Origin of the sequence: Bacillus sp. FJAT-27245, assembly GCF_001273955.1 — a bacterium.
GTDB lineage: Bacteria > Bacillota > Bacilli > Bacillales > Cytobacillaceae > Bacillus_D.
This window is the reverse complement of sequence record NZ_LIGI01000001.1, coordinates 4081640-4139310: the sequence shown is the minus strand read 5'-3', so window position 1 is coordinate 4139310 and position 57671 is coordinate 4081640. Positions and strand designations below refer to the sequence as shown.

The following is a 57671-nucleotide window of genomic DNA, read 5'->3' as shown; positions in this document are numbered from 1 at the left end:
TGTACGTACTAAAGAGTACATGATCAATAGAGTCAGGAGTCGATATTGATATGAATCCATTTCTATCGTTTTTATTAAGGACTTCCGTTGCCATCCCAACCGCCTTTACGACAGGCTTGGTAAGCGCATTCGCATTTAATGTTGGCTGGGGCCTTTCCGCGGGTATATCAATCGTGGGGGGCATTGCCGCGTATAAAACTGTCGGGATGTATACGAATTCGCAGTTTTTGAAGCAGCACCGGCTGACCCGGAAGGAATATCGTTATATAAAGCAGAACTTAGAAGAGGGGAAGCGGAAAATCAGCCGCCTCCACAAGGCCCTTTTTTCAATAAAAAATCTTCCGTCATTGAAGCAGCGGATTGACCTGTTGCGGGTCACGAAGAAAATATACAAGCTGACGAAGGATGAGCCAAAGCGTTTTTACAAGGCCGAGCGCTTTTATTTTTCCCACCTTGATTCGCTTATCGAGCTTGCGGAAAAGTACGCATTCCTCTCCTCGCAGCCGAAGCGGAACACGGAACTTGAATTGATGCTGCACGAAACGCAGCGGACTCTGGACAGCCTGGCGGACGCGGTCGAACAGGATTTATACCATATTATCAAGGACGACATCGACACCCTCGATTTCGAAATCGATGTCGCAAAGCAGGCGCTTGAAAGCCAGAAAAGCACCAAATTCATTGAAGAAAACAGGAGGACCAAATGAACGAGAACAATTCAGCTGCCATGAATACGAATAATTTATTGGATGATATATTGTCAGACCCATTCGGTGCCAAGGAGAATGAAGCAATTGCGCCGGCTCCTGCGGATGGGGGAGGGAAACAGGTTCGGCTGATCGATGTCTTGCCGGAAGAAAACAAAGCGAGAGCATTGCAGCTCGCAAGCCAGATCGACCCGAAAAACCACCAGGCAATGATCTCGTACGGGACACAGGCACAGGCAAAGCTTCTGACCTTCTCGAACACGATGCTCGAGCATGTTCAGAAAAAGGATGTCGGCGAAATCGGTGAAATCATCAACGAGCTGATGAAGCGATTATCCGACGTGAACCCCGAGGAATTGAACGAAGGGAAGAAATCCTTGATTTCGAGGATGTTCGGAAAAATGTCCAACTCGATTCAGGAAGTACTATCGAAGTACCAGAAAACAGGGGCGCAGATTGACCGGATATCCGTGAGGCTAGACCGCAGCAAAAACAGTCTCCTCGCGGACATCGCGATGCTTGAAAAGCTGTATGAGTACAATAAGGAATACTTTAACGCGCTGAATGTGTACATTGCCGCAGGTGAATTGAAATATGAAGAGCTGCAGCGCGAGGTCATTCCCGCTTTGAGAAAGGAAGCGGAAGCCTCAGGGGACCAAATGAAGTTCCAGGAAGTGAACGACATGCTGCAATTTGCCGACCGGCTTGACAAGCGCGTCCACGATTTGAAACTGAGCCGCGAAATGACAATCCAGAGCGCGCCGCAAATCCGCCTGATTCAAAACACGAACCAGGCACTCGCAGAAAAAATCCAATCGTCGATCATGACGGCCATCCCGCTCTGGAAAAACCAGGTCGCGATTGCCCTGACGCTCATCAGGCAACGCCACGCGGTTGAAGCGCAGAAGCAAGTCGCGAAAACAACGAACGAGCTTCTTTTGAAAAACGCGGAAATGCTGAAGACAAACACAATCGAAACCGCCCGTGAAAACGAGCGCGGGATCGTCGAAATTGAAACACTGAAGCGGACACAGGAAAGCCTTGTAAGTACGCTTGAGGAAACGCTCCGCATCCAGGAGGAAGGCCGCAACAAGCGCCGCCAGGCCGAACACGACCTCGCCCTCATGGAAAGCGGCCTCAGGCAGAAACTGCTTGAAATTAAGGGAGATCCTAAATAAATGAATGGACTGCCGGCGTTGGGCCGGCAGTTCTGTTTTTTAAAAAGGAGCAAGCAGTTTTACGGGGGTGTATGTCTTCTTTGGGGTTGGCGGTTAATCTAGGTGGGGCAGTTTATCCTGGTTTGCGGGTAATCTAGGGGTCGGGTGCCTTTTTGGGTTAGGGGACTTATCTGGATTAGGCGGCTTATTCGGTTAAGGCAGCCAAACGAGATTAGGAGGCCTATCCGTGATGAGCACTGCGCAAATAAACGAAGATAACTAGTGAAAATTAACCATAATTTCTTTGTCCGTCTAGTAGGGGTCAGACCCTCACTATATTTTGTGCTTCATTCATAGCTAAGTATTACTAGTCATGTTTTAAGATAACTAGTGAAAAATAACTATGATTAAGGTACGGAATATAGTAGGGGTCAGACCCTCACTATATTATGAGTTTGTTTATAGTTATATTTTGCTAGTCATATTGAAGCTTTCCTCCAGTAATTGGCCAAGGTTTTAACTATAGAATAAACCGGTTTTAGGAGCGTACGATAATTAGGCTTATCTTCTTTTCCAAACCGCTGGAATTTCGACTTTCTTTTCACCGCCACAAGGCAAAAAACCAGCAAAGACAAGCCAAAATAGGAAATCAATCAAACGTTTGATTGATTTCCCATTTGCCGAAAAATGTTGTTTGCAATGACACAAAATTTCTAATGCCGGAAGTCCAATCTTATGGTAAAGTAGTGGAAAATAATGAACTAAAGGAGCCGTAAATGGAATTCAACAGTAGATGGATACTTGGCTGCGGATTGTTCCTCGTAACTGTTAACGGGGTATGCTTTGCCCTCGCAAAGCTGCTTAGCTAAGTTAAGGTATTTCCGGTCCACCGCCAGTTACTTGGCCGCCAAACGCTAAAAAATAAAAAATAAAGCCGGTAATTCGCACCGGCAACTATAAATTCATATGGAGCGGGGAAAAAACTTGATTAATGATTTGGTACAGCCGGTATCAAAACGGCTTTTATTGCTGATGCTCCTTGTCACAGTCGGATCCGAAGCGATCCTGTATTTATCGAGGTACAGCTATTTTTTCTCGGACTTTTACAATTTGATTATGGTTGGTTCGATTGTGTTGGCCTGGAAGCTTCACCCACGGCTTGCACCCGGGCCAAGAAATGCGGGAGCGGATAATGGAGGCGCTCAGTTCTCCTCCGAGTACGACACATTCCTTGGTTTTGGGGGTAGGGCTCCGAAACGGCAGATTGTTTCCCAATTTGCTGTTGTCTTTCTACTGTTTTACCTAGGGTCAATCGTTACGAATTTCTATTCCAATATCCTCTTTAAGGATTTCAATGATAATTACACAAGCTATGTGGAGGATTCCGCTGCGGCGGTTGAAAGCGGATTTGCCGAAAACGGCGGGGAGGAAGCGGTCGCTTTCAAGATATTTGAATGGTTCGACCTCGTCGGATACGATTTCCTTTCCGATACGCTGGCGGGTTTTGAAGAAGTGTACCGAATTTCCTACATGATTCTTTTTCTCATGATTATTAAAAGATTTCTCCCGCAGAAGTGGACAAAGTGGCCAGAGGAAATTTTCCTGATGGCTGTCCTTTTCATCAGTTCGCTCCTGTTTGGGATTGGGCACACCCTCGCCAATCCCCAGCCATGGAGTGTTACGCTAGGCACCATTGCCACATTTACAAATATGGGCCTTATTTTGGGGCTGCTGCTGTTGTGGAGCCGGAATCTCTGGCTTTTGATTGCCGTCCATTCGCTGTACGATATCCTGATGACGGTCCAGTGGTATTACTTTGAGCTGGCTGCCCCAATCTTTTCCGGAGTGTTGATTTTGGCGTGGATCATTGAAACGGCTACCCGGAGAAAACCGACTTTTCAGGAGACCACTGTTAAGTTAGGCGAATAGACACATAGTATTTTATGGAAAAACGCCTGACCTTAAGTGGCCAGGCGTTTCTATTTTTTTAACCTATTTTTCAATAAGTGAGGAATTCAATTCTGGTTCTCTGCCAACCATTTGGATGCCAAGGTCTTTCAAGGCTTGCCGCATGGTTGCGCGTGTTTTGACCGAATTGAAGTTAAGTCCGAGGTTCACAATTGTTTGTGAAATTTCCGGACGGATGCCGGTGATAATCGCTTCGACTCCCGTCAGCCTAAGCGCGCTGAAAATTTGGAACAGCTGGTCGGCAACCATCGTATCGATGACCGGAACCCCGGAAATGTCAAAAATGATTTGCCGGATATCCAGGCGCGTGCTTTCCGATAAAGCTACTTCCATAATCAATTTTGCGCGTCGCGTGTCGATTGACCCGACGAGCGGAACGACTGCGACTCCTTCGACAATTGGAACAACGGGGACCGAAAGCTCTTCAAGCGCCGTGTAAGCAACATTCATCAGCCGGGTTGTATGCGCTTCAAAACCCTCGCCGACAACGCTCGATACCCTGTCCAGTAGCGGGTCAATGATTTTGGAAACATCCAGCATCGTGATGGCCGCGAACTTCTTTTTTTCCAACTCGTCGGTAAAAACATCCCAAACGACAGTCCTGAAAAACGAAACGCTCCTCAGGGAATCAGTCAGCGACACACGATGGCGAATCGCCACTTCGGCAGCCTTCTTTCCCCATTCCTCAATTTCAGGTAAAATGGACTCTCGTTTCCCGGTAAGAGCTTCGCCAAGAAGTGAGATTAATTTTGCGCAAAAATCCACTTTCCGATCAAGGGGCATTTCCAGGTGGGGGAGGCGGAACGTATCATTCTTTTCGAGAATATCCGTTACATTCCTTGCAATTACATGATCATTTGCAATAATTTTCTCACCAATATACTGCAATTCATCCTTCATGAGCATGAACCCCTTTTACATATCTCTTCCATCTATCATATAGTATTTTCATCCATTAGGGCAAAATGCAAGACGGGAAAAAGTTATTTCCGATCATTTGGGAAATCGGAATCTAAAAGGGCAACGGATTCTCCGCTGCCCTTCTACTTTGGATTTTAAATTGGGTGCCAGCCAACCTAGCGCCTGTAACGGTTGCTGAGTACCTTCAACAAAAATTGCTTTTCTTCCGCAGAAAGCATTCTCCAGTTTTTTACTTGAATTTTCATCAAAGTTCACTCCCCGCTTTTAAAAATAAACGCCTTTTCGGCAAACCCCAACTTTTTGCCTGCATCTCCACTATACTTTAGACTTCCATGTAACTGAATAGCGATTCGTTCAACAAATTATGACCGTAATGACCATATTCGGCCAGCTTCTTCCCAATAGTGGACGGCCTTTAGGAAAAAAGGAGGAGCTACAGGCGGAAATTTGCAGAAATCAGTCGATAAAAAATTGGAATAATGAAAATAATTATGAGCTTTGCCCTATAGTCGTATGACTAGTAGTAGGCTAAAATGGACGTGCATTTGAGTAAATAGGTTCCGGGAGGGGATAGGAGTCACCAAATTATCCGGCAGTTTGCAACCTGAACTTCAGCTAAGTAATAGAAAGACAAACTAATGAAGGAGGCATCAGGATTTGAAAGCTCTTAAAAGGCAGTTGTTTATTTTAACAACCATTCTAACCATGCTGGCCGGAACGATTTTTCCGTATGCAGGCAAAGCCAACGCAGAAGAGAATTACATTACAGTCGCCCAGGCGATCGCGAATAACACTGGGAAGGCAACAGTTAAGGGGTATATAGTTGCTTACACAGTAGGCACAAGGAATTACGATTTTGAAGCTCCTTTTGGAGGAAATACAAATATAGCAATTGCGGATTCCGCCACGGAACGCGATCCGGCAAAAATCCTCCCGGTTCAGCTGCCAAGCGGTGATTTCCGCACGACGTTCAACTTACAGTCCAATCCTGGCAACCAAGGTAAGGAAATCCTGGTTACTGGATCACTGGAAGCGTATTTCACAGTACCAGGACTGAAAAATCCAACAGCAATGAGCTTTGTAGGAGAATCGGAACCTGATCCGGAACCGTCCCCGGAAGGACTGAAAATCCACCAAATTCAAGGCTCATCCCATGAATCTCCTTACAAAGACCAGAACGTAAAAGGCGTTCGGGGAATTGTTACTTTTGTGCAAGATGCTAGTAACTTCTACATGCAATCCGCAACCCCTGATAACGATTCAAATACTTCGGAAGGAATCCTAGTCTATAAGCCAACCCACAATGTGAAAGTTGGTGACCTGGTTTCGGTTGACGGCCTTGTTAAGGAATGGGTCCTCGATGGATATTCGGACAAGCTTCAGACAGACCTTGCCATGACTGAACTTAATGCAACGGGAGCAGGTAATTCGGTAACTGTCATCAGCAGAAACCAGCCTCTACCAGAACCATTGGTAATCGGAAAAGACATCTTGCCTCCAACCCAAGTCATCGACAACGACCAATTTAAAAATTTCGACCCAAATGAAGACGGCATCGACTTCTATGAAAGCATCGAAGGAATGCGTGTGGCGATTGAAAACCCAATTGCCACAGCTCCGCAAAAATACGGTGAAATCCCAGTCATCGCCGGCAAAGTGGATGGGAAGCCTTACACGATTGCGGGCGGGACAATTTTAACAAAGGACAATGCGAACCCTGAACGGATGCACATCTTGATGGGAGACAGGAACTTTGTTAACAAAACCGGCGACCGGTTAAACGGAACCGTAACCGGTGTTGTCAGCTACAGCTTCCAGAACTACAAAATCCTGACTGACCGTTCCAGCCTGCCTGAACTGGTGGAAGGTTCTGCGGTACGCGAAACAACTACAATTAAAAAAGAAGCGGACAAGCTTACAGTCGCTTCTTATAACATGGAAAACTACCGGGCTTCCGAAACAGCCAAAACACAAAAAATCGCCGAATCGATTGTGAAAAACCTGAACTCGCCTGACATTCTCGGTCTGGTCGAGGTCCAGGACAACAATGGACCAACAAATGACGGCACGACCGATGCCTCCAAAAACTATCAGGCTCTTATTGATGCAATCAAGGCAGCGGGTGGACCAACTTATGCATGGACCGATATCGCGCCTGAGAACCTGAAGGACGGCGGTGAACCGGGCGGGAACATCCGTGTCGGCTATCTCTACAACCCGGAGAGAGTCCAGTTGGCAACAGGTGCTCCTAAAGGAACAGCCACTCAGGCAGTATCCTACGAAAACGGCTCACTTACCTTGAATCCGGGCCGTATTGACCCAACAAACACAGCATTCAACTCGAGTAGAAAGCCGCTCGCCGCCGAGTTCGTCTTTAACGGCGAAGAAGTGATTGTCATTGCCAACCACTTCAATTCCAAGGGCGGGGACCAGCCGATTTTTGGAAAAAATCAGCCGCCGGTACTTGGCAGTGAAGCACAACGCCTGCAAATCGCGCAAATCGTTAACAACTTTGTGTCCGATGTCCAAACAAAGAATCCGGATGCGAATGTGGTCGTCCTTGGCGACTTGAACGATTTTGAATTCTCCAAGCCGCTTGAAGTGTTGAAAGGCGATGACCTGACAAACCTAATCGAAAGCGTGCCGCTGCCTGAGCGCTATACGTACAACTATCAGGGCAATGCTCAGGTGCTTGATCATATGCTCGTCTCAAATCGCTTGGCAGGTTCATCTGTATTGGATATCGTTCACTTAAATTCGGACTTTACTGAAGCCCAGGGACGGGTAAGTGACCACGACCCGCTTGTGGCCCAGATCGACCTTACTCCAGCACCAGCTGGACCAAAGCCTCTTGACCTTACCATCATGCACGTAAACGACAGCCACGCGCATGTTGAGCAATATCCGAAGCTTGTTACAGCAGTAAATGAAGTCCGCAGCCAGGGGAAGAACAACCTGCTGCTGGACGCGGGTGACGTGTTCTCCGGAACGCTGTACTTCAAGCAATACCAAGGCCTTGCGGATCTTGAATTCATGAACCAGCTCCGCTATGATGCGATGACATTCGGGAACCATGAATTCGATAAGACTTCTGAAACATTGGCTAACTTTATTTCCAAGGCCAACTTCCCGATTGTGAGCGCGAACGTGGATGTAAGCAAGGATGCGGCTCTAGGGAAACTTTTTGAAAATACAATCGCCACCCAGCCTGCAGGCGGTAAAATCTATCCGGCCATCATCAAGGAGATCGATGGTGAAAAGGTCGGAATCTTTGGCCTGACAACAGCCGATACGACATTCCTTGCCAACCCGGCTGATGAAATTGTTTTCAATGATGCAATCGCAAAAGCGAAAGCGACAGTAGCGGCCTTGAAGGAGCAAGGGGTTAACAAAATCATTGCCCTTTCCCATCTTGGCTATGTGCCTGACCAGGAGCTCGCTGCGAAAGTCGAAGGCATCGACGTTATCGTTGGCGGCCACTCGCATACAAAGCTGGACAAGCCTGTCCTGGTGCAAAAAGCAGAGCCGACGCTGATTGTCCAGGCGAATGAGTATCTGAACTATCTCGGCAAGCTTGAAGTCTCGTTTGACGAAAATGGAGTCATCACAAGCCATAGCGGCGTTCTGCTCGATCTAAAAAATTACACGGCAGATGCTACAGCGGCAGCACGTGTCGCAGAGCTTAGGGCTCCTCTTGATGAATTAAGGAAACAGGTCGTCGGACATACAACTGTTCCATTGAACGGTGTCCGTGACGATGTCCGATCAAAGGAAACGAACCTTGGGAACATGATTGCCGATGCAATGGCAGCTAAAGCGAATGAGTCACTGCCGACAACAATTGCAATTCAAAATGGCGGCGGCATCCGTGCATCGATTGACGTAGGTGACATTACCCTTGGTGAAATCCTTGAAGTGATGCCATTTGAGAACCAACTGGTTACTCTTGAACTGACAGGCGCGGAAATTTGGCAGGCGCTTGAAAACGGCGTTTCACAGGTGGAAACGAAGCAGGGCAAGTTCCCGCAAGTATCGGGGCTGCGCTTCCAATACGACCCAGCTAAGCCTGCATACAACCGTGTTTGGAGTGTTGAAGTAAAGAACGGTGACAAGTACGAAGCGATTGACCTGAACAAAACGTACCGCGTTGCAACAAATGCATTCGTTGCCGACGGCGGGGATGGGKACACATCCTTCAAAAAAGCAAAGGATGAAGGCCGTATCAATGAATTGTTCGTCGTCGACTTTGAAGTGCTTGCTTCCTATATCGAAAAGAACAGCCCGATTTCACCAACAATCGAAGGGCGAATCATTGCCGGACAACATCCTCCGCAAATCGTAACCGGCTGGGTTGAAAAGGACGGACAATGGTTCTACTATGATGCGGAGGGCAAGAAGGTTACCGGATGGCTTGAGCTTGAAGGCAAAAAGTACTACCTTGACCCTACAGCTGACGGCGCCCGGGTGAGTGGCTGGAAAACAATTGACGGTTCAACCTACTACTTCAATGACGAAGGAGTCATGCAGGTAGGGCCAGTCACAATCGGCGGCAAGACCTATCTCTTTAACGAGGAAGGTGTCCAGCAGACAGACAAGTGGTCGGAGTATGATGGATGGTGGTACCACCTCGACAAAGATGGTGTTGTTAAGAAAAAGCAAAAGAACGCGCCTCCTGGGCAGATTGGCAACACGCCTGGCCAAGGCGGAAGCCAGCCTCCAGGACAATCCGGTGAAACCCCTGGGAAGGGTAAAAAATCTGCATAAAGCACAAAAAGAAGCACCCGGCGGCCATTTTTGGCTCCGGGTGCTCATTTGGTTATAAACCTATGAACTTATAAAAAATAAAAAAAGAGGTGCAGCAAATCCGCAACCCCTCAATACTTAAGTTTTGATGATCGAAAGCTTACCGCCCGCAAGATGAACAGCTTTTCCTGTAAGGTTAACCTGCTCCAATTTCCGGCTTTTATTTTCATCCCTTCAACTCCCCTTTTCTTCTCCTGACATTTCCCTCCTTAGTGGAGGGCCATACCTTTTGTTACCATTTTCTTAATTTTCCTTTACCGCGATTCGGTTCTGGATAAACGATGAATCGTCCTGCAAATTAGGTGCAAATCGGACAAGCTTTTACGTGGTTCAACTGTTCGGAGTGTAGAAGCTGGCGAATGGAAAAGAGGGGAGGTGAATGGTGACGAAAAAAACTTGGGGGAAGTCGAGATGGATTTTACATTGTAAGGTCTCTGGAAAAGTAATCCTCCGGAAAAATACTAAAGAAATGAAAAAGAGGCTTTTAATAGCCTCAATTCTTGTATGGAAAAGTAATAATAAAAGCCGTTCCTTTGTTCGGGCCCTCACTTTCCACATTGATCCGGCCTTTATGGTCTTGAATGATTTTATAGGAGACCATAAGCCCAAGCCCGTTGCCGGTCGCTTTTGTTGTGAAAAATGGTTCGCCGAGCTTCTTTAATTGCTCATCGGTCATGCCGATGCCAGTGTCTTCTATAATGACGGCTACTTCCTTGGCGCGCTCCTCAATGGAAATCGTCACAATCCCGCCATTTGGAATCGCCTCAATCGCATTTTTAAGGATATTGAGGAACACCTGCTTTAGCTGGTTCTTTTCTCCGGAAATCAAGACTTCATCCCTTGGGAAGTGGGATATGATAATCACATTTCTCAACAATGCTTCAGGTTCAAGGAATCTTGCCGCCCCTTGTAAAATGGCAGCGAGATTGCATTTTGAGTAATCAGCCTGATGGGGCCTTGCGAAAATCATAAAGTCACTGACAATTGAATTGATCCGGTCGATTTCATCGAGAATTGTTTTTGTGAAAACGGTTTCATTTGTTGTCTCCGTGAGAAGCTGGACGAACCCTTTTATTGTTGTCAGCGGATTGCGGATTTCATGTGCGAACCCTGCGGCTAGTTCCCCGACCATTGAAAGTTTCTCCGCCTTCTGAAGGGTTTCCTCCGTCCGTTTTTTCTCGGTAATATCGTACTGGATGGAAATGTGCTTGTACTTTTTTCCGTTCCTATCAAGAAAAGGCACAATCGTTGTATCCACCCAAAAAGTCGTGCCATCCTTGGCCCTGTTGAGGATTTCCCCGTTCCAGACCTTTCCCGCAGAGACCTCTTCCCACAGTTCATCGAAATATTCCATCGGGTGGTAACCGGAATAGAGCATCGCGGGGGTTTTTCCAATTAATTCTTCAGGCGTGTATTTTGTAACCTCGCAATACTTTTTGTTTACATAAATGAACCGGTCGTTTTCATCCATAACAGAGAAAATCGTCGCTTCATTTAAGGCTTTCTTCAGCTCCGCAAGCTCATTAAGGGTCACCTTAAGCCCTTCGGCTGATTCGTCCAATGCGTACCTCGTTGTTGAAAGGATATCATTATAATGCGTAACGACTGAAGACAGGACTGCATGATACAGGGGGTCAAGTATTTTCATGCATTCAAAAAAGTCGCCTGGCGTAATGGAACCAGTTTCAATCTCTTTTTCAAAAAGGTCGAATACGGCTGTCCGTGTTTCATTTAGGAGGCCAATGCTTGTATCAAGCGAGCCGCTTCCGCCCACGGACTTTCGCCCCAGCAAATTGGCGAAGGAAAATAAATCGGCCTTAATGGTTGGGCTCTGTTCCGCAAGATATTCCCCAACCAAATAATAGAGGTAACCTTGCATATAGCGTTTATTATCGAGCTTGCTATAAATGGCGCTATATTGATTGCCATCCCGGGGTAAGTTCAAAAAACCGGCCACATCTCCGCTCAATTCTTTGATCTTCCGGCCCAGGTACTTCATTTGATTGTTCATGACTCCCCCTCCGCAAAACATGGCATACGAAGACGTACTGAAAGACCCCTCCGGAATAAGGTGAGAAATAGCCAGTATATCCTATTACTAGTATAAATTTCCCAAGCAGTTTTGTAAACTTGTAGACTGCAAAAAGGGATTTTCATAGGACGGAAAAAAAGGCACCCCATAGGATGCCTTCGAAAAATTAATGCTTATTGAAAAGGGCTATTTTAATAGAACCGCTTAAAGCTTTCAAAACGAGCTTTGTAATATGGGTCATCAAGGCTTGTAATTGTAACCCCGATTACGGCGTCAGCGTGAAGAAACAGGTTGTCCCCCAGGTAGATACCCATATGGGAGATTCCCTTTTTGTATGTATTTTCAAAAAACACAAGGTCTCCTGGCGCTGGTTTATCAACTTCATAGGAACGATTATAGTAGCCTTCAGCCGAGTGGCGGACAAGCTGGGTTCCTGTTTGGTTGTTTACATAATAAATGAATCCGCTGCAATCAAAACCTTCAAGAGTTGAACCGCCCCACACATACGGGGTGCCTATCAGGTTTTTGCCTAAGGATATCACGGTCGGAACAGTGTCATTATTTCCAGGTGTGGCAGTCTGAGGCGTCTCGGCAAGTGCCGGAACCTTCAATACCTGGCCAACTCTGATCATATCCGAAGATAGGCCATTCATTGCCTTCAGATTTTCCACGGTCGTATTGAATTGCAGGCCGATCTTCCCAAGTGTATCTCCGTTCACAACAACGTAGGAACCGAAGCTGCCAGAAGATGGATGAGCTGTAGCAGGCGGCTTAGCCTGCTGGACTGGCGGAGCCTTTGCCGGTTCAGTTGGTACTTTTGGTTTTTCGGCAGGCTTAGCAGGCGCTGGAACTACTGGCTTAGTATTTCCAGTGGATGCCGCCTGGAGCTTAAGAACCTGGCCAACATAAATCGTATCGTTTTTCAGATTGTTCAAGGTCTTTAAATCAGCAATTGATATGCCTGTTTTCAGAGTAATGGCGCTTAACGAGTCGCCTTTTACGACTGTATAGGTGATTGGCTTAGCCTGGTTGGCGGTGGCAGTCGGCTTGGTTTGGTTAGCGGTGGCGGCCGGTTTAGCCGAGACCGAAGTTGATCCGGAATCAGGCAATACAAGCTTTTGGTTTAGGAAAATTGTATCGGAGGCCAGTTTGTTCAGCTTTTTCAGGTCAGCCACGGATGAATTCGTCTTAGCCGCGATTCCGGAAAGTGTATCGCCTTTCTTCACGGTATATAGTTCAGAAGCCGATGCGGCCGAGGCATATGCTATTGATAGAAGTGCAACGGTCGCAAAGGTGGCTGCTGCTTTCTTCATCACTTCACCTCCATGGAGTATTCTGGTACAGAATATTTTACCATAAGAAACAAACTTGGCTAACCCTTTTTTGAAAAATAAGTCGAAATATGGATGTGGCAAATCGTATTGAAGAGAAGTGAGAAGAAATGCCGAGGAAGAAAACCAGTTTTACCATAAATATGATAATGCGGACAACCGAGCCAATAGAGTAAGATAATTTCAGGTTTGTCATTAATCAGGCCTGCACAATACATCATGAAGGTGGTTACATCCTTGGCTAAAATGAATAAGAAAGCGGTGCAACTGGCTATGCTCGCTTCGGCAGCGGCAGTTTCCATTGCGGCAGTAAATCCACACCAGGCGGAAGCGGCGTCAACAGCGGAAAGCCTTGTCGTAAAGGCGGAAGCTAACAAGGTGATTCTCATCCGCGCGACATCGGTTGACTACAATGCAAACCCGGCTGTCCAACCGTGGACCGAGTACAACAAAGCAAAGAAAGATTATGCAGCCGCTAAAGCAGCAGTTGCGAAAGCACCCGCGAAGGAAAGGGAGAAGCTGAACGCCCGCCTTGACATCGTCAAAATGTGGATCGACCGGACAGCCGCGTATATCGATGCGATTTCATCCGGCAGGAAACTTGCTGCACTGCAGAGCCAGCTTAACAGCAGCCTCGACAAGGCGGACTTTGTAAAAGCAACCGCCACATACCATACGTTGTCCTATGAAATTAAGAAACAGGCGAAAATCCTCTATAAAGTGTATGGCCAATCAACACGCCAGGCAATCCTTGAGGCGTACAAGCTACCCGCCGAAAAAGCCAAGGCAGATGCATTGTACCCAATCAGCATTTACATTGAAATCGGCCGTTTGGGAACAGCCCTTGAGGCAGGCGATGAAACATCGGCAAGGAAGTTCCACGACAACATTGTTGCCTGGTTCGAGGAACTTGAGGACGAGGACACTGCCTACGCGCTTCTTGAGTATTATATTGAGACGGTTTCTCCTTATCTTGATGTCCAGGAGGAAATCAGCCACATCCTTGTTGATGACAATTATGAACTGGCGACAGGCGATCCGAACGCCTATGGATTTTACGCTTTCTCATTTTATAATGAAGAAGGAGAGGAAATCTTCCCGGATCCGTTTGAGCAGGGCTATATGATTAAAGATGACAAAGGCTTCTTCCGTGAAGACGGCACCCTTGCCGAGGCATACGCGAAAACCGGAATACCAAAAACGGAAACAGGTACTGTTAAAATCCAGCTCCTAAAAAGCGAAACCGGAGAGGTAGTAGCGGAAAATACGGTTCCGTTAGTGGAAAGCCTTCTATATTGGAGCCTTGATGCAGGAAAGCTGGTGGATGAAAGTGGAAATCCGGCTGCAACTTTAGCTATAGGACAAACATATCAATTCGTTCCAACTAAAGCGACGGACCAAAACGATGAGGTCATTGGCGACGATCCAGGTGAAACTCTGAAACTCGAAGATTTTAAAGGGATCACCTATAAATCTCAAAACCCCGAAATCTTTACTGTCGATGAATCAGGGAAAGTGACGGCGGTTGAATCTGGAAAAGCGAGCCTGGTCGTAACGTACAATGGCTGGTATATGACAATTCTGGTGAATGTTGAAACATCAGCGAAATAATATTGAACCCCCCAATCCAATAAGTGGATTAGGGGGTTTTTTATGTATATTTAGAATTTTGTGTGACTTTAGTCATATAAAAACAACAATTCTTCCTCTTGAGGTACAAGTTTCCAACAAAACCATAAATTGTTTCCAATTTTTCGCCAAATATATACATATAAAACTAGATATCTCCAAGTAAATGTATTATTATAGTAAATGTGAAAGGTGCTGGTAGGCCGCTCAATACTTACCTATTTTCACAGTATTTCTAAAGTACATACAGGAAATTCATATATTAGTTGATATTTCCAAAGTGCTTTAGTATAATTGTCGTTAAGTTTGTAAGGCGATGGTTTGTGCCTTTACAGGCGGAAACTGTCGTACTACTAAAATACCGAAAGGGGAAAACCAGACTTATGAAGAAAAAGGCAATTAAAATCGCCGCTGCTTCAGCAGTCGCTGCTTCCGCATTCGTTGCTGCAGCACCAGTTCAAACTGATGCTGCAAACAATGCCCAGACAGAAGTAAGCAAAGCGATCACCCAAATCAAAAAAGCGTATCACACGTACAGCGATGTAACAGCTGACGGAAAGTTTGCTGACCTGGCAGACGTTTACAAAGAGTACAATGCTGCAAAAGCATCTTATGCTAATGCAAAAAAGGCTCTTAGCAATTATAGCGGCAAAGACAAGGACGCTCTTCTTGCAAGCCTTGATTTTTATTACAGCGACTACATCGGTAAGCGTGTTATTACATACATCGACGCTTACAACTACGCAACAAAATTAGATGAAAAGCGTGAAGATCTTGCCAAAGCTCTTAACGACAAGAACTGGGATGAAGCAGAAAAGCAATATCATGCCATTTCTTACGAATTGAAAACTCGCACAGTAATTCTTGATCGTGTATACGGTAAGACTGCACGTGAATTGCTTCGCAGCGAGTTCAAAGCAGAAGCTCAAGCGCTACGCGACAGCATCGCTGTTGAAGTAACAATCAAAATGGCTGTTGAAGCAGCAACGAAAGAGCTTGCTGAAAAGGATTTTGAAGGTGCTAAAGTACAAATCGATAAAATCGACAAGTTCCTAGCTGACCTTGATAAGAACAGCGAATTCGGCAAATATCTTGCTCCACTAGTAGATAAAGTAAAAGACGAATACAATGGCGGCATTGCCCTTCCTAAGGTTCAAAGCGTAACTGCTGTTAACGGAACAGTAACAGTAAACTTTGACAAAGCTTTGGAAGCTGCTCCTACAACAGCTGACCTAGTTGTTGTTCAATCAATCAACGGCGCTGAAGGAAAAGCTGTAACTCCATCTGCTGTGGCTCTTAGCGAAGACAAGAAAGTTGTTACAGTGACTGTACCTAAGGTTGAAGCAACTACTGCTGACCAGGCAGTTGTATACAGCGTAGCTTACAAAGCTGCTCCAGCTGTTGCTGCTGCTTCTTTCAAAGTTGAAGCCGCTGCTGCAAACGTAAAAGGTTTATCAGTTGCCAACGCTAAGACTTTGAAAGTAGAACTTAGCAACAAAATTGAATCTCTAGAAGGCCTTACTTTCACAGTTAAGCGCGGTACAACAACTATCGTATTAACTCCAAAGCTTTCTGAAGACAAACAGTCTGTTGAACTTTCTTCAGCAACTAACCTTGTTGCCGGTGACTACACTGTTACTGTAACAGGCGGCCAGTTTAAGGATGGTTCCAACACTGCATCTGTTACTGTAGCTGCTCAAAAGGTTGCTAAGATTGAAGTTCTTTCCACTCAAGCAGTTAAATCAGCAACTTCTACTGACACTGTGACAGTTGGATACTCTGTAAAAGACCAGTACGGCACTGACATTACGAAGGACGCTCTTGCAGCTAACATTCAGTGGGCTTCTTCTGTAGGCACTGCTAACGATGATAACAATGGTAAAGTTACAATTGTTAAAGGTTCAGAGATTAAGAAGGGCGATACTATCGTTCTTACTGGGGTAGACGGAACAACTGGAACAACAGTTGTAGCTAACTTGACTGCATCTGATGCGGCTACTCTTCAAACTTTAACTTTCGGAGCACTTAAGTACCCAACAAATAAAACTAGAGTTGAAGTTAACCAAGCGACAGCAGTTGACCTTGAGGTTAATGCAGTTGATCAATATGGAAATAACGTCACTAATGCAACTGCACTAAATGCATCAACTACAATCATTGATTCTGATGCAAATGCATCCGCATCTTTTGTAACGGTTGACGGCAAAGCGTATTTGCGCTTAAACACAACTGGAATGACAGCAGCTAAGCCTGTAATCGTGACAGTGGTAATCAATGCAACTGGCCAGGTTGTTAACTACACATTTGATGTAGTGAAAGCTCCAGAAGCTGCTGAGGTTTCTGTAGTTGCTCCAACAGCTACAATTGCTGCGGGTGATGGCGCTAAAACACTAGTTGCAACATTAAATGTAAAAGATCAATTTGGTGCTGACATGACTGCTGACCAAATTGTTGCTGCTGCTGCTGCAGGCGCATTCACATTTACATCTTCCAATAGCAATGTAATTGAAAGTAGAAATCTTGGAATTGAAACAACTGGTACAAATAAAGGTAAACTAGTGAACACTGGAGCATTTGGTGATGTAAAAGGTACAGCTACCATTACAGTAACAGTTAATGCTACAGGAAAGTCATCTAGCTTTGTTTTAGATGTTAATGAAGCTCGTAAAGCTGCTACAATCGAGCTTCCTTCAACGCTTGTTAGCAATCTTATCCAAGGTGCTTCTACATCTACTAAGCTTGCGTTTAAGGATCAGTATGGTAAGGATTTTGACGTAACTGCAAACATTTCTAACCATGCTGTAAAGGTATCTGTTTCAAAAGTATCAGGTGATGATGCTGGATTAACTGTAACTGCACCAGATGGTCAATCAACCTCAGGTGATTCGATTACAGTGGTTGATGAATCAACATTTGATGCAAATGCTACTAATTCATTTGGAATCGCTGCTCAGGCTGGCAAAAAAGGTTCTTACACTGTTACCTTCCAGTTTGTAAATACAACAACTAACGATGTATTAAGCCAAGTTTCTAAAACATTCGTTGTTGCAGAGAACGTATCAACTGGTTTAACATACTCTGTTGCTGATATTCCAACTCTTTATAAAGCTGGATCAGGTCAGGACGGAACTACATCTGACATTTCTTCGACTGATATTGCAGCGGGCTATGCTAAGCAAGTCTCAATCAAAGCTACTGATGCAGCTGGAAACAAATATGTAATTCCTTCAACTGCAATAGTTAGCGTGTCTTCAAACAATGCCAATATTTTGGTTCAAAATGTTGGTGGTAAGTGGTATGTAGCTGGAGCCAATAGCGCTATTACTTCCGACGTAAATGGCCAAGTATCGGTTGTCGTCAATACAAACGATGGAGTACGGACAATTACGAAAGATGTAAAAGTTTCAGCTCAAGCTTTAACTGCTCAATCCGTTGAAGTGAAGGACAAAACTGCTGGCACTTCTGGAGCAGTTGATAAAACTAACGTAACAATTACATCTTCTACGACAACAACAGACCAAGCGTTTGTTTGGGTTACTGACCAGTTTGGTGGATATACGTTGGGTAGCACTGCTCTCGATTCTATTTCCATCATTCCACAGACCGGAGAAGTTACAGGAAATGTGAGTGTTACTAATGGAGTTATCGACTTTAGCGGAGTTGGTAGCAAAGATAAGAATGATAAATTCCGTGTAATCTTCATAAAAGACGGTAAGTCTGATTTTATTGACGTAACAGTTGGGGAGTAAGTTGGACTAAGTCTTAAATTAAATAAAGCCTTGTAGATATAAAAGTCTACAAGGCTTTATTATTGCGTAAAGTGAATTGAAAGTTTTGATTTCTTTTACAAATAAGTTAAGACCGGCAATAAAGAATAGGAGAAATTTGTATAATATAAAAGACGAAAAAAAGGGACCAATTATGCCAAAAACAAATATTATTTTTCTTTTTTTTGTAGTTTTGACTTTAATAACATTAATTACAGTTAATTTCACAGGGAAAAATCAAGATAAGGTTTTTGAAGAGTCATTTCAAAAGTATGAGTATGCCATTTCATTATTAGAAAAAACAGATAAAAATTCAAACGAAATTGAAACAGCAATAAAAATACTAAATGATCTTAATAAGCAACAACCAGGATCGGTAGCTATTACCCAAAATTTAGGTATTGCATATGCTATGAAAGAAGATTATAGTTCAGCAGCTAGACAATATAAAAAGGCACTTGAAATAAAGCCGTTTTTGTCTACCGAACCAATATTTATGCTTCAATTTGGAGAAATGTTGTATTTCAGCAATCAAAAGCAGGAAGCAAAATTAGTCCTGGAGAAAGCCAAAACCCTTTATGGCCAAGAAGTAGACGAGAAATACCACAGTAGGGTTGATGAATTGCTCGGTACGATTTGAGTAATTGCTATGGAGGAAAACATGACGAGTTATACACTTAATATTAAAAGGGATCCTCAAGAGGATGAGAGGGATCAAAAGAAAATAGACCGACTGATTTTTCTCATATTTTTAGCTATAACTGTTGGAGTCCCACTTATCGTTAGTGCCGGTATAGATTCTTTTTATAGTCCAATTATTGAAAATGAAGCAACTTTTATGAGTGGATATAAGGGCGATTTATTTGCCCTGCATAAATCATATATTGCTATAACTGCCACGTCAATAATAGTACTGCTCTTCCTGTATAAGGTTATTTTTCTAAATTATAAAATTGTTCACAGATCAATAAATTGGTTAATGCTTATGTTTGGCATATGTATTATTATTGCTACTGTTTTTTCTCCGTATAAAACATTAGCGCTCTATGGAATGCCTAGCAGATATGATGGGGCAATAATGTATTTATGCTATTTACTCCTTTTTTTTATAGCAACACAAATTACTTATCCAGAAAATTCGATGAGAAAAATAATCTATTTATTTATCCCACTGGTATTAATTAATTTTGTGTTGACAGTTATGAATTTTTGGCATAAAGACGCCCTTGAATACCCGAAATTTAAAAAAATGATTACATTGTTTCTACCTGAAGGGTCTGGATTAGGAGAAGGATCACAATTAGTAGGCACATTGAATCAGATTAACTATATGAGCGGTTCATTTGCGGTAATTACAATCTTATTTTTGGTTACTGCGATGCTAGAAATTTCAATTAAAAGAAAAATAATGTTTTTTATATTTTCGATAATATCAGTGGCAACAATGTTAATGTCGATGTCAACAAGCGGATTTGTTACTTTGGGTTTGTTACTGTTATTAATTTTGGTGCTGATTTTTAAATCAGAGCAGCGAATGAAGTCATTTATAATCATATTGGTATTTATAATTAGCGCTACAGGTTTAATACCATTTCTCGCTCAAAAAAATCCGTTAGTATGGACAGAATCGGTTGGATTTTTCACAACTTCAAATCCTTTCGAGGTAAAAGAATCTACAGCCAGGATAATGGATAATTTGTTTATAGGGCCAAAAGTTGAAGCATCTGATAATCCTGATTTTAAGCTTCCCGAATTACCCGAAGCAGGTTATGGACCAGGCTCGGGAAGGACTTATATTTGGGAAAGAACGATTGATTTAGTAATGAAGCGACCATTTACAGGTTACGGCCTTGACACTCTGCCTTTTGTTTTTCCGCAAAATGAACCAGAAAAACATGCCCAAATAGGAACTTATACGGTTACGGTAGATAAACCACATAGTATGTACATTGGAGTGCTTTTTGGAACTGGTACTTTTGGTTTTATTGCTTTTATGGGTATTTTAGGTATGTCAATGCTATATGGAGTATCCTTTTTATTCAAAAAAGGTAGAATAAAGGGAAATTCAATTTACTTAACGGCATTATTATTTGCATGGGCTGCATATCTCCTTCAATCCTTATTCAACGATACTATTGTTGGCACGAGTTTGCATATGTGGATAATTGGCGGGATAGTAACTGCGAAATTTCTTTATGACGACTCTAAAAACGAAATTGTGGCTTAATTATCAGTTGTTGGGTAACTCTCAATTGATAGCCCTCTATAAAAATGGTTTTCCTGGTAAAAAGATTCGCGATATTTTTCAAACATAGTTGAGTCATCTAGGCAGATAAAATAAATTGTGTATCAAGAAAAAGAGCATATACAAAATGCTCTTTTTTTGATAGTTCCAAATAACCAATTATCGTTAAAATTCCTCATTTTTTACAAATTGTTGATATAATAAAAAGAACGCCTTGGCTTGGCAACAAGCGAGTTTAAACGATAATAGGAGTGATTGGGTTATAATGAAACGTTTTTTTCTTTTTTTAGTAGTTTGTATAATGATTATTAATATATTTCCAATAAATCATGCTAATGCTTCGCAAATCGATTGTACAGGAATTAAAATAGACCAAAAAATCTACTGGGACGGTGTGGAATTGAAGCCGGGACAAATTGGTAAGCTATTAATTTTAAATGATACCCCGCTCTATAAATTGGTAGACGGTGAACTAGTAATCGATAGGATTTTAAAAAAGGGAAGTACTTATAGGATTTATAATTTTAGAGCTGAGTATCTTGGGGTTGGCGGAGGTTATTTTGTTAAGCGGGATGAACGTATAGATTATAGGACGCCGTCCAAGCAAAAGTTGAATGCTGTAAGATGTGCAAATCCGAAACTAGACCCGCCTGCACCACCTGCTCCGCCTCCACCACCTCCTCCGGGAAATGAAGGCAATCCTCCTCCAGTTGTGGTTATCCCTGAAAAGCCTAAATTGGAACCTGTTGACCTTGGCCCGCAAGTATCCAACCTAAGCACGCTAGCATCAAAGGCGGGTGTGGATAATAACGGAAATGCTTATCTATATATCATTCTTCATGGGACCCCTTCATCTTTAGCGGTGGTAGATGTGAATACGAATGAAACTAAAAGTATTTTCTCGCTTGGAAATTCAACCAGTGCCTGGGCAATTGAGGTCGATCAAAACGGAATTGTCTGGGTTGGGGGTACCAGCAAAGGACATTTATATAGTTATAACCCAAACATCCCTGAGTTTAAAGACCATGGGGATATGCTGGCAGGTACAGCGGAAACCACAATCCAGGATTTGTCTGTTACACATCAATATGTATATGGCTCTACAGCGTACGGGGCTTCCGTGTTTGCTTTCAACAAATTCACCGGACAGCGTGAATTTATTCGCTCGGCATCGTTCGGAAAACAATTCGCCAAATCCATCCTGGCTGAACCGGACGACAGTAATCTTTATGTAAGTACAGGGCCGTTGGCCGAACTATTTAAATGGGATGTGAGATTAGATAAAAAAACTCCGCTTCTTTCAGATGTTTATAAGTCAGAGTCTTATGCGGAAAAAATGAAACGAATTGATTCTGACCTTATTGCAGTTAAATTTTTTCCTTCCAAAAGAGCTAATCTATATAGTCTTTCAAAAGGAGCTTTTTTACAGGAATTTGTGGCTGATTCCCGCGGATTCTCACCTATAGAGCCTGAAAAGAATGAATTCTATTATACGTTTGATGGTAATTTCTATGCATATCATCTGGGTACCGGAGAAATTCGAAATACCAATGCAAGGCTTCCGAGAAAACGGACGGCATTATCCCTCGATTTCATTCAATTAAAAACCAACCCTTCACGAAACATTCTGACAGGACTGATTGATAATGAGGGGAATTATTTCCTCTACAACCCTTTTTCAAACGTAGTTACGGTAAAAAAAGCAATTTTGCCTTCACATCCGGTTAACCTTCATACCTTATTTGCAGATCCGGACAATCGCTTTATTTATGTGAATGGATTTATGACCGGCGGCCTGACGAAGTTTGGCACAATTGAAAAAAAGGGAGTCCAGCTTGGCGGAGTAAACCAGCTAGAAAGTGCCATTGTTATGAATGGGAAGCTATATGGGGGCGCCTACCCAAAAGCAAGGCTTATTGAAATTACTTCAAATGAGTTATGGGATCAATCATCTGTAAGAGAGATGATTGCCCTCGATAAGTACAGGCAGGAACGGATTACGGCTATGGCTGGCTACAACAATACGCACTTGTTTGCGGGGACATATGCCCAGGATTCCCTTAAGGGCGGCCTGCTGCTCAACTATAATGTAGCAACTGGGGACTACAAGGTATATGAAGACTATATAACAAACCAGAGCATCATCTCATTGGTTCAAGATGATCAATATATATACGGCGGGACTTCCATCCATTCGAATTACCAGCGTGACCAATTCAGTGCGAAGTTCTTCCGTTTTAACTCTGCTAATCCGGAAGAAAAGGAATTCTTTTTTCTTCCTGTCCGGGCAACAATGGTCATGTCTTTAATAAAGGGTCCGGACGGGGATATTTGGGGAGCTGCGGACGGGACGATTTTCTCCTATAATCCTAATCTGAATAAATTCAGGTCTGTTAAGCTGTTAAATGCCATTTCCGGAAGATTCAGCAATGCCAGGCTTATTGCTGGGAAGGATGGCTTTGTGTACGGAACGATGGAAGGAAGGCTTTTCAGAATCAATCCAGCCGATATGTCTTATACCATCATGATTGAAAGCGGTGCTTATGAAATTGCCCAGGATGGAATGGGAAATATCTATTACAGGAACCTCGCGAATCTTTACATGATTCCGTTCGAGAGATTGCATCTTTAATAGAATAACGAACATAGAATTACCAAGCATCGGTCATTACTGATGCTTTTTTCTTATTTTAACATGTTAGTATATTGAATTTAGTGTAATGAATAAGTGAAACTCTTAACTCTTGTCAAAAATATGTCGTGCTATATTAGTTAAAATTTGTCGTATTAATAAGAAAGGTAATTTCCCTAAGTGGTATTTTAAGGTTAACCAACCAATTTCGTAAGGGAAAAGCCATACTGCCATACTCCCTCTTTTTTTCAATTTTTAAATTTTGAATTTTTTATTCGCCCTGGGCCTTGTGTTTTCCAAACAGCAATTAAACCATTTGGCTCACTTTGTTCTAGGAATCAATCTTACTGACGGCAGGCAGTAAGACGGTCTCAAACATCCGGAGGGCTATCCATAAACCAGCATGCAAAGCTGATTGCGACCGCAATTGACAATTGGCGATTCTATGAAACAGCAATCCAGAAGGCGATTTCCCATGTTCCGATTATCATTGTTGCCTTCCAGGTCACCAGGTAGCCACCCCACCCTTGAGGAGGGGTGCGAGCAATGCATAGGGAAATTAATGAAAGAACAGCTGCTATCAAGAAGGATAAGGAACTCTTTTCCAAGCCTGTGGAGGATTTCACGGAAGAAGAATAGAACCGACTTCAAACCCAGAAGGAATTCCTCACAAAGATTGTCGAAGCAGCACGGCTTCACCAAAAATCAGCGCCTCTTACCGTCTAAAGACTTTGAGGAGGCGATTTCACATCTGGCAGAATGGGAAGGAAGAAGTACTGCAAAGCGGACTAGAACCCTTCACGAAGCTCCACGGGACCATCTGGAACTGGCTGCCAGGAATTATAAACCGGTTTGTTCCCAGGATTTCAAATGTGAAAACCGCGCGAAAGAACAACCAACTTTGAGCCACAAACAATCAGGGCTTTGACGAATTCCGTGCTTAGCACATTTCGACAGTTCGCTAAGATTACGGCCACGGCTTTTTACCACTCTTCGACAAGGAATTTACCAACTGTTTACATCCCATTTACCAACCCTCTGATAGGTCGTTCCAAAGGCATTCTGGACACCGAGACTCCGGCGGTTATAGATGTGGCATCCCTTGTAGGCATCCCCCTTGGGGCGCTCCGGATGGTCACTGGGGCTGCCGGCCGAAAATTAGATGTTCAAGTGTGCGATAGTTGAGTATTTTGTTTTGCAAAATAGAAAAACATCTTTCCTTTTCCTGAAAAAATTGTTAAATTAACATAGAGGGTAATTAAAAAATCTGCCATTTTTTCTTAAACTATGACAAATGATGATAAATTTTACAAAGAAAGATACCAAGCTAGGGATCGAGATATAATAAACAATTAGATTAAAAGAATTGCTTGAGAAGATTAATAAACGGATATAAGTGATTTTTGGTATCACCGCTGCAATTACCTTTATTACTGTGCTTATGACTATCCGCTGATATATAAGGCGCCTGTACTAATCCTCATTATTCCGTTGTTGACTATCAAATTCATAAACTGATGATAACCTCCTCCGTCTCAGGAGAAGGAAAATCAACGACTATCTCCAATTTGGTCGTAACATTCGCACAGCAGGGAAATATTCGACACTTCTCCGGTACTTTGACCGATGCATAATATTATCGAACCAATCTTAGAATCATTTTCGTTAATAGTGAAATAAGACGGTTATATCAAAGGAAAGTTTGTAAGCTGCGAAAGCAAACATGTAGGAGTGGTGGAATTAATCAATCCCAAAAACCATTGATTTACTATGGTTAAAATTTACATATATGGAATCTCCCTTTACTAGAGCTATATTAGAGGTTAAAATGTAAATATGTATTTTGTGAAATTGTGGAAAGTGGAACAGAGCTGTTGTCAATGATTGATATGCATTGTTAATATTTTTATCCTTGATGCTCACAAATCCTGTGAGTTCATTTTCCGCTAGGTTACTAGGTATTAGAGGAGAAGTTATACTCTCCAAGAAAATGCCGAATTGCTTACTTGATAAAAATAATTACAAAGAAGAGCCGGAACAAATCAGGAATAAAGGATATTTGGCATTTTTCAACAAACAAATATGGTGAAATACTTTTGGCAAATGCCAAACGGAGATGCCTCCTGTCCGTTATCCATGTAGGTACTCGGCTATGCAGTGGGACTTTACCCTCCTTAGACGCCAGTCGTCAATTGCATAGTGTGAGGGGGGGTTAGATGCCCAAATTTTTATAGATAGATACCTAATGAAAGAACAGTAATTTACAATTCTATTTTTTCATTAGGTATTTATTTTGGGGATTATTGTTAGCATATTAGAGTTAAAGGGGGAAATGAATAAGTGACTTACAAATCCCGCCTGGCACTGCTTATTTTTATCGATTCGGTTTTGGTCCTCTCTGCGGTGTATATCAGCTACATTCCGCTCCACCCATCTTTGGGAATAACATCTTTCGGTACAATTTCAGTCAGCGCAATAACGATGCTTATAAGCCACCATATTTTTTCTTTTTATTATGGGCTGTATAAAAAGGCATGGGAATATGCGAGTACTGCTGAACTGTTTGCAATAGTAAAAGCTGTAACATTATCTGTAATTGTAACGGCGATGACGGAACATTTGGTCAATCATGGTTTTTACTTTCGGGCACTAATAAGTACGTGGATGACATATATTCTGGCTATTGGTGGATCGCGTTTTTTTTGGCGGACAATTCGTGATTCATATTTATACAAGAATAAAGCAAAGAAAAAAGCTTTAATAATCGGAGCGGGGTCAGCGGGACGCATGGTTGTTAGACAGCTTGTGAAAAGTCCTGATGCAGAATTGTGTCCGGTTGCTTTCATTGATGATGACGTGAGGAAGCAAAAGCTCCATTTCCTGGATATTCCGGTGATTGGCGGGATTGACTCCATACAGGCAGCAGTTAGAAATTTAGGCGTTGACAATATTATCATTGCTATTCCTTCTTTGAATAAAGCTGAGCTTAACCGGATTTTTACAGAATGTTCTAAAACAAAGGCAAAAACGCAAATCCTTCCTAAGCTGGAGGATCTTATGACTGGGAAGGTATCCACTCACGTACGGGACGTTGAGGTGGAGGATTTGCTTGGACGGGAGCCAGTAAAGCTGGATATGGAGAGAATCTCTGGTAATATTTTTGGTAACACTGTACTTGTAACAGGAGCCGGCGGTTCTATCGGTTCGGAAATCTGCCGTCAGATTTGCAGCTTTTCTCCTGCAAAAATTGTTCTCCTTGGCCACGGGGAGAACAGCATTTATCTGATTGATATGGAATTGCGAAGATTGTACGGAGATAAGATTGAAATCATTCCGGTAATAGGGGACATCAAGGATCGGAACCGGATGTTTGAGGTAATGGAAGAACATCTGCCCGACGTTGTTTACCATGCGGCTGCCCATAAACATGTGCCTTTAATGGAATACAATCCAAGGGAAGCTGTTAAAAACAATGTGTTTGGCACAAAGAACGTTGCGGAAGCCGCAGAAACGTTTGGAGTAAAAACATTTGTCCTTATTTCGTCAGACAAGGCGGTCAATCCAACAAATGTTATGGGTTCTACTAAACGAATTGCCGAAATGATTATTCAGAAGCTTGACCAGGAAAGTGAAACAAAGTTTGTCGCGGTTCGGTTCGGAAACGTCCTCGGCAGCCGTGGCAGCGTCATTCCATTATTTAAAAAGCAAATCCAGGCTGGCGGTCCGGTTACCGTTACTCACCCAGACATGACACGCTACTTTATGACCATCCCGGAAGCTTCACGATTGGTTATTCAGGCTGGTGCCCTCGCTAAGGGAGGGGAAATATTTGTTCTTGATATGGGTGAACCGGTGAAGATTGTAGACCTAGCCAAAAACCTTATCAAACTGTCGGGTTATACAATAGAAGAAATCGGGATTAAATACTCTGGAATTCGTCCCGGTGAAAAGATGTTTGAGGAACTTCTTAATGAAAAAGAAGTCCACCCTGTACCAATTTATCCAAAGATTTTTATCGGGAAAGCGGTGCTTGAACAGGAAGAGGAAATTGAGTACCTCCTGGAGAGATTTGAGCATTTTTCGAATGATAATATGAAGAAATTTGTGGTTAATTTGGCCAACCGAAAAAAGAATATAACTCTTAGCTTGGTGAAGTAATCTAATTGGGATAGACATCGAAAAACGACCAATTGCTCCTACTTTAGTGTGATTTTAGGTGGGAGTAATTTTTTTGTATTTAAATTCGTTATTTTAAAAGAACATTGAAAACCGGAAAGATTATCCATAAGTTTTTTTAGGCTTTAACTATACTGCAAAATCTTCAGTTTTACGGGCTGAATTTTGTCGCTTAAACGGTTGGTGGAAAGAGAACTAGAATTCAATATCATTCTGATTTTGGTCATAAGCTTATTTGGGAGTGTTACAAACATGTATCCGAAAATTAAAAGACTTATTGATATTACCCTATCCCTCGTGGCACTAATCCTTTTATTACCGATTTTTTTGATTATAGTAATAGCTATAAAAATGGAATCAAAGGGTCCAGTACTTTTTATGCAAAGACGAGTTGGAATAAATAAAAGCCATTTCAATATATTAAAATTCCGTACTATGAGAATCGATACGCCAAAGGACATTCCTACTCACTTATTGGATAAACCTGACCAGTATATTACGAAAATTGGCAAGTTTCTAAGGAAGACATCGCTTGATGAGTTACCGCAAATTTGGAATATATTTATTGGCCAAATGAGTATTATTGGACCACGTCCGGCATTGTGGAATCAGTATGATTTGATTGCGGAAAGAGATAAATACAATGCTAATAATGTGCTACCTGGATTGACCGGTTGGGCACAGATTAATGGGCGAGATGAGTTACCTATCGATGTCAAGGCAAAGTTGGATGGAGACTATGTTCAACAATTTGGCCTGTGGATGGATATCAAATGTTTTTTTGGAACTATAGTAAGTGTAATTAAGAGTGATGGGGTTGTCGAAGGTGGAACTAGTACAATAAAGGAAGTTGCAAGTACTAAATACACAGGTTCTGCAGGTAAGTCATAAAGGTGGAGAAAAAATGATATTGGTTACAGGGATCACCGGGCATAGTGGAAGACATTTTTTACAAGTGCTAATTAAAGACAAATATGATGGCCCGATTCGTTGTATTGTCCGAAATAATTCTGATAGATCATTATTGGATAATTCAGGTTTAAACATTGAAGTAGTAATTGGAGATCTAGAGAATCAAGAGACTATGAACAGCGCATTGAGTGGAATTGACACTGTCGTGCATATAGCTTCGATATTTTATTCGGTAACTGTTATCAAAGCAGCCATTAAAAACGGTGTTAAGAGAGCAATTCTAGTCCATACAACTGGTATTTATTCCAAATATAAAAGTGCGTCAGAAGAATATAAGCATATAGAACAAAATATTGAAAGTATCAAACAAGAAAACAACTCAAAAATTGGTGTCGTCTTTTTAAGGCCTACTATGATTTATGGAAACATCAATGACAGAAATATGATTGTTTTTATAAAAATGGTTGATAAGTTAAAGTTGTTTCCAATCATAAATCATGGAAGAAACCAGATCCAACCAGTTAATGGAAGAGATTTGGGTAAGGCATATTATCAAGTGCTAATGAAGGCACATATTTTAAATGGTGATTATATTTTATCTGGTGAAAAGCCAATTTCAATGAAGGATTTATTTAAGTTGATTGGCCGCATTTTAGATAAGAAGACTACATTTATCAGTGTACCATTGGAAATAGGCGTCATTTTGGCAAGAATTCTTAAAGTATGTTCGTTCGGAAAGATTGATTTTATAGAGAAGGTTCAGAGGATGGGAGAAGACAGAAGTTTTCCGCATGAAAAAGCCGCGAAGGATTTTGGTTATAAGCCCATGCCTCTTTCTGAAGGATTAAAGCTTGAAATTAAAGAGTATCTAACAAAGGTGAAATAGAAGCTGGAGGACAATTTAGTATGAAGATTCTTGTTGTCTGCCAATATTACTATCCGGAACCTTTTCGCATTTCAGACATCTGTGAATCATTAGTGAAAATGGGACATGATGTAACAGTGCTAACTGGCCTTCCAAATTATCCAGAGGGAAAAGTTCTTGATGGATATCGGTATGGGCAGAAAAGGAATGAAATTTTAAATGGTGTGAAGGTTATCCGCAGTTTTGAAATAGGCCGTGGAAATAATAAGATAAAACTCTTTTTAAATTATCTTAGCTTTGCTGTATCTGGTTCGTTTAAGGCACTTTTTTTAAAGGGAAATTTTGACGTGATATTAGTGAATCAGCTTTCGCCTGTTATGATGGGCATACCGGCCATTGTTTACAAGAAAAAGCATAAGAAAAAGATATTACTTTATTGTCTGGATTTATGGCCGGAGAGTTTAGCTGCTGGCGGTATAAGAGAAAATTCAGTGATTTATAAAATTTTTAAGAATATATCAAAATGGATTTATTCCTCGGCAGATTCCATAGCGGTCACATCTAGCATGTTTAAAGACTATTTTAAAAGTGTTCTTAATATTAGTAATGGTGAAATATACCATATACCGCAATATGCGGAAGAAATATTTGCTGAATCCATTTCGGTTGTTGATGATGGTATATATAATTTTGTGTTTGCGGGAAATATTGGTGATATGCAGAGCGTGGATACAATAGTTAAAGCAGCAAATGAATTACGTGAACGTTCAAATATTAAGTTTCATATAGTAGGAGATGGATCTAGATTAGAAGAATGTAAGGATCTTGCCAAGAAACTAAATTTGGAAAATATTATCTTCTATGGAAGAAGGCCTTTAAGCGAAATGCCGTATTTTTATGGGTTAGCGGATGCAATGTTAGTCACCTTAAAAAACAACAAATTTATATCTTACACGCTCCCAGGTAAAGTGCAATCGTATATGGCTGCTGGTAAACCGATAATTGGCGCAATAAACGGTGAGACTAATCGACTAATTAAAAAGGCTGAGTGCGGGTTATGTTGCTCTGCTGAAGATTATGTTCAATTAGCTGAAAAAATCGTACAGTTCTGTAATAGTGACGAGAAAGAAGTAATGGCTCAAAACTCCAATGAATTTTATAGCAAAAACTTTAGTAAACAAAGATTTATGTCACTATTAGAAGAGGCCCTGACTAAATTGGAGGGATAATGAATGTTTAAAGGTAAAACTTTACTCATTACTGGTGGTACCGGTTCTTTTGGACATGCAGTGATGAAGAGATTTTTAAAAACAAATATAAGTGAAATAAGAATTTTTTCTCGTGATGAAAAGAAGCAAGATGATATGCGGAAGCTTTATAAAAATGACAAACTCAAATTTTACATTGGGGATATCAGGGATTTAGCGAGCATTAAAAATGCGATGCATGGGGTTGATTATATTTTTCATGCCGCAGCGTTAAAGCAGGTTCCTTCATGCGAGTTTTTCCCACTTGAAGCTGTAAAAACAAATATAATTGGTACGGATAATGTATTGACAGCGGCCATTGATTACGGAGTGAAAAAAGTTATTTGTCTTTCAACAGATAAAGCGGCTTACCCAATTAATGCTATGGGGATATCGAAGGCGATGATGGAAAAAGTATTTATTGCTAAATCGAAAACGGTTAATCCTGAAAGGACATTAATATGCGGAACTCGATATGGTAATGTAATGGCTTCTCGCGGTTCGGTTATTCCATTATTTATAGAACAAATAAAAAATGGCGAGCCCATCACCGTAACAGATCCAAATATGACAAGATTTCTCATGACTCTTGAGGAGGCCGTTGAGTTAGTAGTTTTTGCGTTCAAGCATGCCCTAGCGGGGGATATTATGGTACAAAAATCACCTGCCAGCACTATCGGAGATCTTGCTCAAGCTATAAAAGAATTGTTTAATGCGAAAAATGAAATAAAAATTATAGGTACTCGTCATGGAGAAAAAAGATACGAAACGCTTCTTACTAAAGAGGAATATGTAAAAGCAGAGGGTTTACCTGGTTTTTATAAGGTGCCTGCGGATCAACGGGATCTTAACTATGATAAGTACTTTGCCGAGGGAAATTATAAGCTTTCCTCTGGAAAAGAGTATAATTCGGATAATACACAAATACTTAACGTAGAGCAAATTAAAGAAAAATTACTAGAATTGGATTATGTGCAAAATGAATTAAAACAATGGAATAAAAAGGTTCCTGCAATGAAATAAAGGTGGTAATTTTCATGAAAATTCTTGTAACGGGTTCAAATGGTTTTGTAGGGAAAAATCTTGTCGCAGAACTGAAAAACAAGGGATATAACGATTTATTTGAATTTACTAGGGAAACTGATCCTTTACTCCTTGAAACATATGCGAAAGAGTGTGATTTTGTTTTCCATTTAGCTGGAGTTAACAGGCCGAAAAATGAAGATGAATTCATTAAGGGTAATTTGGGTTTTACGACTCAATTATTAGATCTACTGAAAAAACATAATAATAAAGCGCCTGTCCTGATAACTTCTTCGATTCAAGCAACAATGGATAATCCTTATGGCAGAAGTAAAAAAGCTGTCGAGGATTTATTATTTAATTATTCTTATGAAACGGATAATAAAGTATATGTATATCGATTGCCAAACTTATTCGGTAAGTGGAGTAGGCCGAACTACAATACGGTAGTAGCTACTTTTTGTCATAATATAGCAAGAGGCCTCGATATACAAATTAGCAATCCAGACGCAGAACTAACCCTTTGTTATATAGACGATGTATTAGAAGAATTTATGAGCGCGCTTGAGGGAAACCCTACTATGCAAGAGGACGATTTTTGTATAGTGCCTATAACACATACTATCAAGCTTGGAGAATTGGCAAAATTAATAATGGGGTTCAAGGAAAGCAGAACAAGTTTATACATTCCAAATATGCAGGATCCTCTTACAAAAAAACTTTATAGTACTTATTTAAGTTTTTTACCCGAAAATCAATTTTCATATGATCTTAAAATGAATTGTGATCATAGAGGCTCTTTTACAGAATTTATAAGAACTGCTGATAGAGGGCAAGTGTCTATCAATGTATCAAAACCCGGGATTACAAAGGGCAATCATTGGCATCATACGAAAAACGAAAAATTTCTAGTTGTTAGTGGAGAAGGTTTGATTCGCTTTAAAAAAATTGATTCCGATGAAATCATAGAATATAGAGTTAGTGGGGAAAAATTACAAGTTGTTGATATTCCTACTGGATATACACACTCTATTGTGAATATAGGAGTAAGTGACCTGGTAACAGTAATGTGGGCGAATGAGTGCTTTGACCCAACTAAACCGGACACATATTTTGTGGAGGTATAGTAATGAAAAAACTAAAAGTCATGACAGTTGTGGGTACAAGGCCGGAAATCATCAGGCTATCGGCTGTTATAAATAAATTGGAAGAATCGAATGCAATAGATCATACACTTGTCCATACAGGGCAGAATTATGACTACGAATTAAATGAAGTTTTCATTAATGACTTTAATCTAAAAAAACCCGATTATTTTCTTGATGCTGCTACTGGATCTGCAATTGAAACGGTTGGGAATATTTTGATTAAAATCGATCCAATACTTGAAGAGGTAAAACCAGATGCTTTTTTAGTATTGGGAGATACGAATAGCTGCTTATGTGCTATTGCGGCAAAAAGAAAGCAAATTCCAATCTTTCACATGGAAGCTGGAAATAGATGCTTTGACCAAAGAGTGCCAGAAGAAACAAATAGAAAAATTGTTGATCATATAGCAGATATCAACTTAACATACAGTGACATTGCTAGAGAATATTTACTAAGAGAGGGTCTTCCAGCTGATAGAGTTATTAAGATTGGCAGCCCAATGTTTGAGGTTTTAAATTCTAGAAAAATTTCGATTGCGGAATCAAATGTACTAGAAAGATTACAACTTACAGAAGGAAATTTCTTTGTTGTTTCAGCCCATAGGGAAGAAAATATAAGCTCGGAAACTAATTTCCTTGATTTAGTTGGCAGTCTAAATGCTATTGCGGAAAAGTACGGCATGCCAGTAATTGTAAGTACGCATCCGAGAACAAAAAAAATGATTGAAACTAAAGGAATTGAATTTAATCCCCTTGTAAAGACATTGAAACCATTAGGATTCAACGATTATGTGAAACTTCAAATAAAAGCTAAAGCAGTACTTAGTGATAGTGGAACGATCAGTGAAGAATCTTCAATTTTAGGTTTTAGAGCTCTTAATATTAGACAAGCCCATGAAAGACCTGAAGCAATGGAAGAAGCATCGGTTATGATGACGGGGTTGAAGAGTGAAAGAATTTTACAAGGGTTGGAGATATTAGAAACGCAAGAATCTGATACATTGAGAACAGTTTCTGATTATAGTATGCCAAACGTTTCCGATAAGGTACTAAGAATCATACTGTCTTATACAGATTATATAAATAGGGTTGTCTGGAGTAAGTAAGGAGAGCGGAAAATGGAAAACCGAGAGCATCAAATTTGTACAAACTGTGTGATGGATACGACTGATAGTAAAATTATTTTTGATGAAAAAGGCGTTTGTGATTATTGTAATAGCTATTATAATGACATCCTGCCGCACTGGCAGCCAAACAGGACTAATGATGCAGAACTAGAAAGAATCTCAAATGAGATTCGTGAAGCAGGTAAAGGAAAAAAATATGATTGTATCATTGGATTCAGTGGTGGTACGGATAGTTCATACCTGGCTTACATCGCTAAAGAAAAAATGGGTTTAAGACCATTGCTCTATTCGGTTGACACTGGATGGAATTTAGACGTAGCTGTAGAAAATATGGAGAGACTTGTTAAAGCATTGGATTTGGATTTGTATACCGAAACGGTTAATTGGGAGGAAATGAAAGATCTGCAGCTCGCTTTTTTTAAGTCTCAAGTTGCCTATCAGGATCTTCCTCAAGATCATGTAATATTTGCTGGGTTATACAATTATGCAGTCAAGCATGGAATTAAATATGTCTTAACAGGATCTAATATTGCGACTGAAGCTGTTAGACCGCCAATTGAATGGGTACATCTTAACGACTTAACATTAATAAAGGACATCCACAATCAATTTGGGACGATTAAATTAAAGACACTTCCAATGTGCGGCATGTTTAAGTATAGATTGAACTATGCTTACATTAAGGGAATGAAACGTGTAGCTCCTTTAGATATTATTCATTATGATAAGGATGCAGCCGAAAAGGAATTGTATGACAAATTTGGCTGGCAAAAATATGAGAATAAGCATTATGAAAATATCTTTACGAGGTTTTATGAGGGATATTATTTACCAAAGAAATTCGGATATGACAAAAGAAAATCATACTTTTCTAATTTAATTTTAACTGGGCAAATGACTAGGGAAGAAGCATTGCAAAAGCTGGCAGAGTCACCTTATGACGAAGAGGTTATGCAAGAAGATAAGGAATATATCGCAAGTAAGTTAGGTATCTCCAAATCCGAATTCGAAGAAATAATTAACGGTGAAAACAAGACTTATAAAGATTATAAAAATTCTTTAGGGTTGATTGAACTTTCGATTAAAATAGCGAGAAAATTGGGAGTGGAAAAACGGAATTTCCGATAGGGAAATTATAAAAGATCATTGTAATGAAAATAGTGAGGATGTATAGTCCATGAAAGTTTTAATAATAGATGTAAATTATAAATTTAGCAGTACTGGTAAAATTGTTCATGATTTATATACTAATTTAAATAGGGATGGCCATAGTGTAAGGGTTTGTTATGGAAGGGGTTCTGAAACAAATGATTTTGAAGTATATAAATTTAGTAATAAATCAGAAGTTTACGCTCATGCACTCTTAACAAGATTAACAGGAAAAACTGGGAACTACTCCCGTTTTTCAACAAAGAAATTATTAAAATTGCTAGAAGATTTTAATCCAGATGTTGTCCATATCCATGAATTGCATGGTTATTTCGTAAACATTTCTCCAGTAATAAACTACTTGAAGGAAAAGAACATTAAAACTATATGGACGTTCCATTGTGAATTTATGTATACAGGAAAATGTGGTTATGCTTACGATTGCAACAAGTGGAAGACTGAATGTGGTAAGTGTCCTAGATTAAGAGAATATCCAGCTTCTCTTTTTTTTGATTTTACAAAAGAAATGTTTAATGAAAAGAAACATTTATTTGAAGACTTTGAAAAGCTAACAATTGTAACTCCTTCTAATTGGCTAGCAGACAGAACTAGAGAATCTTTTTTGGGTCGGAAAGATATAAGGGTAATACACAATGGGATTGATACTAATAATGTGTTTTTTCCAAGGGAAGTTGACCATCTTAAAATCAAGCATAATATAATAGATGAAAAAATAGTTCTTGCAGCGGCACCAGATTTACTTTCTAATCGTAAAGGTGGTCGTTGGGTAATAGAATTAGCAAAACGGATGAAAGACCAGAAGGTAAAGTTTATATTAATTGGCGTCGAAGAATTAGATCAGCCGTATGAAGATAATATTATTGCGTTAGGGAAGATTACTAATCAACACGAGCTTGCGGAGTATTACTCATTAGCTGATATTTTTATAATATGCAGCGAAAAGGAAAATTTTCCCACAACTTGCATAGAATCTTTAGCCTGTGGAACCCCAATCATTGGATTTGATGAGGGGGGGACAAGAGAAACTGCTCCTGATGGTTACGGAATATTTGTGCCCTATGGAGACTTAGATCTTCTTGAGACTACTTTAAATAAAGCACTTGTTAATAGGAAACATTTAAAATCGAAGCAGGAATGTTCTAAATATGGATCTTTAAATTATTCCAAAGATGTTATGTACAAAAAATATTTAAGTCTCTATCTGGAGGAGAAATGAAGATATTACATGTATGTTTGGCATCAGCTTTTACAGAAGGAATGAATTATCAAGAAAATTTCCTTTCAGATCAAAATATTACGGATGGACATGATGTTACAGTAATTTCTGATTGTTATAAATATGAAAAAGGTAAAATGGTAAAAACCAATGCTGAAGATAAAGTTCTCCCAAATGGTATAAGACTAATACGTTTAGAATACGACAGAGTAATAAATGCTTTAATTACAGGTAAAGTTAGAAAGGTTTCAGCTTTATTTGATACCATCGTAGAAATTTCACCTGATATCATTTTGTATCATGGAATGATAGGGTGGGAAATGTTATCTGTAGCTAAATATAAAATGAATAATCCTAAGGTAAAATTATACATTGATAGTCATGAGGACTTTAATAATTCAGCTAGGAATTTTATTTCAAAATACTTACAATATAAAATTTTTAATAGAGCTATCGTAAAAAAAATTCTCCCAGTTATTGATAAAGTTTTTTATGTTAGTTTTGAATCCCGTACTTTTCTTAAGGAATTATATAATGTACCTTCCGATTTAATGGAATTTTTTCCTTTAGGTGGCCTTATAATACATCCTTTAGAACGAAGTGAAATCAGGGAAAATGTTCGAAAAGAATTAGGTATAACCGAAGAACATATTGTATTTGTCCATTCTGGAAAAATGAGTATGGAAAAACGAACAAAAGATTTGTTAACAGCATTTTTAAAAGTAAAAGATAAAAAATTTAGGCTTATTCTTATAGGTGCTTTTCCTGAAAATACGTCAGAGGAGATTTTTCCTTTAATTAAATCCGATGATAGAATAAAATTTTTAGGATGGAAAAATGGAAATGAATTGCTAAATTATTTATGTGCCGCAGATATGTATCTTCAACCTGGAAGCCAATCAGCAACAATGCAAAATGCTATTTGCTGTGGCTGTCCAGTGATGCTTTACCCATATAAGAGTCATGAACTCTATTTAAAAAATAATGGATATTTTGTTAAAACATTAGATGATATAGTAAATGTATTTTTGAGTATTGAAAATGATCCGGAGATTTTAAAGGAAATGAGTAAGGCATCATACGGCGTAGCTTATGACCTTTTAGATTATCGAAAGCTAGCTTCCCGGTTATATGGATAACTTAAGACAAAGGGAAAAGGATCTCATTTAAATTATGTTCAAAATAAAAAAGTTAATATTAGACTTTGGGAGCAATATTTTTGCATCTATAATCCCAATTATTATGCTGCAAATCATTATATTTCCAATTTTCGCCCGAAAATTTGATGCGGGTATATTTGGTGAATTATTAACAATGATTGCAGTAGTAAATATTGTTTCGGCTATTTTTGGAAATACTTTAAATAATACTAGGTTAATTCAAAATACGAGTTATGTGGATGAGAAAAAATTTGGCGATTTCAACATCTTATTAATTTGGGGTAACATTATCTCATTCATTGTTATCTTTATCCTGGGCAATTCGTTATTTAAATTAATCCTGCTGGATAATATCTTGATATGTTTTCTGGCAGTTTTAATGCTAATAAAATCATATTTAAGTGTATCCTATCGTTTACATCTGAATTTTAAAATGGTTGTTTACTTAAACCTTATAACTAGTGTTGGTTATTTACTTGGAATCTTACTGGTTTTCAAAATTAGTAAATGGGTATTACCATTTCTTGTGGGAGAGCTGTGGGCCTGCATATTTTTGCTTTTTACTACAAAACTTTTAAAAGAACCATTTAAACTTACCATACTATTTAAAAAAACATTTACTAAATATATTTTCCTGGTTTTTACAGGTTTACTGGCTAATTTATCTGTATACTTAGATCGATTTATGATTTTTCCCATCCTAGGGAGTGAGTCTGTTTCAATTTATACAACAGCCGCTTTCTTTGGAAAAAGTTTGGGTTTAGTGGTTACTCCGATTGCAGGAGTCCTGCTGAGTTACTTTTCCCAAAAGGGTTTTAATATGAATAGGAAAAAATTCACTTCTATTAATATTCTTTTTTTAGGAACGGCCCTAATATTCCTTATTCTTTCGAACCAGTACTCTTACTGGATTACCGGCATCCTATATCCTACTCTTATTGATTCAGCCGAACCTTACCTGTTTTTAGCTAATCTAGCAGCTGTTATTGGAGTGGCAGCAACTATGGCAACTCCATTCGTCCTTAAGTATTCACCCAGTCATTGGCCGTTTACTATTGAGCTAATATATTTAATCGTGTATCTAATACTTAGCATTTTACTGCTAAATTCTTCTGGATTGTGGGGAATATGTGTGGCTGCAATATGTGCAAATTCAATAAAAGTTTTTATGCTGTATTTTGCCGGGATAAGGACTTTTACTCCCCAAGTTGAAAAAGCATATCTGTAATCTATGCACTTTTAAGGAGATGAAAGAATAAATATGCGTACAAAAGTGCTAGATAATATTTCTAGTGTTTATTCTTATGTGGGAATTGCTGTTTATAAATTGATTCTAGAATTGGTTTACCTTTGGTTTATTAATCCAATTTATGAAAACGGGGGGCATACTGTCGACTTTAATTACAAAAAATATATTTTGTCCTGGGGATTTTTACTAATCATTGCTTGGTTACTACCAAAAAGCAAAGATAAAGTCTCATTTATGATCCTGCAGCTTCATGCAATAACTATGATTATACCAATTCTATCAATATATGGAATTGGAAACCATTCTTCCAATTTTATGCTGATGGTCATGATATGCTTTGTGTTGGAGATTGTAGTAATAAGATTAATTAATAATAATCTTAACCTGCCCAAAATGAAAAAAAAATTTAAACTGGCTAAAATCATAAATAAATTTAATCTGCCTAGAATAACAAATAATCTTCACCTGCCTAAAATCCCAAATAGCAGAAATTTATTACTTACTCTATTTTTTATCTGTACTGCAGTAACTTATTCAACTTTATTGCTATTCAACGGCATACATTTAGAAGCAATTGATTTTTCAAAAGTTTACGATATAAGAAAGAATTTAGTTTATCCTTTTGTTTTCTTGGAATATTTGACATCTTGGCAATATAGAATAATAAATCCTTATATGATTATTTCTTCCTTTGCTTTAAAGAAAAAAAGATTGTTTTATGTGTTTTTAGGGTTACAAGTATCACTTTATTTTATTATCCCTTATAAAGAAATAATACTATCAGTTTTTTTAATTTTGGGTTTGTGTTTATTCTTACAAAAGTACAATTTCTTAAAAAGTATTATGTACGGCATAAAATTGTCAATTGTTGTTTCAGTTCTATTGTATTTGTTAAAGGTGTCTGTAATGCCATTAGCTATCATACCAACTCGATTATTGTTTGAGCCGGCAATAATTAAATTTCAACATTATGAAGTGTTTAGTAAGCACTTAGATAAATTATTCTATTCTGAAGGGTTAATCGGACAAATATTAGGTTTAACATATCCATATGATGTACCAACGGGATATGTTGTAAATAGTTATTTTGGTATGGGGAATAGTAACAGTAGTACCGGATATTTAGCCTATGCCTTTGATAACTTGGGTTTTGCCGGTATGATAATAATGACTTTCATATTAATTTTAATCTTATGGTTAATTGATTTACTATCAAGAGGATTAAATAAAAACTTTGTTTTTGCTTTTTTAATATATCCATTTTATATGTTAAATGACGGAGACCTGCTTACTTTGTTATTAACTGGGGGTATATTTTTATCATTAATAATATTGTTATTAGACCAAGAAAGTTTTAAAGCTGAGAAAATAAAAATAAATAGGTTCCATAACATAGCCTTTGGCAATTGGAGAAATTCACCTTAAAGAAGGGCAAGAGTTCATATCATTCTTTCTCCCTCATCCTTCCCAAGGAGCTCTTTTAGTTTAGTACGTTTCGAAATATGGCTGTTGAAGGAGGAACAAATGATTGACGCCGTCTTCGTTAAGACTCCGCAATCTTCTACGGAATACTTGATACTTGAATACCGAATCAGGGCTAAAATGAAGAGCAGGAAAAGCCCTTGGTCCTGAAAGAGAACAGGAAACTGTTTGCTCCGACCGGAAGGTACTCCTCGAACAATTGCAGGATATCCGTCTCATTGTCATCCGCCAGGGAGGACAGACAATGTGCTTCTTGCCGGACAACATCGGCGACCAGACAAAGCGGATCGTCAGTCTGGCCGGGTATGATATGACCATCTACGTGTATAACCTACAGGAAAAAATCAAAGCTTAATTGAAGTTCTTGGAGGTCTGCCGGCACCATGTCGAAAGGAGCCGACAATTAAAAGAAAAACGGAAATATTGTCGGCTCAGTTGGCAAACGGAACTTTTTTAAAAAATTATCTTCAAAAATTAGTACGGGTCTAATTAGACCTGCGAAATGTGAAATGAAGGCTAATTATGGTATGTTTACTTTTCGGAATTTCCTAAAAATCCGCATTTACCCATAACTAAAATAATTACCTTAGTCAGAAATACCTTAATATTAATGAGAAATTTTAGCCTCTTGGGACTGCTGGACTTTTGACATTCAAGTAAAAAGGATAATATTTAGGATTCTCAATCAATAGCAATGAATAAAAGGAGAGCATTTTATACATAAAACTCTCTTTTCTTAATAGTCCCAAACTCCTAATTCTTGTGAAAATTCCTCATTTTTTTACAAATTATTGTTATAATGAAAAAGTGCGAGTTTAACAATAATAGGAGTGATTCCCTTAAATGAAACGTTTTTTTCTCCTTTTAATAGTTTTTGTTATGATTATTAATATATTTCCAATTAATCAAGCTAATGCTTTAGAACTCGATTGTTCAGGAATAAAAATAGGTCAAAAAATCTACTGGGACGGTGTGGAATTGAAGCCGGGACAAATTGGCAAACTATTTATTTTAAATGACACCCCGCTTTATAAATTGACTGATGGGGAGTGGATAATTGATAAGATTTTAAAAAAGGAAAGTATATATAGGATATATAATTTTAAGGCTGAGTACCTTGGGGTTGGTGGAGGATATTATGTTAAGCGTGATAAACGTATAGACTACAGGACGGCGTCCAAGCAAAAGTTGAATGCTGTAAGATGTGCCAATCCGAAACCAGAAACGCCTGCTCCGCCGCCTCCTTCTCCGGGAAGTGAAGGCACTCCTCCTCCAGTTGTGGTTATACCTGAAAAGCCTAAATTAGAACACGATGACCTTGGACCGCAAGTATCCAACCTTAGCACTCTTGCTTCAAGGGCGGGCATGGATCAAAGCGGGAATGCTTTTTTATATATTATTCTTCATGGAACCCCTTCATCTTTAGCGGTGGTTGATGTGAATACGAATGAAACTAAAAGCATTTTCTCACTTGGGAATTCAACCAGTGCCTGGGCAATTGAAGTTGATCAAAACGGGACTGTCTGGGTAGGGGGAACCAGCAAGGGACACCTTTATAGTTATAACCCAAATCTTCATGAATTTAAAGACCATGGGGATATGCTAGTTGGAACAGCGGACACCACGATTCAGGATTTGGCTGTTACACACTAGTATGTATATGGCTCTACAGCGTACGGAGCTTCTGTTTTTGCTTTCAACAAATTTACTGGACAGCGGGAATTTATTCGATCGGCTTCGTTTGGCAAACAATTTGCCAAATCAATCTTGGCTGAAGCGGACGATAGTCATCTTTATGTAAGTACAGGGCCCTTGGCTGAACTATTTCAATGGGATGTTCGTTTAGATAAAAAAACCGCACTTCTTTCAGAAGTTTTTAAGTCAGAATCTTATGCGGAAAAAATGAAACGAATTGATGATGATCTTATTGCAGTTAAATTTTATCCTTCCAAAAAAGCTAATCTATATAGGCTTTCAAATGGAGCTTTTATACAGGAATTTGTGGCTGATTCCCGCGGGTTTTCGCCTAAAGAGCCTGAAAAGAATGAATTCTATTATACGTATGATGGTAATTTCTATGCATATAACCTAGGTACCGGGGAAATTCGAAATACGAATGCAAGGCTTCCAAGAAAACGGACAGCGTTATCCCTTGATTTTATCCAGTTAAAAAACAATCCGTCCAGGAATATTCTTACCGGACTAATTGATAATGAAGGGAATTATTTTCTTTATAATCCTTTTTCCGGTGTTACTCCGGTAAGAAAAGCCATTTTGCCTTCACAGCCTGTTAACCTTCACACGTTATTTTCCGATCCGGACGAGAGGCATATTTACGTAAATGGATTTATGACAGGCGGGCTCACGAAGTTTGACTCAATAGAAAGAAAAGGAGTCCAACTAGGCGGGGTGAACCAGCTTGAGAGCGGCATTGTCATGAATGGGAAGCTCTATGGAGGAGCCTATCCAAAAGCGAGGCTGATTGAAATTACTCCAAATGAGTTATGGGACCAGTCATCCATCAAGGAATTGATTTCCCTCGATAAGTACAGCCAGGAACGGATAACAGCGATGGCGGGCTACAACAATACCCATTTATTTGCGGGGACGTATGCACAGGACTCCCTCAAAGGCGGTCTCCTTCTCGACTATGATGTGACAACCGGGGACTACAAAGTATATGAGGACTTTATAACAAATCAAAGCATTATTTCTTTGCTTTCTGATGATGGATATATCTATGGCGGAACTTCCATCCACTCGAATTATCAGCGCGACCAGTTCAGTGCGAAGTTTTTTCGGTTTAATCCGGCAAATCCGCAAGAAAAGGAGTTCTTTTTCCTTCCCATCAGGTCAACGATGGTCATGTCTTTAATTAAAGGACCGGATGGGGACATTTGGGAAGCGGCAGATGGGACAATTTTTGCCTATAACCCTTATTTGAATAAATTTAGATCAGTAAAAGTACTAAATGCAATTTCCGGAAGGTTTAGCAATGCCAATCTCCTTACCGGGAAGGACGGTTTTGTGTACGGAACGATGGAAGGCAGGCTCTTCAGAATCAATCCCGTTGATATGTCAGTTACCATCCTGCTTGAAAGTGGTGCGTACGAAATAGTGCAGGATGGAATGGGAAATCTCTATTATAGGAATTTAGAAAATCTCTATATGATCCCGGCGGAGAAACTAAACCAATAGTTAATCGATACCCTTGCAAGAACGGGTTATCAGCCTTTGCTGATGCCCGTTTTGTTATTTTAAAATAAAGAAACAGTAATTTTAGTGTAACTTTTAGGTAAAGCGTGCATTTATTTACTTATCTGTGATACTATTAGAATGCTTCAAAATTTGTCTTACATGGATAGCAAGAAAGGGAGAATGTGAAGGATGAAGAAGTCAACTAGGAAGGCTTTTGTAAGCGCTACCTTGGCGCTTGGGCTGATTTTGCCCCAGGCTGCATCACCGGTTGCCTATGCGGAAGCTGCAAGCAATGACGTTGTGAAACTCCGTATTCTTGAAACCACGGATATTCACACAAATCTTGTAAACTATGATTACTTTAAAGATGCGCCAACGGACGCTTTCGGGCTTTCTAAAACAGCCACGCTTATTAAGGCTGCCCGTGCGGAAGAGCAGAACACCCTTTTATTTGACAATGGCGACCTGATTCAGGGAAGCCCGCTTGGCGATTATGTGCAAGGCGTGCAGAAGCTTGCTGATGGCGTTGAGCACCCGGCTGTAAAGCTTCTCAATCTGCTAAAATACGATGGGGCAACAGTTGGAAACCATGAATTCAACTATGGCCTGGATTTCCTTGATGAAGTCCTCGATGATGCGAAATATCCGGTCGTTAATGCAAACGTTTACCATGATGATAAAGACAATGATCCAACAAATGACAAGAACTACTTCACTCCTTACAAGATTCTTGACAGGGAAGTTACCGATACCGACGGCGAGAAGCACACGATTAAAGTTGGGGTAATTGGTTTTGTTCCGCCGCAAATCATGACCTGGGATAAAGCAAATCTTGAAGGAAAAGTTATTGCAAAAGAAATCGTTAAAACAGCTGAAGATTTCATTCCTAAAATGAAGGCTGATGGTGCCGATGTCATTGTGGTCCTTTCCCACTCGGGAATTGGAACAAACACAGAGAATGCCTCCATCAACCTGACAAAAATCCCTGGTATCGATGCTGTATTGACAGGGCATTCGCACAGTAAATTCCCGATGGCCGGCGATAAGCCGAACTATTACGGGGAAGGAATCGATAACGCAAAAGGGACAATCAACGGCATTCCCGTTACAATGCCAGGTTCCTGGGGAGATAACCTTGGTGTCATCGATCTTGAAATCTCCAAGACCGATGGAAAATGGAAAGTGACCAATTCAAAAGCAGAATTGCGCTCCATTGCAAAAGCCGAGAGCGATAAAGAAGTAGAAGCGGCAATCAAGGCGGAGCACGAAGGAACGGTTGACTATGTAAGGAAACCGGTTGGCGAAACGACTGCGCCAATCAACAGCTACTTTGCTTTGATAAAAGATGATCCATCCATACAGATTGTGACCAATGCCCAAAAATGGTATGTGGAGAAAGCATTGAAAGGCACTAAGTATGAAAACCTTCCAGTCCTCTCCGCAGGTGCCCCATTCAAAGCGGGTGGCCGTGGAGGCGCTGATTATTACACTGATATGGACAAGGGAACCATCGCAATTAAAAACGTTGCTGACCTTTATCTGTATCCAAATACTGTATTCGCTGTTAAAGTAACAGGTTCCGATATTAAAGAATGGCTTGAATGGTCTGCTGGCCAATTCAACCAGTTGAATCCAAAGTCGGCTGGCGTTCAGGAATTGGTTAACAATGCATTCCCAACTTACAATTTTGATATTATTGACGGTGTAACATATGAAGTTGATGTAACTGAGCCTGCAAAATACGACAAGGACCAAAACATCGTTAATCCTGATGCAAACCGTATTAAAAATCTTTTGTTTGACGGAAAGCCGATCAATCCAAATGCCGAGTTCATTGTTGCCACAAACAACTATCGCGCAAATGGCATCAAAGTGGCTGCCAATAAGGAAATCGCCCTTGCTTCACCAGATGAAAACCGCCAAGTGATCATTGATTACATCAAGGAAACCAAGGTAATTAACCCAACTGCCGACAACAATTGGAGCTTTGCGCCAATCAAGAATCAGGACGGCCTGAAGGTCACGTTTGAATCTTCACCAAAAGCGCAGAAATATCTTGCTGAAGGCGGAGATGTAAAATACGTATCAACACTTGAGACTGGTTTTGCGAAGTATGAACTTTCACTGCCGGCTCTGAAGGACACAAAACCTGGTGACAACCCAGGTAACAAGCCTGGTGATAACCCAGGAAACAAACCTGGTGACACTCCAGGAACCAAGCCAGCCCCTAAGGTTTATTGGAAAGGTTCTTACCTGAAGCCGAATCAGATTGGCCGGGTATCAATTGAAAAGCCAATCAACCTTTGGAAGCTTGAAGGCAATAAACTCGTCTTTGTCCGCATTCTTAAACCGGGTGAAGCATACCGCGTATACAGCTACCATAGCGCCCACGGCGGCCAGTATGGAGTTGGCGGTGGTTACTATGTAACCAACATGAAAGGCTACGTGAAATACGAAACCCCATCCAAAGCGAAATTGAAGGAACTTAGAGGGGAAGAGTAATGAATTTAAATCTTCTCTTCATGTTTGGCACTTGAGGTAATTACTTACTATTACACATTAGTGAAAATCCTTTTGAAAAAAACGAAGGAATTATCTTAGTAATACTCAATACAAGTGTGGTAGAAATGAGAACAGGCTAAGAACATAGTGATTCACTATGTTCTTAGCCTGTTTTTAATAATATTCTTTTATCGTTTGTAAGGAGGATTAATTTCCATTTAACTCTTTAAGTTTTGCCTTTGATGGAGTTTGATACTTAACATAGCCTTTCATGTTTGTTACATAATAACCTGAGCCTAGTCCGTATTGACCGCCATGGGCATTATCATAGCTATAAACTCGATAGCGCTCACCAGGCTTTAATACACGGACAAAGACTAGTTTATTTCCTTCACGTTTCCAAAGGTTTATTGGTTTTTCAATTGTAACTCTTCCAATCTGGCCTTTCTTTAGTAAATCCCCATCCCAATAAACTTTAGGAGCTGGACCTTCTGCCTTCTTTATTGCCTCTACTTCAATCATGACTGAATCGCTGCTATTGCCGGATGGGTCCGTTGAAAAAACTGTTAAAATTGTTCCAGGTATTTGAGCTGGGATTGGAATAGTAAACTTTCCGTTTTTGTCGGTCTTTCCTTTACCTAGTATAACGTTTTCTCGCAGTACAGAAATTGTTGAAGCTGGTTCGGCCTCACCAGTAATTTTTTTGTCTTGATTGGTAATTTTGTTCACTATTGGTTCAAGTGGAGCAGTTTTGTCTTTGACAGTGACTTTTACGGGAGCACTCTTTTGACCTTCACTGTCCAAAGCTCTGACCTCAAGAATTGTTCCAGCTTTTTGCTTTGGTATTGAAACAGAAAACTTCCCTTCGCTATTTGCCCTTGCTGCTCCGATTACTTTGAAGCCAATATTGACTTGAATGGAATAACCTATTTCAGTCCCTCCAGTAATTTCTGTATCATTGTCGCCTACTTCATTGACAATTGGTACTAAAACTGGGGTAGGAGGAACTGGTCCGGGTACTGGTCCGGGAGCTGGTCCCGGTCCAGGCGCTGGTCCTGGTGCCGGCCCAGGTGCTGGTGCTGGTCCCGGTGCCGGCCCAGGTGCTGGTCCCGGTGTCGGCCCAGGTGCTGGTCCCGGTGCCGGTCCAGGCGCTGGTCCCGGTGTCGGCCCAGGTGCTGGTCCTGGTTCCGGTCCAGGCGATGGTCCTGGTCCAGGATCCGGTCCCGGTCCTGGTTTTGGATCAGGATCGGGTTTTGGGTCAGGATTTGGCTTTGGATCTGGCCCAGGCGGAGGTGCAGGAAGGTCAACGATGAAACTGGTTGAATTAGTAACTTTGTAGACGGAAAAAGTTGCATTTACTGTATATGTTCCTGCTTCTGCATTGGCACCGAGCTGGTAAACCGCGGCGTATTGGCCATCCGTGCCAGTTTTCACTTGCAGCGCAGCGGAAGCGCCATTTTTCTCGACTGTAATTGTTACATCCGTTCCAATTGCAGGTGAACCGTCCGAAGACACTGTGCCTGTGATGACCACTGAATTGGAAGGATTATACTTCCCTTTATCAGTGGAGACGGTTATTTCCCTAAGAACCGAAGCTTTCTCAACCGAAAATTCCTTTGTTACGGACTTACCAAGCGCAGTCACTTGTAAAGAGTAAACCCCGGTTTCCGCATCATTTGAAATTTTATATGTAGTCGAGAAAGACCCGTTATTTCCAATTTCATTTTGATTCCACTGATATATAGCAGCTGGATTCCCAGTTGAATCTTTTATTACCATTGTAGGATTGGTTGTTCTTCCAGGCTGTCCATCCACTAGGACAGTCCCGCTAACAGTTACAGTATTTCCCACTAAGTAGCTGTCTTTATCCAAGGCCACATCCAGTGTAGTCTCGGCGGCATACGCAGGGGAGACTATTCCTGCCAAAAAGAAAAAGATTGCAACAAGTATGGAGAGTTGTTTTTTCACTGATTTCACCCCTTCACTTCCTTTGAAGAATAATTAGGAAGAAAATCCTCTTTTAATAGCCGGGGGAGGCGGCTCTTTACAGAGTGCCTCCTCAGCCCTATAAATTATTCTACACTGAATACCACGCTGTCTTTTTTTGCTTCTGCTAATGATGAAGGGTTAGTCCAGCTATCCCATACATAAACTTCAACAGAATAGGAACCTTTTTGGTAATGCTTAAGTGGCAATTCTACCCCAAAGCCATTGCGCGCGCCATTTGCCAATTCATCTATTGAAAGGAAGTGGAGGCTTACAACCGCGCCTTCATGGTCCTTAACTTGAATAATGACTAATGGGCTCTCAGAATTCGGACCAAGATTTCTGACGTTTGCTTTGATCTTAACTTTTTCACTTTGTTTGAAAGTTGTTGCCCGGTTACCTTGTGCGTCCAACAGCTCCACTGTTTGGACCAGCAATGGGTAGTTGTAAACAGTAAAGCTTACTTCCTCCTCATCCGCGACTTTGCCGTCAACTGATGCGATGGCAGTTACTTTATATTCGCCGTTGAGGGTTAATTCATCCGGTACAAAGGTGCTTTCGAATGTTTTGCCTCTTGCGGCAGGGAAATTGATTATCTCTCCCGCGGGATTTGTGATTGCAACATCCCAGTCAACCTCTACATTTGCTTCCGCTGTAATGAGCGCCGGACGGTTTTTGCTTACATCAGCGCCAGGCTGGACAGTCAAGCCTGTTATATGGCCGACAGGTGGTTCCATGCCTTTGTATATTGTAAATACCTTCGTTGTTACAGTGCCCGCAATGTCTTCTGCTTCCAACACAAATTCATTTTTTCCATGTTCTAGGGAAAGATTTAATGGAACCTCTGCATTTAACGCACGCTTGATATATGGTTGGCTGAAGCTACGCGTATACTCCTCGTTGCCGTTTAGCAGGACGCGTATTTCATCGAAATTATCTCCGATTTTTGCTTTAACGGTAAGCTCGTCAATTTCATCAGAGACGTATCCGTTTGCAGGAAGCCCAACCAATTCAATTGTAGGAGCCTCGGTATCAATGATAACCTGGCGCCTAAATTCAATATTATTTCCAGCGCTATCGGTACCAGAAACGAAGATGTCATGGACCCCATCCTCAGTGAACTGGATTTGAGTATTAAAGTCATACCTTTTCTCTGTTGCATTCCATTTCAGTGGAATCCTTACTGGAGAGCCTACAACCTGGTCTCCTGTAAGTGTTAAATGATCCACTCCGGAGGAATCGTTGACATATCCTGAAACTGGTACAATGTGGGTATTAAATACACCCAGAGCTTCAGGCGAGGTAGCAGTAATATATGGTATTGTTTTGTCGCCAGCACCTTTAATAGCGTTGTAGCCAACATTTCCAGCGTAATCAAATGCAAAAACCTCAATTGTTGCACCTACTGGAACCTTTGATTTGAAGCTATAATCGATTGCAGCCGTAGTAGGAACAATATTTGTTTCTGCTTTGCCGTCAATAACGACGGACAAATATGCGATACCGCTGCCTTTTTGATCGCCGGTATTAAATGTTAACTTGTTTAGCTCGGCATTGTATATTACATCGGATATTTCCGGAGCGACAGTGTCCAGGATAACAGGGTATTTGTATACCTGAGCTTCCTTACCAGGATAGTCAATAGTTGCCTTCACTTGGTAATAGTACGTGCCATCCGCTGCCGGTTTGTTATTTATTAAGCCGTCCCAGGCTGTCAATGAAGGTTTGTAAGTGTACCTGAGGGATCTTCCGCTGTCAAAATAGTTCTTCCTTTGGTCATTATCGGTACGAAGCTTTCGCAATTGGGTCCCATTGGCATCTACAATACTGTACTCAACTGTCTTACTATTCCTCAAAAAGGAAAGAATTGGGGCGATTTTATCGCTTTCCCCATCACCGTTTGGCGAGAAAGCCACGGTTTTCTCATCATAAACCTTAGCAATTGGGTTGTAGCCTAGAGAAAAACCGCCTTCATTGACCATGCGCGCAAACTTATAATAAGAAGTAGTTTTGTAAAACATATCATCGATGATTGGAGGAGCGTTCCAGTCACCCTTGAATCCCATGAATGGTACTGAAAGATCCGATAGAGAATCATCTTCGGAAGTATTTAGCAATCGGACAAAGCCTTCAACAAAATAACCGTTTGCCATCAATTGTTCGAGTTGTGCCTTTGCATTTGATAGATCAATCGAGATGATAATATCTCTGGTTGATCCTGCAGGAACAGTAATTTCAGGAGTATGGACAGCCACATCATTGATTACGGTTGCTGTAACTAGATTGAATCCAGAAGCAACTGTATCTCTTAAAACAGTTGTATCAACTTTGTACTTGGCATCCTTTGTCCCAAAGTTAGTTGCAGTTAGTGTGAAGGTGAAAACATCGTCCTTAATCTCCTTTAGGACTACCTTCGGATCACCTGAGGCCTTTTCTGTTACATAAACAGGAGTCGAGACCGCGGCATGCAGTTGCATGATTCCCGCACCCTGGCGCCTAGGAGAATAATATGTTGCAGCCTCCTTTACCGGAACTGCTGTATTCATCAGGAGGTTTTTTGCCATCTTAACTTTAGCGGAGCCTTCCAATTGCGGGAACGCCTCGTTTACACGCTGTAATACCAGTGCGGAACCTCCGGCAACATGCGGAGCTGCCATTGACGTACCGCTCATTAAGCCATATTTGTCGTTGTTCAGGGTAGAAAAAATCTGGCCGCCTGGAGCTGTAAGTTCAGGCTTGAAGTCCAGGTTTGGAGTAGTACCCCAAGATGTGAATGCAGACATTTTTCCGCCCGTCTTATTTACAACCGCTTTTGTTTTTCCTGTGAATGTCACTTTTCCAACATTGCCGGATGCTTTAAATTTAGCCTCCAGTAAAGCTGCATCTTCAAGGCTAAGCGTAACCATTGGAATGGTAGGGCTTTGAAGAGCCATGCTTACATAATCCCCATGGGCTGGAAGTCCCCTAACAATAACTCCCGCAGCCCCGGCGGCTTCTGCTTGCTTTTGGATCATGCCAAAATTAAAATCGCCTGTGCGGACAACAAATGTAATTTTTCCTCTAACATCCTTGCCTGCATATTTGTCAGGCTGTCCATCCGCTACATAGACTACATCCTTTTGGTTCTTTCCAAATACATCCAATGGTAGAGGGGTAGACTGGCGCTTATAGGCCACATGAAGAGTCTCTTCCCCAACAACAACATCCATTTCGTCCAATTGGATATGAGTATTTTCAATCGAGGCAACTGAAATGGATTCCGCCGTTAATCCTGGGGCCCCCACAACCCCTATGTCAGGATTTGAAGCAAAGGGATTACCATAACCTTCCGCAAAACGTGCAGAGTTTCCAGCTGAAATAGCCATCAATACGCCATTGTCGACCGCCCGTTTAATAGCCTGCTGTTCAGGGCTGTCAGCACTTACGAATGAAGCTGTCGATCCAAGGCTCATGTTCATAACATCAGCGCCAAGCTTGATTGCGTCATCGATTGCTTTGATATAGATGTCGCCGAATGTAGAAGGCATTTCAGAATCATTTCCAAACACCTTCATGGCCAAAAGCTGAGCTTCTGGGGCTACACCTTGAAGTCCTCCGTTTTGCTCATCACCATTTGCTCCCACTGTACCGGCAACATGCATTCCGTGCATGGAAGCATCAGAACCCAAGTCTAGAATATTGGTATTTTTATCGGCGTAATTGTAACCATATGGTACTTTAGCCGTGAAATACTTTCCAGGGAGATTGTGTGCGGTTCCCGCTTCATTAACACTGGCTTCGCTTAATTTTGGTACTGTATCTTTTGAAAGAACCATATCCTTGTGTGAAGGATCGATTCCAGTATCAATAATTGCAACTACTGTGCCATTTCCTTTATAGCCAACATCCCATGTCTGCTTTGCTCCGACCTGATCCTTACTTGTAACCATTTCAGGTTTTTCCTCCGGCCTCTCATACCGGTTGGCAATATGTACCGAGGAAACTAAAGGAATCTTCGCCAACTCCTCAATATCCTTAAACTTCATGATACCGCTAACACCGTTGGCAACAGTTGTAAACGTGTTCTCAATTTGAAGATCGATAGATTTTGAGTTTAATTCTGTTAAAAAGTCGGACTGCTCATCTTTAATTTGTTCCTGCAGCTGACCTTTTTGGGAAACGGAAAGGTCCTTATAGCGAAGGCCTTTTTGAGTTGCGAATAAAATCGCCGGGTCTCCCTCGAGTTCAACAATAACCCTTACTTCATCTTCATCATTGTATTGTTCTGAAGGATGTGCCACTTGTTCGGAAAGTTTCCTGAACTTCTCAAAATCAGGGGAGGATACGGACTCTGCTTTTGCAGAAACCGCGCCAAATAATCCGCTCGAAAAGGCAAGCATAAATACGAGCGAAATAATAAGACCCCTTCTAAATTTTCTTAATTTCTCCACCGTTTTCCCTCCTAAAATAGTTTTTAAAAGTAATATTAAAGAAAAATGATAGATTTTGTCCCCCTTTCATGAAAAAACCAGGTTTATGTCGTTATTTGTAAATTTTGCCTGGTATAATAAAATTTAGCACACCAGGAAATAATAGTAAATACGGAAAATTCATTATCTTCGTAAATATTTTTATAGAATCCAATACTATTCGAAAATATTATTTTTAAAAAGAACGAAAATAAAAAATCCACCTCAAAAAGGTGGATAAGAGATAATTAAAGTAATTTGTCGTGTTAAGGCCATTATTTGTTCTTCCCGGCTGCCCTTAAAGTGCCAGTATCAAATATTCTCCCAACATAGTCATTTTCTAACAGAAGTGTTGATATGCGAATATCCTTATAAATGGCGTCATAGCCTTCTCGGCAAAGCTGGACATCTGTTTCCTTTTCGGTGCGGTTATCGATGCAGATTCCTTTTTCAAATACGCCTTCATGGGATGCATAGTAATCATAATCGTCTGAAAAGAAGGAGTAGCGGGTTGTTTCATATGCGAAACCGGTAATCCGTTTATGATTCGCATCAAGCGTCGTGCCGAGCTGGACAAGCTGGTCGTCGATCCCGAGCAGGGCGGTAAGGGTCGGGTAAATATCCATCTGGCTGCCGGTTCCTTCATTCACCACCGGTTCTGTCTGTCCAGGATGATGGATGATCAATGGGATGTTGAATCTTGTTTTTAAATCAAAGTTAATGCCAAGCAGGCTGCGGATTTCCTCTTCATCAGTCGGAAGCGGCCCATAGTGGTCACCGTAAACGACGAAAATCGAATCGTCCCAAATGTTTTCTGCTTTTAACTCGGCAATGAATTCACCAAGCGCCTCATCAAAATAGCGGATGCTCTGCAAGTAATTGCCTGTTGCGGTTCCTTCCAGCTTGGTTGGAAGGGTGAGGTATTGATATTTATCTTCAAGGATAAATGGCCGGTGGCTTGTCAGGGAAACGATAAAATTAAAGAATGGCTTATTTTCTGTTTTGTACATCTCAGCCATTTGATTGAAAATGCTTTTATCCGAAATGCCTAGTCCAATAATTTCATCGTCCTTTAACGCGGGATGGCCCCGGTAGTAAAACTCGCCATATCCCTGGCTTTTATAAGCTTCTTGCCTGTTCCAGAATTCGGGGGAGTTGCCATGGGTGACACTCGTTGAATAGCCATACTGGTTCAGTACTTCAGGCAGGGATAGATACTCGTTAGTCGGATATCCCTTATAGGCGCCGATATATCCAATTGGGTAAAGGGAATTGTTGGCGACGAATTCCGCATCGGATGTATTTCCCCTTCCAATCTGAAGATACGTATTCGGGTAATAGTGGCTTTCACTGATTAGTTTGTTCAGGTGGGGGGTTACTTCTTCTCCCTCCACCCTCAGTCCAATTGGAAATGTGTTCAGTGATTCAGCCTGTACCATAATGATGTTTTTCCCCTTGAACTTCCCGAAATAAGGGGATGACTTCTGAATTTCCTGCCTGCTTTTGAACGAATTGCGGATTTCTTCGATGCTGTTCTTTTGCAGGAGGGCCTGTTTGAAATAAGCCTTTTTATACACGTTCCAGCCAATGTCATACAGATGGGCCGGGATAATGCCGCCCCGTGAAATTTTGTACTGATCGGAGTACGTAAATTTAAAGGCGGACAAGGAAATTGTTAGAATGATAGCCAAGCCGGCGGAAAGGAAGGCAAGTCCTTGTTTTTTCCACGCGACCGGGGCTGTTTTTTTCACAAAAAAGAAAAACGCGAGCGCAGCCAGAGGGACGTCAATCCAGTAAAGGACATCCCGCGGACTTATTAATGAAATAATCGAAGACCGGATATCCTTCAGCTGCCCGGCCTGCGCCAGGAGTTCAATGCGGATAATTGCATTGTAGTAGCGCTGGTACATAACATCGGCGTAGAGCAGCAGGCTGGCCAGAGCGTATAAAGTAATGGCTGAAATGATTGCGATTGGCCTGCGTTTTATGAATAAATGGCTCGCAACGATGGCTGCGAAACCAAGGGATGACAAATAAATGAGCGCGTAGCTGGGCTCCAGTTCGGTTTCTTTTACAAATAGTAGGGTTTTCCCGGTCCACGGCAGAGCAAGCAGTAGGCAAAATAGAATCATAGATGAATATTTTTTACGAATAGTTAACAACAGCTACACTCCTCCAGCTATTAATCATATAGCCGCATTTAATATGTATTATAACAGATAAACCTTTGTGAATTTACAGGAAATTTACAATCCCTCGTGGGTATTTTTGTCGAAATAATGCCAAAAATTACAGAAAATGCAGGACTTTCCTCTGACATTTCGATATAATTAAAATGTTTGAGATTACTTACTTGTTAGGGGGAGCAGAATGAGCAGAATTAAAAAAGGGTTAATCGCCCTCGTTTCAGCAGTTGTGGTCGGTTCAGGTTTCGGATTGAATTTTGCGGGTCCGGCTGAAACTGCCGAGGCAGCATCGAAGAAGATTACCATTCTCCACACGAACGACTCGCACGGACGGGTCGAGGAATCGTCCTCGGACGGGATGGGATTTGCGAAAATCTCGACTCTCGTAAAGCAATTCGAGGCACAAAATCCAAATACCCTGCTGCTTGATGCGGGAGATACATTCCACGGTACGACCTTTGCCACTCTTGAAAAGGGCGATAGCATTGCCAAGGTTCTGAATGCGGTCGGCTATGATGGAATGGCCGCCGGCAACCATGATTTCAACTATGGTTACCAGACGCTGCTTGATTTGACGAAGAAAGTCGATTTCCCTGTCATGTCCGCTAACGTACGTAAGAAAGCGGATAATTCCCTAATTCTAAAGCCATATGAAATTAAAGAAATTGACGGGATCAAGGTTGGCATTTTCGGCCTGTCCACCCCTGAAACACATTATAAGACTCACCCGAAAAACGTTGAAGGACTTCAGTTCACAGACCCGGTAGAGGAAGCAAAGGCGATGGTTGCCGAACTGAAATCGAAAAACGTCGATGTCATTGTTGCGGTTACCCACCTTGGCATTGACGCTTCAAGCACCGACACTTCAATCAAGGTTGCGAAGGGTGCCCCTGGAATCGACCTGATTGTTGACGGTCATAGCCACTCAACACTTGTTGAAGGAATGAAGGAAGGCGAAAACACCCTGATTGTCAGTGCGGGTGAATATACGAAAAACCTTGGTGTAGTTGAACTTACTTTTGAAGGCAATAAGCTTGTTGATAAAAAAGCACACCTGATAACGAAGGAACAGGCGAAAGACGTTACCCCTGATTCTGCAATCGTGGACGTTATTAAAAAGGTGAAGGAAAGCCAGAAAGAAATCCTTTCCCAAGTAATTGGTGAAACGGGAGTTGTTCTTGACGGTGAGCGCGCCCAGGTGCGTGCCGGTGAAACAAACCTTGGCAACTTGATAACGGATGCAATGATTGATGTAACAGGTGCTGAAATCGCGATTACAAATGGTGGCGGCATCCGCGCGTCCATCCCTGTCGGCAAAATTACAAAAGGCCATGTTATTACCGTACTTCCATTTGGAAACTACATTGTGACCAAGAAGCTGACTGGCGCCCAGATTAAGGCAGGCATTGAAAACGGCGTTGATTCTTACCCAGAACCAAAAGGCGCATTCCCGCATATTGGCGGAATGTCTTTCGCAATCGATACTACCCGTGAAAAAGGCGATCGTGTCCATTCAATGAAGGTAAACGGCAAGCCGATGGAAATGGACAAAGAATACCTTGTCGCTACAAATGACTTTATGGCAGCCGGCGGTGATGAATACACAAGCTTCAAGGACAGCCCGATTGTTAATGAATTCCCTGCCCTTGATGAAGCGCTTATGAATTACATCGGCAAACGCGGCGTCCTGAACAGAAAGGTTGAAGGGCGCATCGTAGCGAAAACAGTCGAAGAAGCAAAGAGGGAAGAAGAGCTTTTGAACAGGCCTGTTCCGGTTGTATACTGGGACGGCACACTCATGAAGAGGAACCAGATTGGCAGGATTTCTATTCTTGGATCGGTTAACCTGATGAAGTTCGATGCTGATGGCAATGCAGTTGTCGTCCGTGAGCTTAAGGCAGGCGAGCGCTACCGTGTATACAGCTACAACGGAACATATGGCGTTGGCGCAGGCTACTTCATCAGTGACAACGGTGCGAACACCCGTTACGAAACACCATCCAAACAAAAACTTGCTCTCTTAAGAGCAAATTAGGTTTCCGTTAAAAGGACCGTCCCATTCATTTGGGCGGTTCTTTTTTTGGGGTTTTAGAGGTTGAAATGAAATTTTACACAATTAATTTGAAATGTAAGTTGATTGGAGCGGAGGGCACCGACTCCAGCGGGATGCAGCGGCAAGGTGGAGACCCCACAGGCGCTAGCGCCGAGGAGGCTCCACTGACGCCCCGCGGAAAGCGTGTGCCCGGAGCTGAAATCAACCGCAAGGGAACTTGCAAAATAAATATTTTAAAAATGAAACTATTCACCGTTTCGCGGAGTCTATATAAATAGTAAACTATGGAAATGGAGAGATTTTTTATCAAGATGGGACTCTTTAGTGTGAATCCCGGTCTCCATTCCTTTTTTATGTGCATGTGAAAAAGACAAGAAAGTGGGGGTCCTATGAAAAACTGGTTTAGGAAATCCGGCCTTGTGGCGGTGGGTACGACGCTTGTGGCGGCAAGCCTGCTTACTGGCCCTGTCCATGCGGCAACAGTGAGGTACAATGATTTTACGTCCAGCCCAACCGGGTATGTAAGCGAGTCGCAAATGAAGGGGCAACAAGATGGAGAGAAGGCGCTAAGCGACGATACACTCATTATTAAATTCAAAAAGCCATTGACCCTGGCTGAACACCGTTATGCAGGCGGGACGCCGGTGAAGCAAATCGCAGGATTGGACTATGCCGTTGTAAAGGTAAAAAATAAAAAAGATTTAGACAAGGCAATTACCAGGTACAGGGAAAATACAAAAGTGGCGGCGGTCATGCCGAGCGCTTTGTACAAGCCGCTTGCGATTGAAGACCCAAAAGCGGCGAGCCAGTATCATTTGGGCATGCTTAATCTTGAAAAGGCCCAGTCCCTCGCGGGAAAATACCAAGTTACGGTTGCGGTCATTGACCAGGGGATCGACCCGAATCATCCGGATTTAAAAGGGAAATTGCTTCCAAGCTATAACTCTGTTTCTCCAATGAACCAGGGCGCGCCTGACTTCCATGGCACGCATGTAGCCGGGATTATCGCTGCCGCAAAGGGTAACGGAATAGGCGGATATGGCGTAAACCCGAATGCGAAAATTTTGCCGATCGACGTTTTTGACCGGGCTTGGGGGGCGACTGATTATGCAATCGCCGAGGGCATCCTTTATGCGATAAACAAAGGAGCGAAGGTTATTAATATGAGCCTTGGCGGATCGATGCCATCCCCATTGATCGAGGATGCAGTCAAAAAAGCACTTGAGAAAAATATAGTGGTCATTGCGGCTGCGGGAAATACGGGAAGTGACATGCCAAGCTACCCTGCGGCATATGAAGGCGTTATCTCTGTAGGGAACGTCAACAGCCAG

General features: G+C 41.1%; 32 protein-coding genes (1 of these 32 cut by a window edge). 26 read left to right on the top strand and 6 right to left on the bottom strand.

Annotated elements, in window-relative coordinates:
* Positions 1-50 precede the first annotated feature (50 nt).
* The 3 genes from ADU24_RS20250 to ADU24_RS20240 all read left to right on the top strand — a co-directional run bounded on the left by ADU24_RS20250 (position 51) and on the right by ADU24_RS20240 (position 3793).
* Entirely contained in the window at positions 51-707 is a 657-nt protein-coding gene (locus ADU24_RS20250) for a 5-bromo-4-chloroindolyl phosphate hydrolysis family protein (RefSeq protein ID WP_053368333.1), read from the top strand.
* Complete coding sequence (locus tag ADU24_RS20245) at positions 704-1885, top strand: toxic anion resistance protein (protein WP_053368332.1); 1182 nt, start codon at positions 704-706, stop codon at positions 1883-1885. Before ADU24_RS20250 ends, ADU24_RS20245 begins: the two co-directional genes overlap by 4 nt.
* A 963-nt stretch (positions 1886-2848) precedes the next feature.
* Positions 2849-3793 carry a CPBP family glutamic-type intramembrane protease gene (locus tag ADU24_RS20240; RefSeq protein ID WP_053368331.1) on the top strand — a complete coding sequence of 315 codons (945 nt, stop codon included), beginning with the start codon at positions 2849-2851 and terminating at the stop codon, positions 3791-3793.
* 63 nt (positions 3794-3856) lie between these two features.
* On the opposite strand, the gene ADU24_RS20235 is transcribed toward ADU24_RS20240, so the two are convergent.
* Positions 3857-4732, bottom strand: coding sequence for an STAS domain-containing protein (locus ADU24_RS20235; protein WP_053368330.1), 876 nt, complete (start codon positions 4730-4732; stop codon positions 3857-3859).
* 678 nt (positions 4733-5410) lie between these two features.
* On the opposite strand from ADU24_RS20235, the gene ADU24_RS20230 reads away from it, so the two are divergent.
* Entirely contained in the window at positions 5411-9517 is a 4107-nt protein-coding gene (locus ADU24_RS20230) for a 5'-nucleotidase C-terminal domain-containing protein (RefSeq protein WP_053368329.1), read from the top strand.
* Between the two features lie 532 nt (positions 9518-10049).
* Here the strand turns inward: ADU24_RS20230 and ADU24_RS20225 are convergent.
* Positions 10050-11567, bottom strand: a complete 1518-nt coding sequence (locus ADU24_RS20225; RefSeq protein ID WP_053368328.1) for an ATP-binding protein — start codon at positions 11565-11567, stop codon at positions 10050-10052.
* 212 nt (positions 11568-11779) lie between these two features.
* Positions 11780-12901 (bottom strand): C40 family peptidase, encoded by a 1122-nt coding sequence (locus ADU24_RS20220; protein ID WP_053368327.1) that lies wholly within the window; start codon positions 12899-12901, stop codon positions 11780-11782.
* 264 nt (positions 12902-13165) lie between these two features.
* On the opposite strand from ADU24_RS20220, the gene ADU24_RS20215 reads away from it, so the two are divergent.
* From ADU24_RS20215 to ADU24_RS20120, 20 genes are all read left to right on the top strand, one after another.
* Positions 13166-14530, top strand: coding sequence for a hypothetical protein (locus ADU24_RS20215; RefSeq protein ID WP_231689709.1), 1365 nt, complete (start codon positions 13166-13168; stop codon positions 14528-14530).
* Between the two features lie 401 nt (positions 14531-14931).
* On the top strand, positions 14932-18297 hold the full coding sequence (locus ADU24_RS20210; protein ID WP_053368325.1) for a hypothetical protein: 3366 nt from the start codon (positions 14932-14934) through the stop codon (positions 18295-18297).
* A 172-nt stretch (positions 18298-18469) separates the two neighbouring features.
* Positions 18470-18955, top strand: a complete 486-nt coding sequence (locus tag ADU24_RS20205; RefSeq protein WP_156324650.1) for a tetratricopeptide repeat protein — start codon at positions 18470-18472, stop codon at positions 18953-18955.
* Positions 18956-18976: 21 nt separating this feature from the next.
* Positions 18977-20542: an O-antigen ligase family protein gene (locus tag ADU24_RS20200; RefSeq protein WP_053368323.1), complete on the top strand. Its 1566-nt coding sequence runs from the start codon at positions 18977-18979 to the stop codon at positions 20540-20542.
* A gap of 319 nt (positions 20543-20861) precedes the next feature.
* The gene (locus ADU24_RS20195) at positions 20862-23192 is read left to right on the top strand and encodes a hypothetical protein (RefSeq protein WP_156324649.1); all 2331 of its coding nucleotides are present in this window, start codon (positions 20862-20864) and stop codon (positions 23190-23192) included.
* Positions 23193-25532: 2340 nt separating this feature from the next.
* Complete coding sequence (locus ADU24_RS20190) at positions 25533-27350, top strand: polysaccharide biosynthesis protein (RefSeq protein ID WP_053368321.1); 1818 nt, start codon at positions 25533-25535, stop codon at positions 27348-27350.
* A 270-nt stretch (positions 27351-27620) separates the two neighbouring features.
* Positions 27621-28259, top strand: a complete 639-nt coding sequence (locus tag ADU24_RS20185) for a sugar transferase (protein ID WP_053368320.1) — start codon at positions 27621-27623, stop codon at positions 28257-28259.
* 13 nt (positions 28260-28272) lie between these two features.
* Positions 28273-29166, top strand: coding sequence for an NAD-dependent epimerase/dehydratase family protein (locus tag ADU24_RS22775; RefSeq protein WP_082306989.1), 894 nt, complete (start codon positions 28273-28275; stop codon positions 29164-29166).
* A 20-nt stretch (positions 29167-29186) separates the two neighbouring features.
* Positions 29187-30374 (top strand): glycosyltransferase family 4 protein, encoded by a 1188-nt coding sequence (locus ADU24_RS20175; RefSeq protein WP_053368319.1) that lies wholly within the window; start codon positions 29187-29189, stop codon positions 30372-30374.
* Positions 30375-30377: 3 nt separating this feature from the next.
* A complete protein-coding gene (locus tag ADU24_RS20170; RefSeq protein ID WP_053368318.1) occupies positions 30378-31415 on the top strand; it encodes a nucleoside-diphosphate sugar epimerase/dehydratase in 1038 nt (345 codons plus the stop codon).
* Between the two features lie 14 nt (positions 31416-31429).
* Positions 31430-32542, top strand: a complete 1113-nt coding sequence (locus ADU24_RS20165; protein ID WP_053368317.1) for a capsular polysaccharide biosynthesis protein CapF — start codon at positions 31430-31432, stop codon at positions 32540-32542.
* Between the two features lie 2 nt (positions 32543-32544).
* Positions 32545-33669, top strand: coding sequence for a non-hydrolyzing UDP-N-acetylglucosamine 2-epimerase (wecB, locus tag ADU24_RS20160; RefSeq protein WP_053368316.1), 1125 nt, complete (start codon positions 32545-32547; stop codon positions 33667-33669).
* A 12-nt stretch (positions 33670-33681) separates the two neighbouring features.
* Positions 33682-34818: an N-acetyl sugar amidotransferase gene (locus tag ADU24_RS20155; protein WP_053368315.1), complete on the top strand. Its 1137-nt coding sequence runs from the start codon at positions 33682-33684 to the stop codon at positions 34816-34818.
* A gap of 49 nt (positions 34819-34867) precedes the next feature.
* Positions 34868-36076 carry a glycosyltransferase gene (locus ADU24_RS20150; protein WP_053368314.1) on the top strand — a complete coding sequence of 403 codons (1209 nt, stop codon included), beginning with the start codon at positions 34868-34870 and terminating at the stop codon, positions 36074-36076.
* Entirely contained in the window at positions 36073-37215 is a 1143-nt protein-coding gene (locus ADU24_RS20145; protein ID WP_053368313.1) for a glycosyltransferase family 4 protein, read from the top strand. Before ADU24_RS20150 ends, ADU24_RS20145 begins: the two co-directional genes overlap by 4 nt.
* Positions 37216-37249: 34 nt before the next feature.
* A complete protein-coding gene (locus tag ADU24_RS20140) occupies positions 37250-38464 on the top strand; it encodes a hypothetical protein (protein WP_053368312.1) in 1215 nt (404 codons plus the stop codon).
* Positions 38465-38497: 33 nt separating this feature from the next.
* The gene (locus tag ADU24_RS20135) at positions 38498-39910 is read left to right on the top strand and encodes a hypothetical protein (protein ID WP_053368311.1); all 1413 of its coding nucleotides are present in this window, start codon (positions 38498-38500) and stop codon (positions 39908-39910) included.
* A gap of 900 nt (positions 39911-40810) precedes the next feature.
* Complete coding sequence (locus ADU24_RS20130; RefSeq protein ID WP_053368310.1) at positions 40811-41620, top strand: hypothetical protein; 810 nt, start codon at positions 40811-40813, stop codon at positions 41618-41620.
* 249 nt (positions 41621-41869) lie between these two features.
* Positions 41870-43165: a hypothetical protein gene (locus tag ADU24_RS20125; protein WP_156324648.1), complete on the top strand. Its 1296-nt coding sequence runs from the start codon at positions 41870-41872 to the stop codon at positions 43163-43165.
* Between the two features lie 189 nt (positions 43166-43354).
* Complete coding sequence (locus tag ADU24_RS20120) at positions 43355-45667, top strand: bifunctional 2',3'-cyclic-nucleotide 2'-phosphodiesterase/3'-nucleotidase (protein WP_053368308.1); 2313 nt, start codon at positions 43355-43357, stop codon at positions 45665-45667.
* 207 nt (positions 45668-45874) lie between these two features.
* Here the strand turns inward: ADU24_RS20120 and ADU24_RS23425 are convergent, their stop codons facing one another.
* From ADU24_RS23425 to ADU24_RS20105, 3 genes are all read right to left on the bottom strand, one after another.
* Positions 45875-47635, bottom strand: coding sequence for an Ig-like domain-containing protein (locus ADU24_RS23425; protein ID WP_197277539.1), 1761 nt, complete (start codon positions 47633-47635; stop codon positions 45875-45877).
* Between the two features lie 104 nt (positions 47636-47739).
* Complete coding sequence (locus ADU24_RS20110; protein WP_053368306.1) at positions 47740-52083, bottom strand: S8 family serine peptidase; 4344 nt, start codon at positions 52081-52083, stop codon at positions 47740-47742.
* A 293-nt stretch (positions 52084-52376) separates the two neighbouring features.
* Positions 52377-54263, bottom strand: coding sequence for an LTA synthase family protein (locus ADU24_RS20105; RefSeq protein ID WP_053368305.1), 1887 nt, complete (start codon positions 54261-54263; stop codon positions 52377-52379).
* A gap of 208 nt (positions 54264-54471) precedes the next feature.
* On the opposite strand from ADU24_RS20105, the gene ADU24_RS20100 reads away from it, so the two are divergent.
* Together ADU24_RS20100 and ADU24_RS20090 are read left to right on the top strand one after the other, a co-directional pair.
* Entirely contained in the window at positions 54472-56322 is a 1851-nt protein-coding gene (locus ADU24_RS20100) for a bifunctional metallophosphatase/5'-nucleotidase (RefSeq protein WP_053368304.1), read from the top strand.
* Between the two features lie 407 nt (positions 56323-56729).
* Positions 56730-57671 carry the 5' end (the start) of a S8 family peptidase gene (locus ADU24_RS20090; RefSeq protein WP_053368302.1) on the top strand. It continues 2547 nt past the right edge of the window, so only the first 942 of its 3489 coding nucleotides appear in the window; it begins with the start codon at positions 56730-56732; its stop codon lies beyond the right edge, outside the window.

Coding starts and splice junctions, on each gene's coding strand:
- ADU24_RS20155 (WP_053368315.1), top strand. CDS start 33,682: ATGGAAAACCGAGAGCATCAAATTTGTACAAACTGTGTGATGGATACG.
- ADU24_RS20145 (WP_053368313.1), top strand. CDS start 36,073: ATGAAGATATTACATGTATGTTTGGCATCAGCTTTTACAGAAGGAATG.
- ADU24_RS20170 (WP_053368318.1), top strand. CDS start 30,378: ATGTTTAAAGGTAAAACTTTACTCATTACTGGTGGTACCGGTTCTTTT.
- ADU24_RS20200 (WP_053368323.1), top strand. CDS start 18,977: ATGACGAGTTATACACTTAATATTAAAAGGGATCCTCAAGAGGATGAG.
- ADU24_RS20150 (WP_053368314.1), top strand. CDS start 34,868: ATGAAAGTTTTAATAATAGATGTAAATTATAAATTTAGCAGTACTGGT.
- ADU24_RS20215 (WP_231689709.1), top strand. CDS start 13,166: ATGAATAAGAAAGCGGTGCAACTGGCTATGCTCGCTTCGGCAGCGGCA.
- ADU24_RS20135 (WP_053368311.1), top strand. CDS start 38,498: ATGCGTACAAAAGTGCTAGATAATATTTCTAGTGTTTATTCTTATGTG.
- ADU24_RS20165 (WP_053368317.1), top strand. CDS start 31,430: ATGAAAATTCTTGTAACGGGTTCAAATGGTTTTGTAGGGAAAAATCTT.
- ADU24_RS20220 (WP_053368327.1), bottom strand. CDS start 12,901: ATGAAGAAAGCAGCAGCCACCTTTGCGACCGTTGCACTTCTATCAATA.
- ADU24_RS20210 (WP_053368325.1), top strand. CDS start 14,932: ATGAAGAAAAAGGCAATTAAAATCGCCGCTGCTTCAGCAGTCGCTGCT.
- ADU24_RS20185 (WP_053368320.1), top strand. CDS start 27,621: ATGTATCCGAAAATTAAAAGACTTATTGATATTACCCTATCCCTCGTG.
- ADU24_RS22775 (WP_082306989.1), top strand. CDS start 28,273: ATGATATTGGTTACAGGGATCACCGGGCATAGTGGAAGACATTTTTTA.
- wecB (WP_053368316.1), top strand. CDS start 32,545: ATGAAAAAACTAAAAGTCATGACAGTTGTGGGTACAAGGCCGGAAATC.
- ADU24_RS20140 (WP_053368312.1), top strand. CDS start 37,250: ATGTTCAAAATAAAAAAGTTAATATTAGACTTTGGGAGCAATATTTTT.
- ADU24_RS20130 (WP_053368310.1), top strand. CDS start 40,811: ATGAAACGTTTTTTTCTCCTTTTAATAGTTTTTGTTATGATTATTAAT.
- ADU24_RS20100 (WP_053368304.1), top strand. CDS start 54,472: ATGAGCAGAATTAAAAAAGGGTTAATCGCCCTCGTTTCAGCAGTTGTG.
- ADU24_RS20175 (WP_053368319.1), top strand. CDS start 29,187: ATGAAGATTCTTGTTGTCTGCCAATATTACTATCCGGAACCTTTTCGC.
- ADU24_RS20235 (WP_053368330.1), bottom strand. CDS start 4,732: ATGAAGGATGAATTGCAGTATATTGGTGAGAAAATTATTGCAAATGAT.
- ADU24_RS20205 (WP_156324650.1), top strand. CDS start 18,470: ATGCCAAAAACAAATATTATTTTTCTTTTTTTTGTAGTTTTGACTTTA.
- ADU24_RS20125 (WP_156324648.1), top strand. CDS start 41,870: ATGAAACGAATTGATGATGATCTTATTGCAGTTAAATTTTATCCTTCC.
- ADU24_RS20195 (WP_156324649.1), top strand. CDS start 20,862: ATGATTATTAATATATTTCCAATAAATCATGCTAATGCTTCGCAAATC.
- ADU24_RS20245 (WP_053368332.1), top strand. CDS start 704: ATGAACGAGAACAATTCAGCTGCCATGAATACGAATAATTTATTGGAT.
- ADU24_RS20225 (WP_053368328.1), bottom strand. CDS start 11,567: ATGAACAATCAAATGAAGTACCTGGGCCGGAAGATCAAAGAATTGAGC.
- ADU24_RS20250 (WP_053368333.1), top strand. CDS start 51: ATGAATCCATTTCTATCGTTTTTATTAAGGACTTCCGTTGCCATCCCA.
- ADU24_RS20120 (WP_053368308.1), top strand. CDS start 43,355: ATGAAGAAGTCAACTAGGAAGGCTTTTGTAAGCGCTACCTTGGCGCTT.